50 protein-coding genes, 3 pseudogenes and 1 other annotated feature are annotated in these 49,468 nt (G+C 55.8%); of the genes and pseudogenes, 16 read left to right on the top strand and 37 right to left on the bottom strand.

Features of this window, described 5'->3' with window-relative positions; translation table 11 throughout:
- Positions 1-501: 501 nt before the first annotated feature.
- A complete protein-coding gene (locus PGS25_RS13320) occupies positions 502-1,092 on the top strand; it encodes a GerMN domain-containing protein (RefSeq protein WP_270419045.1) in 591 nt (196 codons plus the stop codon).
- A gap of 44 nt (positions 1,093-1,136) precedes the next feature.
- On the opposite strand, the gene thiE is transcribed toward PGS25_RS13320, so the two are convergent.
- The 5 genes from thiE to PGS25_RS13295 form a co-directional block, all read right to left on the bottom strand.
- A complete protein-coding gene (thiE, locus tag PGS25_RS13315) occupies positions 1,137-1,769 on the bottom strand; it encodes a thiamine phosphate synthase (protein WP_110437332.1) in 633 nt (210 codons plus the stop codon).
- 21 nt (positions 1,770-1,790) lie between these two features.
- Positions 1,791-2,345, bottom strand: coding sequence for a DUF6652 family protein (locus PGS25_RS13310; RefSeq protein WP_270419044.1), 555 nt, complete (start codon positions 2,343-2,345; stop codon positions 1,791-1,793).
- Positions 2,346-2,537: 192 nt separating this feature from the next.
- Positions 2,538-3,260, bottom strand: coding sequence for a nitrilase-related carbon-nitrogen hydrolase (locus tag PGS25_RS13305; RefSeq protein WP_270419043.1), 723 nt, complete (start codon positions 3,258-3,260; stop codon positions 2,538-2,540).
- The gene (locus PGS25_RS13300; RefSeq protein WP_270419042.1) at positions 3,257-3,733 is read right to left on the bottom strand and encodes a YbaK/EbsC family protein; all 477 of its coding nucleotides are present in this window, start codon (positions 3,731-3,733) and stop codon (positions 3,257-3,259) included. Before PGS25_RS13300 ends, PGS25_RS13305 begins: the two co-directional genes overlap by 4 nt.
- Before the next feature lie 5 nt (positions 3,734-3,738).
- Positions 3,739-4,269 (bottom strand): DUF1836 domain-containing protein, encoded by a 531-nt coding sequence (locus PGS25_RS13295; protein WP_117492121.1) that lies wholly within the window; start codon positions 4,267-4,269, stop codon positions 3,739-3,741.
- Positions 4,270-4,465: 196 nt separating this feature from the next.
- Between PGS25_RS13295 and PGS25_RS13290 the strand changes: the two genes are divergently transcribed.
- Together PGS25_RS13290 and trhA are read left to right on the top strand one after the other, a co-directional pair.
- The gene (locus PGS25_RS13290; RefSeq protein WP_270419040.1) at positions 4,466-5,431 is read left to right on the top strand and encodes a polysaccharide deacetylase family protein; all 966 of its coding nucleotides are present in this window, start codon (positions 4,466-4,468) and stop codon (positions 5,429-5,431) included.
- A 146-nt stretch (positions 5,432-5,577) separates the two neighbouring features.
- The gene (gene trhA, locus PGS25_RS13285; protein WP_110437338.1) at positions 5,578-6,231 is read left to right on the top strand and encodes a PAQR family membrane homeostasis protein TrhA; all 654 of its coding nucleotides are present in this window, start codon (positions 5,578-5,580) and stop codon (positions 6,229-6,231) included.
- Between the two features lie 27 nt (positions 6,232-6,258).
- Here the strand turns inward: trhA and PGS25_RS13280 are convergent, their stop codons facing one another.
- Positions 6,259-6,411: a hypothetical protein gene (locus PGS25_RS13280; RefSeq protein WP_270419039.1), complete on the bottom strand. Its 153-nt coding sequence runs from the start codon at positions 6,409-6,411 to the stop codon at positions 6,259-6,261.
- 168 nt (positions 6,412-6,579) lie between these two features.
- Between PGS25_RS13280 and PGS25_RS13275 the strand changes: the two genes are divergently transcribed.
- Together PGS25_RS13275 and rbr are read left to right on the top strand one after the other, a co-directional pair.
- On the top strand, positions 6,580-6,963 hold the full coding sequence (locus PGS25_RS13275; protein ID WP_118360766.1) for a Fur family transcriptional regulator: 384 nt from the start codon (positions 6,580-6,582) through the stop codon (positions 6,961-6,963).
- A gap of 72 nt (positions 6,964-7,035) precedes the next feature.
- The gene (rbr, locus tag PGS25_RS13270) at positions 7,036-7,575 is read left to right on the top strand and encodes a rubrerythrin (RefSeq protein ID WP_270419037.1); all 540 of its coding nucleotides are present in this window, start codon (positions 7,036-7,038) and stop codon (positions 7,573-7,575) included.
- A 207-nt stretch (positions 7,576-7,782) separates the two neighbouring features.
- On the opposite strand, the gene PGS25_RS13265 is transcribed toward rbr, so the two are convergent.
- The 7 genes and pseudogenes from PGS25_RS13265 to nth form a co-directional block, all read right to left on the bottom strand.
- Positions 7,783-8,226, bottom strand: a complete 444-nt coding sequence (locus tag PGS25_RS13265) for a pyridoxal-phosphate dependent enzyme (RefSeq protein WP_442865306.1) — start codon at positions 8,224-8,226, stop codon at positions 7,783-7,785.
- A complete protein-coding gene (locus tag PGS25_RS13260) occupies positions 8,223-8,834 on the bottom strand; it encodes a phosphoribosylanthranilate isomerase (RefSeq protein ID WP_270419035.1) in 612 nt (203 codons plus the stop codon). The genes PGS25_RS13265 and PGS25_RS13260 overlap by 4 nt, the downstream gene beginning before the upstream one ends.
- Entirely contained in the window at positions 8,831-9,613 is a 783-nt protein-coding gene (trpC, locus tag PGS25_RS13255; protein ID WP_270419033.1) for an indole-3-glycerol phosphate synthase TrpC, read from the bottom strand. The genes PGS25_RS13260 and trpC overlap by 4 nt, the downstream gene beginning before the upstream one ends.
- A pseudogene (trpD, locus tag PGS25_RS13250) lies at positions 9,610-10,628 on the bottom strand (anthranilate phosphoribosyltransferase). The gene trpC and the pseudogene trpD overlap by 4 nt, the downstream one beginning before the upstream one ends.
- Positions 10,629-10,745: 117 nt before the next feature.
- Positions 10,746-10,907, bottom strand: a pseudogene (locus PGS25_RS13245) (glutamine amidotransferase-related protein); the annotation flags it as partial.
- A pseudogene (locus tag PGS25_RS13240) lies at positions 10,907-12,236 on the bottom strand (anthranilate synthase component I family protein). The pseudogenes PGS25_RS13245 and PGS25_RS13240, both read right to left, overlap by 1 nt.
- Positions 12,237-12,291: 55 nt before the next feature.
- Positions 12,292-12,541, bottom strand: a binding site (T-box leader).
- Positions 12,542-12,627: 86 nt separating this feature from the next.
- On the bottom strand, positions 12,628-13,266 hold the full coding sequence (nth, locus tag PGS25_RS13235) for an endonuclease III (RefSeq protein WP_117492143.1): 639 nt from the start codon (positions 13,264-13,266) through the stop codon (positions 12,628-12,630).
- A 210-nt stretch (positions 13,267-13,476) separates the two neighbouring features.
- Here nth and glyA point away from each other — a divergent pair, with 210 nt between their 5' ends.
- From glyA to spo0A, 8 genes are all read left to right on the top strand, one after another.
- Positions 13,477-14,718, top strand: coding sequence for a serine hydroxymethyltransferase (gene glyA, locus PGS25_RS13230; protein ID WP_270419031.1), 1,242 nt, complete (start codon positions 13,477-13,479; stop codon positions 14,716-14,718).
- Positions 14,719-14,941: 223 nt separating this feature from the next.
- Positions 14,942-16,288, top strand: coding sequence for a glucose-6-phosphate isomerase (locus PGS25_RS13225; RefSeq protein WP_270419030.1), 1,347 nt, complete (start codon positions 14,942-14,944; stop codon positions 16,286-16,288).
- 278 nt (positions 16,289-16,566) lie between these two features.
- Entirely contained in the window at positions 16,567-16,914 is a 348-nt protein-coding gene (locus tag PGS25_RS13220; protein WP_270419029.1) for a hypothetical protein, read from the top strand.
- A gap of 327 nt (positions 16,915-17,241) precedes the next feature.
- Positions 17,242-17,595: a putative ABC transporter permease gene (locus tag PGS25_RS13215; RefSeq protein WP_270419028.1), complete on the top strand. Its 354-nt coding sequence runs from the start codon at positions 17,242-17,244 to the stop codon at positions 17,593-17,595.
- 84 nt (positions 17,596-17,679) lie between these two features.
- Positions 17,680-18,450 (top strand): type III pantothenate kinase, encoded by a 771-nt coding sequence (locus PGS25_RS13210; protein ID WP_227109941.1) that lies wholly within the window; start codon positions 17,680-17,682, stop codon positions 18,448-18,450.
- A gap of 94 nt (positions 18,451-18,544) precedes the next feature.
- Positions 18,545-19,174 carry an ECF transporter S component gene (locus tag PGS25_RS13205; protein WP_270419027.1) on the top strand — a complete coding sequence of 210 codons (630 nt, stop codon included), beginning with the start codon at positions 18,545-18,547 and terminating at the stop codon, positions 19,172-19,174.
- A 178-nt stretch (positions 19,175-19,352) separates the two neighbouring features.
- Positions 19,353-20,360, top strand: a complete 1,008-nt coding sequence (gene spoIVB, locus PGS25_RS13200; protein ID WP_270419026.1) for a SpoIVB peptidase — start codon at positions 19,353-19,355, stop codon at positions 20,358-20,360.
- 347 nt (positions 20,361-20,707) lie between these two features.
- Positions 20,708-21,469: a sporulation transcription factor Spo0A gene (gene spo0A / locus PGS25_RS13195; protein ID WP_117492157.1), complete on the top strand. Its 762-nt coding sequence runs from the start codon at positions 20,708-20,710 to the stop codon at positions 21,467-21,469.
- A gap of 270 nt (positions 21,470-21,739) precedes the next feature.
- Here the strand turns inward: spo0A and PGS25_RS13190 are convergent, their stop codons facing one another.
- A complete protein-coding gene (locus PGS25_RS13190; protein ID WP_118478520.1) occupies positions 21,740-22,225 on the bottom strand; it encodes a phosphate-starvation-inducible PsiE family protein in 486 nt (161 codons plus the stop codon).
- Between the two features lie 360 nt (positions 22,226-22,585).
- On the opposite strand from PGS25_RS13190, the gene PGS25_RS13185 reads away from it, so the two are divergent.
- Positions 22,586-23,299 carry a helix-turn-helix transcriptional regulator gene (locus PGS25_RS13185; RefSeq protein ID WP_117492159.1) on the top strand — a complete coding sequence of 238 codons (714 nt, stop codon included), beginning with the start codon at positions 22,586-22,588 and terminating at the stop codon, positions 23,297-23,299.
- Positions 23,300-23,396: 97 nt separating this feature from the next.
- Positions 23,397-24,047, top strand: a complete 651-nt coding sequence (locus PGS25_RS13180; protein ID WP_270419024.1) for a YczE/YyaS/YitT family protein — start codon at positions 23,397-23,399, stop codon at positions 24,045-24,047.
- 285 nt (positions 24,048-24,332) lie between these two features.
- Here PGS25_RS13180 and PGS25_RS13175 read toward each other — a convergent pair whose 3' ends face one another.
- The 7 genes from PGS25_RS13175 to PGS25_RS13145 form a co-directional block, all read right to left on the bottom strand.
- Entirely contained in the window at positions 24,333-25,142 is an 810-nt protein-coding gene (locus PGS25_RS13175) for a hypothetical protein (RefSeq protein ID WP_270419022.1), read from the bottom strand.
- Positions 25,143-25,234: 92 nt separating this feature from the next.
- Complete coding sequence (locus PGS25_RS13170; RefSeq protein ID WP_270419021.1) at positions 25,235-26,035, bottom strand: hypothetical protein; 801 nt, start codon at positions 26,033-26,035, stop codon at positions 25,235-25,237.
- On the bottom strand, positions 26,029-26,733 hold the full coding sequence (locus tag PGS25_RS13165; protein WP_119215100.1) for an ABC transporter ATP-binding protein: 705 nt from the start codon (positions 26,731-26,733) through the stop codon (positions 26,029-26,031). The genes PGS25_RS13170 and PGS25_RS13165 overlap by 7 nt, the downstream gene beginning before the upstream one ends.
- Complete coding sequence (locus tag PGS25_RS13160; protein WP_117492165.1) at positions 26,726-27,103, bottom strand: GntR family transcriptional regulator; 378 nt, start codon at positions 27,101-27,103, stop codon at positions 26,726-26,728. Before PGS25_RS13160 ends, PGS25_RS13165 begins: the two co-directional genes overlap by 8 nt.
- Positions 27,104-27,820: 717 nt before the next feature.
- A complete protein-coding gene (gene gluQRS / locus PGS25_RS13155) occupies positions 27,821-28,753 on the bottom strand; it encodes a tRNA glutamyl-Q(34) synthetase GluQRS (protein ID WP_270419019.1) in 933 nt (310 codons plus the stop codon).
- 5 nt (positions 28,754-28,758) lie between these two features.
- A complete protein-coding gene (locus PGS25_RS13150) occupies positions 28,759-29,088 on the bottom strand; it encodes a TfoX/Sxy family protein (RefSeq protein WP_270419018.1) in 330 nt (109 codons plus the stop codon).
- Complete coding sequence (locus PGS25_RS13145; protein ID WP_270419017.1) at positions 29,088-29,798, bottom strand: flavodoxin family protein; 711 nt, start codon at positions 29,796-29,798, stop codon at positions 29,088-29,090. The genes PGS25_RS13150 and PGS25_RS13145 overlap by 1 nt, the downstream gene beginning before the upstream one ends.
- Before the next feature lie 236 nt (positions 29,799-30,034).
- On the opposite strand from PGS25_RS13145, the gene PGS25_RS13140 reads away from it, so the two are divergent.
- Positions 30,035-31,198: a glycoside hydrolase family 3 protein gene (locus PGS25_RS13140; protein WP_270419016.1), complete on the top strand. Its 1,164-nt coding sequence runs from the start codon at positions 30,035-30,037 to the stop codon at positions 31,196-31,198.
- Positions 31,199-32,324: 1,126 nt separating this feature from the next.
- Here PGS25_RS13140 and PGS25_RS13135 read toward each other — a convergent pair.
- The 16 genes from PGS25_RS13135 to PGS25_RS13060 all read right to left on the bottom strand — a co-directional run bounded on the left by PGS25_RS13135 (position 32,325) and on the right by PGS25_RS13060 (position 49,127).
- Entirely contained in the window at positions 32,325-32,927 is a 603-nt protein-coding gene (locus PGS25_RS13135) for a Type 1 glutamine amidotransferase-like domain-containing protein (protein WP_007888235.1), read from the bottom strand.
- 318 nt (positions 32,928-33,245) lie between these two features.
- Positions 33,246-34,265: a tRNA (adenosine(37)-N6)-threonylcarbamoyltransferase complex transferase subunit TsaD gene (gene tsaD, locus PGS25_RS13130; protein ID WP_270419015.1), complete on the bottom strand. Its 1,020-nt coding sequence runs from the start codon at positions 34,263-34,265 to the stop codon at positions 33,246-33,248.
- Positions 34,266-34,267: 2 nt separating this feature from the next.
- Entirely contained in the window at positions 34,268-34,723 is a 456-nt protein-coding gene (locus tag PGS25_RS13125) for a GNAT family N-acetyltransferase (RefSeq protein WP_118285145.1), read from the bottom strand.
- Positions 34,724-34,737: 14 nt separating this feature from the next.
- Positions 34,738-35,169, bottom strand: coding sequence for a ribosomal protein S18-alanine N-acetyltransferase (rimI, locus tag PGS25_RS13120; protein ID WP_110435059.1), 432 nt, complete (start codon positions 35,167-35,169; stop codon positions 34,738-34,740).
- Positions 35,166-35,597: a low molecular weight protein arginine phosphatase gene (locus PGS25_RS13115; protein ID WP_270419014.1), complete on the bottom strand. Its 432-nt coding sequence runs from the start codon at positions 35,595-35,597 to the stop codon at positions 35,166-35,168. Before PGS25_RS13115 ends, rimI begins: the two co-directional genes overlap by 4 nt.
- 136 nt (positions 35,598-35,733) lie before the next feature.
- A complete protein-coding gene (polA, locus tag PGS25_RS13110; RefSeq protein ID WP_270419013.1) occupies positions 35,734-38,367 on the bottom strand; it encodes a DNA polymerase I in 2,634 nt (877 codons plus the stop codon).
- Positions 38,368-38,419: 52 nt separating this feature from the next.
- Positions 38,420-39,118: a TraX family protein gene (locus tag PGS25_RS13105; RefSeq protein ID WP_270419012.1), complete on the bottom strand. Its 699-nt coding sequence runs from the start codon at positions 39,116-39,118 to the stop codon at positions 38,420-38,422.
- Positions 39,119-39,935: 817 nt separating this feature from the next.
- A complete protein-coding gene (locus tag PGS25_RS13100) occupies positions 39,936-40,094 on the bottom strand; it encodes a FeoB-associated Cys-rich membrane protein (RefSeq protein WP_243022106.1) in 159 nt (52 codons plus the stop codon).
- A gap of 30 nt (positions 40,095-40,124) precedes the next feature.
- Positions 40,125-42,638, bottom strand: a complete 2,514-nt coding sequence (feoB, locus tag PGS25_RS13095) for a ferrous iron transport protein B (protein ID WP_270419010.1) — start codon at positions 42,636-42,638, stop codon at positions 40,125-40,127.
- 138 nt (positions 42,639-42,776) lie between these two features.
- Positions 42,777-42,998 (bottom strand): FeoA family protein, encoded by a 222-nt coding sequence (locus tag PGS25_RS13090; RefSeq protein ID WP_110435064.1) that lies wholly within the window; start codon positions 42,996-42,998, stop codon positions 42,777-42,779.
- A 21-nt stretch (positions 42,999-43,019) separates the two neighbouring features.
- Positions 43,020-43,229: a FeoA family protein gene (locus PGS25_RS13085; RefSeq protein ID WP_188885631.1), complete on the bottom strand. Its 210-nt coding sequence runs from the start codon at positions 43,227-43,229 to the stop codon at positions 43,020-43,022.
- A gap of 903 nt (positions 43,230-44,132) precedes the next feature.
- Positions 44,133-44,564, bottom strand: coding sequence for a flavodoxin (locus PGS25_RS13080; protein ID WP_116704598.1), 432 nt, complete (start codon positions 44,562-44,564; stop codon positions 44,133-44,135).
- A gap of 56 nt (positions 44,565-44,620) precedes the next feature.
- Positions 44,621-45,181: a DUF3793 family protein gene (locus tag PGS25_RS13075; RefSeq protein WP_270419009.1), complete on the bottom strand. Its 561-nt coding sequence runs from the start codon at positions 45,179-45,181 to the stop codon at positions 44,621-44,623.
- Positions 45,182-45,652: 471 nt separating this feature from the next.
- Positions 45,653-46,903, bottom strand: a complete 1,251-nt coding sequence (locus tag PGS25_RS13070) for a DUF4317 domain-containing protein (protein ID WP_270419007.1) — start codon at positions 46,901-46,903, stop codon at positions 45,653-45,655.
- A gap of 923 nt (positions 46,904-47,826) precedes the next feature.
- Positions 47,827-48,414, bottom strand: coding sequence for a hypothetical protein (locus tag PGS25_RS13065; protein ID WP_270419005.1), 588 nt, complete (start codon positions 48,412-48,414; stop codon positions 47,827-47,829).
- The gene (locus tag PGS25_RS13060) at positions 48,402-49,127 is read right to left on the bottom strand and encodes a sigma factor (protein WP_270419004.1); all 726 of its coding nucleotides are present in this window, start codon (positions 49,125-49,127) and stop codon (positions 48,402-48,404) included. Before PGS25_RS13060 ends, PGS25_RS13065 begins: the two co-directional genes overlap by 13 nt.
- Positions 49,128-49,468: the final 341 nt, after the last annotated feature.

Below are 49,468 nucleotides of genomic sequence, written 5' to 3'. Positions count from 1 at the left end.
CAGGTTGAGAAAGACACGGAAGAAAAAATCCTCTGCCGTTCCCCTATTTCGCAGCGGTCACATGTAGGCAATCTGCGCCAGACTATCCAAGGGAAAGGGGTGATTCACAAGAGGGTGGAAACCGTAGGTGTCTACCCTCTTGTGCCCCCGCCGGGTAGGCGCACGCCCCGCTGAGGTTCAGCGAAAAAGACTGCCGCCCGGATAGGGTGAACCGCGTGCGCGGTTCAAGTACCCCGCTGGGTCTGTGCTGAAAAAAGCTGCCGCCCGGAAGGGGCGAACACGCTGACGCAGTTCGGGCACCCCGCTCAGCCGGTGCTGAAAAAAGCTGCCGCCCGGAAGGGGCGAACACGCTGACGCAGTTCGGGCACCCCGCTCAGCCGGTGCTGAAAAAAACTGCCGCCCAAACCGGGGCAAAAAGCCGCCGTTTGTTAACAGTATATCCCTTGTATTTTCCCGTCTGGCTTGGTACAATAAGCTTGTAAGAGAAAGGAGGCGTTTACAATGAAACGCTCAAAAGTTATTATAGCCGTAATTGCGATCATTGCAGTAGTCGCCGCAGCCTGTGTATATGGATATATCCGCAGCAAGCCCGCCGATGAGCCGGAAAAGCCTTCTGTTACCAAGCCGGAGAACCCGACCACGCCGGACGACAGCAATTCCGGCAAACCGTCCGATTCCAAGACCGATAAACCTGCCGTACAGCCGGAAAACCCCAATCCGAGCGGCACGGAGTCGGTCACGATCTACGTTCCGGATGAACAGGGTGAAACACTCACGCCGACCGGCGCAGACGCGAAGGACGACTCCGACCAGTCGCTCGTGGACGCACTCATCGCCGCAGGCTCGCTGCCCGATGGCGTCAAGGTGCAGTCCTCGTCACTCGAGAACGGCACGCTCACGCTCGACATGAATGCCGCCTTCGGCGAGGCGATCCGCGCCTCCGGCACCGCCGGTGAAACGCTCAAGATCTACGCACTGGTCAACACGTTCGCGCAGGCGCGCGGCGCAACCGCTGTGCTCATCACCGTGGACGGCAAGGTGCTCGAAAGCGGACACGAAGTCTACGATTACGCGATCGAGCCAAACAACTGACCCGCAAAAGAAAAGCTCCGAAACACCTGTTTCGGAGCTTTTTCTTACTTATTCATCATTTTCAGGAACTTTTCCTTGATATGCGCGGCAGCCGCGCACGGATCGTCCGCCTTCATGACAGCAGAGACCACGGCGATGCCCTTGATGGGGCTGTCAGCCAGCACGTCCATGTTATCCGCGTTCAGGCCGCCGATGGCAACCACCGGAATCGGGACCGCACGGCACACATCGTTCAGCACGGAGACCGGCGTAACCTTGGTGGTAACGTGGGTAGTCGTCGGGTAAATGGCGCCGGTGCCGAGGTAATCCGCGCCGTCGTTGTACGCGGCAACGGCTGCTTCGACCGTCTTGGCGGTCGCGCCAACGATCTTATCCGGGCCGAGCAGCCTGCGGCAGACCGCCACCGGCAGGTCGCTCGCGCCGACATGCACGCCGGCCGCATCGCAGGCAATGGCAACATCCACGCGGTCGTCGATGATGAGCGGCACGCTGTAGCGGTCGGTGACGGACTTGACCTGCTGCGCCAGCTCAAGGTAGCTGCGTCCGCCGGTGTCCTTCTCGCGGAGCTGAATGAGCGTTGCACCGCCCCTGCACGCCTCGTCCACCGCGCGGAGCAGGGTTTCGGTGGTGTGGTAGGTACTGTCCGTAATGACATATAATGTAGGATCAAACTGCATGATAATACTCCTTTTTTGAACTTATTGTGCCGTTTCGCATTCTTTTACCGTCTTACGAATGAAAAACAGGCTAATGACATCAACAACGTAAATAAACTGGGAAATGACCTGCCGGACTGCGGTTCCGGTGCCGATTGCACCCTGTTTCCGCGCATACAGGATGAGCGCAATGCAGTAGCCGGACGAGGCTATCATGGCAAACCAGGCAACCAGAATTTGTAAGAGCACGACCGGCAGCGTCATCGGGAAAATCAGCGTAAACATGCCGTAAATCATGCCGAAAAAGAAATTCAGCAGGAACATTGGAATCGCGATGCACTTCATTGCAATGATGCAGCGCCACAGCGTCTGCCGCACCGCCGGGTCGGACAGCCGCCTGTACATCACAGCAGCGCAAATCAGATTGCAGATTGCCAACGGCCCAATAAGCAGCCAGAACAGGAATAATCCCATCTGAAATATGTCCTTATCCGTTCCTTGCGCCACAAAAGCGCACAGAAATTCGCCTGCATACGACAGCGCCAGACCGACAAAGCAAACGATTTCGCAGATGCTAAAAAACTTTGCAGCCTTCATCCCCTCTCCCCTTTCACTTAAGGCAACACCGCACAATTAAAGCTGCGGCGCTTTGCGGAAATTTTGTGCCCTGACTTTGTTGCGATTTCACGGTAATACGTCAAGTATTACCGCAAAACCGCGCCTCGTCAGTGCGCAAAATTTACTCGCAAATCGCTCTTGTCCAATTATGCGGTATTGCCTTAATTTTCATCAATTTATTTTCACGATAAGCAAATCCTGTTCTTCCCCGAGTTCACCGAGCGCGGTGCCGTCCGGCTGAAACGCCATGCTGTGCCCGACGAATTTTCCGGGCGCATACTGGTCTGCGCCGAGCACGGTCAGGCCGTTCTCGATGGCTCGCGCGCACAGAAGGGTGCGCCAGTGCAGCAGCTTGTTCTCGCCCTGCACCCAGCCCGCCGGAACGAACAGCGTCTCGGCGCCGCGCGCCTTCTGCTCGGCAGCCAGCGCCGGAAACCGCAGCTCGAAGCAGGTAATGATACCCAGTTTTCCGGCGGGTGTCTCGATGGGCGAAAACGGCTTGTCCCCTGCCCGGCACTCATCGGATTCCCGATAGCCGAACGCATCGTACAAACGGTTCTTGCGGTGCGTTCCGCGCAGGCTGCCGCGGTCATCAAGAACCGCAATCGTGTTGTACGGCAGACCGTCCGTGCGCTCGTACATGCCTGCGGCAATCCACAGGCCGTATCTCCTGCAAAGCTCACCGAGCGCAATAATGAACGGGCCGTCACACGGCTCTGCGGCCTCGATATTTTTCGACCGTGCGTTCACTTTTGCGTAATACATGCTGTATTCCGGCAAAAACAGCATTTTTGCTCCATTTTCCGACGACATTTGTGCAAGGCGTTCTATTTCCCTGAGATTGGCATTTTTGTCCTCTCCGGCGCTGAACTGCCCGATGGCAACCGTGCTCACGCCTCTCTCCAGCCCTTGCAGATGTCCACCCATGCCTTGAAACCGGAGAATTTCTCCAGTTCTGGGATGGTGACCTCGATGGCTGAGTTGGACGAGCCGCACGCCGGGAATACCGTCTCGAACCGTCGGAGCGATTCATCGAGATAGACCGTCACGCCGCCATTCACGCCGAACGGGCACACACCGCCGACCGCATGACCGATCTCCGTCTCGACCTCCTCAAACGCGAGCATCCGCGCCTTGCAGCCGAACCGCGCCTTGTACTTCGGGTTGTCGATCTTGGTGTCGCCTGCCGCAACGATGAGGATCACGCCGTCATTCGTGCGGAACGACAGCGTTTTTGCGATGCGTGCCGGTTCGCAGTGGGCAGCTTCGGCGGCCAGCTCCACGGTCGCGCTGGACACCGGGAATTCGATCACGCGATCCTCTGCGCCGAACTGACGCAGATACGCTTTTGCTTTTTCGATGGACATGGATCTCAATCTCCTTCTGTCTGCTGCGGGATATCGTCGATCATGCTTTCGCACAGCCGACGTAAATAATTTGCAATTTCGCTGAGCGCAAGGCATGTGCACAGCCGCTCCTCCGGGTCGTCCGGCGTCTCGGGCAGCTGGGCAGTCAGCAGCGGCGGAATGGCTTCGCGCATGCGCTTCTTGTCCGCGAGCAAATGCTCGTAGCACGCCGCAAAGTCCACATCGTCCCGACCGGTCAGCGCCTTCACATCGTTTAAGCGCAGCGTCTGCTTCAAATGGTACACGCAGAGCAGCTGCATGATCTGCTGGCGCGTGTATTTTTTGCCCTTCACCGGCGTCATAAGCCCTTCCTTGACGTAGTTGTTGACCATGGTTTTTGTCAGCAGCTTGTCCTCCGGCGTGCGCTTGCTGCCTGATAAACACTGATCGAACAGCGTCAGCACCTGATCCATATACAGGTCAAGCTGCGGCACCTCGTCGGGCATGATATCGCGGTCGGCAAAGACCGCTTCTATGGTTTTCTCCAGCCGCGGCATGGCGTTCACCTCATCTTTTTACAAAATATTAACAACTGCGGTACCGAACGGAAACACGCAATTTTTCGTCTGTCCGTGCGGTCTGCAACGCTATTATTATAAGCCTTTTGCGCGCTTCACGCAAGAGTTATGCCGCTCGACAAACCCACTATATTATGGTATACTGAACGTACAATAAGCGGTAGGAGGCTTACATATGAAAAAATTCTGGCAACGCCTGGTCCTTTTCGGACTGACAGGTGCATTTTTTGTATCCTGTATCAGCTGCAGCGCGGCAAATACTGCCTCGAAGGTTCCGATTCTGATGTATCACAACCTGACGAACGACCCGTCCGCCGTGACGAGCATGACCATCACCGGCGAGCGGTTTCAGGAGGACATGGAATATCTGGAATACAACGGCTACACGCCGCTGCTCTCCTCGGATTTGATCGACATCCGAGCCGGAAGGGAGTCCATGCCCGAGCGGCCGGTCATGATCACCTTTGACGACGGTTATCGCTCCAATTACGATATTGCGTACCCGATTCTGCAGAAAACCGGCATGAAGGCCGTCATTGCACTGATCGGCAAAAGCATCCGCGCAAACGACAACACGGAAGCGAACCGCTTTTTCCTCAAGTGGGATGAGGCAGCCGAAATGGCCGACAGTGGTCTGGTAGAACTGGGTTCTCACACCTACAACCTGCACAACCCGCAGTACGGCGGACTGACCGCACCGGACGGCATCAACGGCATCCAGCGGCTGAAGGGCGAGTCGCAGGCGGCGTATAACAAGCGCGTCGGCGAGGACCTCAAGCAGAGCATCGACCTCATCACGCAAAATACCAGCCAGAAAAACGTGCTGTTTTTCGCATATCCGTTCGGCGCGCGCGATGCGTGGATGCAGCCGCTGCTGCAGAAAAACGGTATCCAGGTCAGCGTGCTGACCAACACCGGAACGGCGTCTATTCAGCGCAAATTGACCGATCTGCCGCGTTATCGCATCACGATGGACACCAAACTGAGCGATATTCTTCCGGCGAACCCGAACGCCTCGCACGATATTACCGTGCGGGCGCACATGCCGACCATGATCAAGAATGAGAAAATCCGGCAGGAAGTCGCCCGGCACCTTCCCGCACAGGAGAGAACCATAAAGATTCCGAAATCGTATACCTGATTTTTCAAGCACTGTCTTTGATTAACAAAGACGGTGCTTTTTTCATGGTGACAATTTGGAGAAAGCACTTGCAATTTTCGGAAAATGTGGTATCATAACAGATGTGATATAGTTTTTAACTCTACATAGCAAAAGGAGGAGTTTGTATGCCACGTGCATTTCTCAAGGCCCGCGAGCCGTTTTCCAGTTACTCTCATTTCATCGGTGCGGTGCTCAGCGGCGCCGGACTGTTCGTGCTGCTCGTGCGGCTGCTGTTCGATTCTTCCGTCACCGGCTCGCTGGCGGCGGCTGCCGTGGTGTTCTGCCTGTCGCTGATCGCGCTGTACTCCGCAAGCAGCGTGTACCATTTCTCCGGCCGCGGCGAAGCCGTCCTGCGGCGGCTGAAAAAACTCGACCACAGCATGATCTATGTGCTGATCGCGGGCAGCTATACGCCGATTATTCTCAAATTCATGCCTGCGCCGCGCAGCTATGTCTTTCTCGGCGTGATCTGGCTGATTGCGCTGACCGGCATTGCCATCAAGCTGCTGTGGATTGACGCGCCGCGTCTCATCGGCACCGCGCTGTACCTCGCGCTCGGTTGGGCGATTGCGTTTGATTTCGGGGTTGTGCTGTCCATGCCCGCGCCTGCCATTGCCCTGCTGGCTGCCGGAGGTCTGTCGTATACGGTCGGCGGCGTGATCTATATCGCCAAAAAGCCGAATTTAGGAAAAATGATCGGGTTTCATGAGCTGTTTCATCTGTTCGTAATCGTCGGCAGCGTTTGTCATTATCTGATGGTGTTTCTTTATGTACTATAACAAACGAGCCGTGAATCTTCATGTGATTCACGGCTCGTTTTTGTTTTCATCCGCACCCGGCAAACCATTTTTATTACTGCTATGGCGGAACACTCCATAATTCGGATACTTTATCCACGGATAATCCGGCTCTGTACCATAACTATTCCGTATATATTTTTCTAACTCCGTTCGATTCATACTGCCATCTCCATTCCCCGGTTTATATTACTCTCCGTATCGCCTGCACTCTTTTCAAAATCTCCTCCCATATATTATTCAAAAAAGTACTTCTTACCGATTGACAAAAATATAAATTTACAATATACTCTTAATTAAGAAGTAATACTAATAAAGGAGGTGCATTTTATGCAGACCAGAAACACCATTCAGCGTCAGATTGTATTGCAGGCAGTGAATCAGCTGCACAACCACCCTACCGCAGATGCGATTTATGCCTTTATCGCGGCGCAGCACCCGACCATCAGCAAGGCCACGGTTTACCGCAATCTGAACCAGCTGGCAGCTCAGGGCGAGATTTTGCGCGTGCCTGTGCCGACCGGTGCCGATCACTTTGATTTCAACATCAAGCCGCATTATCATGTGCGGTGCACCAAGTGCGGCGGCGTTTTTGATGTATTTATGCCGCCTGTCACCGATCTCATCGACCGCGTGGAGGATTCCTCCGGCGTGGAGCTGCATCGGTACGAAATTCTGTTCGAGGGTATTTGCAGCGCTTGCAGGAAAGACTAAAAGAGTAGTCAGAACGGTCTGACCGTCAAAAGAGACAGGAAGAATAGGAAAAACGGAGAAAGGATAACTATTATGGCAGAACTCAAGGGCACCCGCACCGAAGCAAACCTGCAGACCGCATTTGCAGGCGAATCCATGGCACGCAATAAGTACACGTTCTTTGCCTCCAAGGCGAAAAAGGACGGCTATGTGCAGATTGCGAAAATCTTCGAGGAAACCGCCGCAAACGAGAAGGAGCACGCGAAAATCTGGTTCAAGCTGCTCAACGGCGGCATTGATGACACTGCAGCCAACCTCAAGGCTGCCGCAGAGGGCGAAAACTACGAGTGGACCGATATGTATGCCACCTTCGCCAAGGAGGCGCGTGAGGAGGGCTTCGACCATACCGCAGACCTGTTCGAGATGGTCGGCGCGATCGAAAAGGAGCACGAGGAACGCTACCGCAGGCTGCTCAGGAATGTCGAGGACAAGCTGGTCTTTTCCCGCGACGGCGACTGTGTATGGCAGTGCTCCAACTGCGGACATATCGTGGTTGGCAGACAGGCGCCGGAGGTCTGCCCGGTTTGTGCACATCCTAAAGCCTACTTTGAACTCAAGGCTGACAATTATTAACCTTTGCACCGTCTATCCCGTAGGGGAGCACAGTGTGCTCCCGCATTTCGGTTAAACGAGTGCGTGGGCGAACCATGTTCGCCCCTACGGTTACGCATGTGCAGATGATTTACACGGTATCACCGTCCATTAACGTAAGATATTGCATCATGTTGATACCATGAAACACAAAAACAGGGAGAAACACTTGTTTCTCCCTGTTTCTATTTAGTTTGCGGAGCGTACCGCGTCTTTCATGCTCTTAACGTACGCCTTAACGTGCGGCACGCACTCCATGCCCATGAGAGCGGCAGCGGTCGCGGTCGCAACACCGTGCTGACCGGCGCCGGTCTCTGCGATCAGACGGGTCTTGCCCATCTTTTTCGCCAGCAGTGCCTGACCAAGCACGTTGTTGATCTTATGGGCGCCGGTGTGGTTCAAATCCTCGCGTTTGAGGTAGATCTTCGCACCGCCGAGGTCGTTTGTCATATGCTCCGCAAAGTACAGCCGCGACGGACGGCCTGCGTAGTTGTTCAGCAGCTCGGTCAGCTCTGCGTTGAATGCCGGATCGTTCTTATAGTGGTTGTAGGCTTCCTCCAACTCGATCACCGCGTTCATCAGCGTTTCCGGCATGTACTGACCGCCGTGTACGCCAAAACGTCCCTTGCTCATTGGTTTGCTCCTTTCACAAGCGCCGATACGCGGCGCATCTTGTCCATATCCTTTACACCGTCCGTTTCGATGCCGCTGGACAGGTCGAGCGCATACGCGCCGGTCTGTGCGGCTCTTTGGACGTTGGTTTCATTCAGCCCGCCCGCGAGAAAATACGGGTGGTTTACCTCGCCTATCAGCGACCAGTCGAACGTCTTGCCGCTGCCGCCGTAGGCGTGCTTTACATAGGTATCCAGCAGCAGATAATCCACCGGCAGGGTGTCCGCCTGCTCAATGTCGCGGTGGGTCTCCACGCGCACCGCGTAGACGATGGGCGCGCTTGTCAGCTTTCGCAGCTTGTTTATATAATGCAGGCTCTCGCCGCCGTGCAGCTGAATGATGTCGATAACCTCATCGCGCACCAGCGCGGCGATGTGCTCGGGTTCGTCGTTCACGAACACGCCGACCGCCTTAATCTCCGGGTCGAGGTGCTCCTTGAGCCGCGCCGCATCCATATCCGACATATGCCGGCGGCTCTCTGCGAACACAAAGCCGATAAAGTCCGGTTTTGTTTCGTTCGCGGCCTCAATATCCGCTTTGCGGGTCAGTCCGCAGAATTTCAGTTTCATTTTGTGGCCTCCCTGAGTGCGTCAAGCGCCTGTTTCTTGTCTGCGGCACGCATGAGGTACTCGCCTACCAGAACGGCATCCGCGCCGGTCTTTCTCAAAGCCGCCGCATCCGCCGGAGAGGAAACGCCGCTCTCGGCCACAAAGACCGTGCCCGCCGGTGCGCCCTCGCGCAGCCGCGCCGCGTTGCCGAGGTCCACGGTGAAGTCCTTGAGGTTGCGGTTGTTCACGCCGATGAGCCGTGCGCCCGCTCGAACCGCGGACTGCATCTCCTGTGCATCATGCGTTTCCACCAAAGCGCTTATGCCTAATTTGTCACAAATGCCGATGTAGCCGCGTATGGTTTCGGTGTCGAGCAGCGTGCAAATGAGAAGCACCGCGTCCGCGCCGAGAACCTTTGCCTGATAAATCTGATATTCGTCCACGGTAAAATCCTTGCGGATCATCGGTCTGGTGACGATTTCCCTGACCTTCTTGAAAATCTCATCCGAGCCGAGGAACCACTTGGGTTCGGTCAGGCACGAAACACAGTCCGCGCCCGCGTCCTCGTAGCTTTGCGCGATGGACGCAAAGTCAAACACCGGGTCGATAACACCCTTGGACGGACTGGCCTTCTTGACCTCGCAGATAAACGCGCAGTCCTTGCCGGCAAGCGCCTTCTCGAACCGAAAATCGTCCTGCGGGAGTGCTTCCGCCTGCGCCTTCATGTCCTCGAGCGGGATTTTCGTCTTGTCCGCCGCAACACGCTCGCGGGCATGCGCCGCCAGTTCGTCGAGAATCATGCCTTTGCCGCCTCCTGCGTTGCCGCCGCGAACCGGTCGAGCTTGTCGAGCGCCGCGCCGCTGTCGATGATCTCTGCGGCCTTTTTGATGCCGTCCGCCAGCGTCAGGCCGTCCAGACCGAGGTACAGCGCGATACCGGCGTTCAGCAGGATCTCCTCGCGCTTCGCGCCCTGCTCACGGCCTGCAAGAATGTCGCGGGTGACTATGCGTTTGCCTTGGGTGAGCCGCCGCGCAGGTCATCCACCGTGCACAGGGACAGACCGTATTCGGTCGGGTCGAGTTCATACGGCGTCAGCTTGCCGTCGCGGATTTCGCAGACCTTGTTCCTGCCAATCAGGCTCGCCTCATCCATGCCGCTGCCGCAGACCACCATGCCGCGCGTTACGCCGAGGTTGGAGAGCACCTGCGCCATCGGCATGACCAGTTTTTCATCGTACACGCCGAGCAGCTGCATGGTCGCGCGCGCCGGGTTGGACAGCGGGCCGAGCACGTTGAAAATAGTGCGCTCACCCATGCCCTTGCGGACGGGAGCCACGTTCTTCATCGACTTATGATAGCCCTGTGCGAACAGGAAGCAGATGCCGGTGTCCGCAAGCACCTTCTCATTCTGCTCGGGAGACAGAGAAAGAACAACGCCCAGCTCCTCGAGCACGTCAGCCGCGCCCGACTTGGACGAAACCGACCGGTTGCCGTGCTTTGCAACCGGCATACCGCCTGCCGCCGCCACAAACGCGGCGGTCGTGGAGATGTTGAACGAGCCAACCTCGTCACCGCCGGTACCTACAATGTCCATGACCGCGCCCTTCGGCTCAATGTGCGCGCCCTTTTCGCGCATGACCTCGGCGCAGGCGGTAATCTCAGTGATGGTTTCGCCCTTCATGCGGAGCGCCGTCAGCAGGGTTGCCATTTCGATGTCGGTCGCGGTGCCGTCCATCATTTCCTCCATTGTTGCACGAGCGATGGTGTAGTCCAAATCACGACCGTTGATCGCTTCGTGAATTGCAAGCTGAATCATTATATATCGACCTTTCTATTACATCTACTATATCATTACTAATTGATATCTTCTCCGTAGGGCAGCCCGCCCTACGGTTCTGGTCAAACTTTACATAGACAGAAAGTTTTTCATATAGCCGGGCCCCGGAGAAAGAATGATGTGCGAGGGATTCAGTCCCTCGATTTCGCTGACGGTGAGCGCATCATTGCGGACTACCTTGATTTCCGGCTCGATGGCCGCCGCCTGCTGAAACAGGTTATAGGAAAAAGAATCGTAATTGTCGATCAGGAGAATCATTATCCGTCTACCTCCGATGCACGCTCGATGGCGTTCATAACTGCCTTTGCCTTGTTTGCGCTTTCCATATACTCGTTATACGGCACGGAATCCGCGACGATGCCGCCGCCCGCCTGCACGGTCACGATGCCGTTCTTCTTGGCAGCCATGCGGATGGCGATACAGGTATCCATATTGCCGGTGAAATCCAGATAGCCGAGTGCGCCGCCGTATACGCCGCGCGGCTCGCTCTCCTGCTCCTCGATGATCTCGCACGCGCGGATCTTGGGTGCGCCGGACAGGGTGCCCGCCGGAAGCACGGCTTCGATGGCGTCGCAGGCGTCGTACTTTTCGTCAATGTCGCCCTCGACCTGCGAGCAGATGTGCATGATCTTGGAATAGCGGTGGATCATCATGTAATCGGTGACTTCGACCGTGCCGATCCTGGACACGCGGCCAAGGTCGTTGCGGCCCAGATCGACCAGCATATTGTGCTCGGAAAGCTCCTTTTCGTCGGCCAGCAGCTCGTTCTCGAGTGCCTTATCCTCCTCCGGCGTTTTGCCGCGCGGACGCGAGCCCGCAACCGGGAAGGTAGTCAGGCGGCCGTTATCCAGTCGGACGAGCGTTTCCGGAGAGGAACACATGATCTCGTCCCCATCAGATGTATTCGCGGGTTTTCTCCACGATGTCGGCGTACTGCGCCTCGGTGACGTTGCAGGTGAAGCGCGGCCTGCCGGTTGCCTTGAGCGGCGGAAGCGGGGTCTGGTCGTTGATCAGCGCCGCCATACCCTCGAGCGCCGCACACGCCTTGCCGTAATTCTCCATCACGCTGTCGGTCTTCATGTTGACCACGAGCACGATCTTCTGCTTGAGGTGGTCATACGCGATGACCTTGTCGAACAGCATCAGGTCGAAATCATCCCATGCGCCGCGCTTGATTTTGAGCGTCGGCTCCGCGTAGCCGAGCATGGCATACGCGAAGTAGCCGACGAAACCGCCCGTGAACGGCGGCTGCCCCTCAAGCCGCGGTGCGCGGTACTCGCCGAGCACCTCGCGGAGTACGGTGAGCGGCTTGTCGGTCTTGACCGTCTTGTTGACCGTACCCTCGAGCGTTACCGTTCCGTTTTTGCAGGTCGCACGCAGGATGGGGTCATAGCCGAGGAAGGAATAGCGCGCCCATTTTTCGCCGCCCTCCACGCTCTCCAGCAGGAAAAAGCGGTCGGAGCGCGTCTGCAGGCGGCGCAGCAGCGAAATCGGCGTTGTCATATCGGCGTAGATCTCGCGGCAGACCGGAATGGTCGTATACTCCTTCGCGAGTTCTAAAATCTCATCACAGCTTGGGGTAATCATTGTGTTTTCCTCCATTTACAAACAAAACAGGCTTTCATCCTATGATGCAAGTGCATCATAGGACAAAAGCCTGTTACTTCTGCGGTACCACCCAAATTGACGTACAAAAACGTCCACTCTGTCGTGTGCAAACACACACGCTCCCATGATAACGGCGGGAATCCCGTCAGCCATACTCTCCCTGCGGATTTGAGGCTGCCCTCACAAGTCCATTCAGTAACGTCCTCTGCTGCTCTCCTCACACCACCGGAAAGCTCTCTGAAAGCGCGGTCTCGCTCTTACTCACTCTTGTTCTGCGGTTTTGCTTTTTCTGAAATCAGTATATTCCTACGATGAAAATTTGCCAAGTGGATTTTCTGTGTTTTTTCGCAAATTCCACTTTTCCTCTATGCTATTTCGCAATGGGATACGACGGGCACACCGCACCGAGCGGACAGCCCTCACACTTCGGACTGCGGGCGGTGCAGTGCTCGCGGCCGAACAGCACCAGCCGGTGGCAGAAATCGGAGGATTCCGCCGGGTCGAGCAGCTTTCTCAGGGCGTTCTCCACCTTGACCGGGTCCTTCTCGTTCTTGACGAAGCCCAGCCGGTTGGACAAACGGATGCAGTGCGTATCGCACACAATGGCCGGTTTGCCGAAAATATCCCCGAGGATGAGGTTGGCAGTCTTGCGGCCGACGCCCGGGAGCTTGAGCAGCTCCTCCATAGTATCCGGCACCCTGCCGCCGTAATTGGCAATCAGCATCATGGCGCACGCTTTGAGGTCGCGCGCTTTGGTGCGGAACAGGCCGCAGGTCTTGATGGCCTCGGCAATCTCCTCCTCGGACGCATCCGCGAAGCTCTGCAGGGTCGGAAACTGCTTGAATAATTTTTCTGTCACAATATTGACGCGCGCGTCCGTGCACTGCGCGGAAAGCCGGGTGGCGAACAGCAATTCATAATCGTGTGTATAATGCAGGGCGCAGACCGCCTCCGGATAGACGGTTTTCAACAGCTCGGTAACGGTGGCGGCACGTTCTTTCTTAGTCATTTTGTTATCCTCTCTCCACAAGTTTTCCTACGATAATTGTAGCATATCGTCGAAAAAAGGGCAACTGTTTGCACAAAAATGCACAATGTAACAATTTCACTATAAACTGCTAAAGCGTTAACGCAAAAATCAGATGTTTGTCAATAGATTCCATGCGAAAAATGTGGTTTAATTATAATAGTAAATTCTTATCCCGCAGGAGGCTGTATCATGGTTCGTCAAGCAATGGACTTCGTGACGGCGTTCGACCCCGAACTCGGACGTATGATCGAAGCGGAATACAAACGACAGGCGCGCAACATTGAGTTGATCGCCTCGGAAAATATCGTCAGCGAGGCTGTTATGGCGGCAATGGGCAGCGTGCTGACCAACAAGTACGCCGAAGGCTATCCCGGCAAGCGCTACTACGGCGGCTGCGAATGCGTCGATGAGGTGGAAAACCTCGCCATCCACCGCGTGTGCCAGCTGTTCGGCGCGAAATATGCGAACGTACAGCCGCACTCGGGCGCGCAGGCGAACATGGCGGTCTATCAGGCGCTGTGCAAGCCGGGTGATACCGTGCTCGGCATGAGCCTGGACAACGGCGGTCACCTGACCCACGGCTCGCCGGTCAATCAGTCCGGCCTGCTGTACAACATCGTGCCCTACGGCGTGGATGAGAACGGTCTCATTGACTATGATGCGCTCCGTGCCCTTGCAAAAAAGGAACAGCCGAAAATGATCATCGCGGGTGCATCTGCCTATCCGCGCGCCATCGACTTTGAAAAATTCGCTGAAATCGCACACGAGGTCGGCGCGTACCTGTTCGTTGACATGGCGCACATTGCCGGTCTGGTGGCTGCCGGTCTGCACCAGAGTCCGGTTCCCTACGCGGATGTCGTCACCACCACGACGCACAAGACGCTGCGCGGTCCGCGCGGCGGCGTCATCCTGACGAACGATGAGGAACTGGCAAAGAAGTTTAACAAGGCCATCTTCCCCGGCACACAGGGCGGCCCGCTCGAGCATGTCATCGCCGCAAAGGCGGTCTGCTTCGGTGAGGCACTCAGACCCGAGTTCAAGGCATATCAGCAGAATGTTGTCACCAATGCCCGCGTGCTCGCGGACGCACTCCAGAAGCAGGGCTTCGACCTTGTGGCGGGCGGCACGGACAACCACCTGATGCTCATCGACCTGCGAAAGACCGGCGTGACCGGCAAAGAGCTGCAGCGCCGTCTGGACGAGGTGTACATCACCGCCAACAAGAATGCCATCCCGAACGACCCGGAAAGTCCGTTCGTCACCTCGGGCATGCGCATCGGCACGCCCGCTGTCACCACCCGCGGCTTCGGTGCGCCGGAGATGCTCCGCATTGCCGAGTTCATCTGGCAGGCCGCAACCGATTTCGACAACAAGGCAAACGATATCCGGCGAAATGTACGCGATATCTGCGCAAATTTTCCAATTTACTAACAATTTTTGCCGATTCTCTACTATGGGAATCGGCTTTTTGGTTGGCTTTGTTCGGTTTGCATAATGCAAAATTACCTGTCATAAACAGTCGAGCAGATAAAGTTTTTGTAAGGTTTGAACAAAACGCTTGCCTTTTCCCGCCAGTATGCTATACTTAGATACGAGAGGGAGAGCAAATCCCGCCAAATGGCTTGGAGGAAATAACAAAAGGGGAAATGCAGTAATGGGAATTAAACTGAAACTGACCGGTCTCCGGCGATTTGTCCGAACCGAGGCCGAGATTGCGGACTACACCGCGCAGGTCGCGGCAGCGCAGGACACGCTCGTGAACGGCACCGGCGCCGGAAACGATTTTCTTGGCTGGCTGAATCTGCCGGTGGATTACGACCGGGACGAGTTTGCGCGCATCAAGCAGGCGGCAAAGAAGATTCAGCAGACCTGCGATGTGCTGATCGTCATCGGCATCGGCGGCTCGTATTTAGGGGCACGGGCAGCCATCGAGTTCGTAAACGGTCAGTTCTACAACCAGACCCGCCCGGAGGGCATTCCGGAGGTGTACTTTGCCGGCAACAACATTTCGTCGTCCTACTTGAACGACATTATCAAGATGATCGGTGACCGCGACTTCTGCATCAACGTCATCTCGAAGTCGGGCACGACCACCGAACCTGCCATCGCCTTCCGCGAGCTGAAAAAGCTGTGCGAGCAGCGCTACGGCCGCGAGGGCGCCAAGGAGCGCATCTTCGCCACGACGGATAAGGAGCGCGGCGCGCTCAAAAAGCTGGCGGATGACGAGGGCTACGAGACCTTTGTCGTGCCGGATAACATCGGCGGCCGTTTCTCGGTGCTCACGCCGGTCGGTCTGCTGCCGATGGCTGCAGCCGGTCTGGACATTGACGCAGTGATGGCAGGCGCTGCCGCCTCCCGCGAGGACTATTCTCAGGGCTCCTTGCACGACTGCGCGCGCTATGCGGCACTGCGCAATCTGCTGCTGTTCAAGGGCAAATCCATGGAGATCATGGTAAACTATGAGCCGTCGCTCGTCATGCTCGGCGAATGGCTCAAGCAGCTGTTCGATGAGTCCGAGGGCAAGGACCATAAGGGTCTGTTCGTCACCTCGGCGAATTTCTCCACCGACCTTCATTCCATCGGTCAGTTTATTCAGGACGGCTCGCGCATCATGTTCGAGACCGTGCTGTGGGTCAAGGAGCCGCGCTCCGAGATTACCATCGAGCATACCGAAGAGGACATCGACGGCCTGAATTATCTGGCAGGTCAGACCGTGCAGTACGTCAACCAGAAGGCGTACGAGGGCACGCTGATCGCCCACATGGACGGCGGCACACCGAATATCATCATTGAGATCGACCGCACGGATGCTTGGCATTTCGGCTATCTGGTCTACTTTTTCGAGAAGGCCTGCGGCATTTCGGGCTACCTGCTCGGCGTAAATCCGTTCAATCAGCCGGGTGTTGAGGATTATAAGAAGAATATGTTTGCACTCCTGGGCAGATCGGGTTTCGAGGAGCGGAGAAAATACCTTGAGGCTCGTGTCAAGCTGGAAGACTGATCGTCCCTTTTACCCTTTGTGTTGATGGGGTATAACTCCGGTGATTTCACTAAATCACGCACATAACCGATACCGGATACCCCAAAGATGCCGAAGGCAACTTCGGCATCTTTTCATGCCTCGAAAGAAGCACAAAAATATTGTATGATACAAAAGAATTCTCCCCTTTCAGAATTGTGTACTTATGGTAAATGAGCTTATAAATATACATTGCAAACAGCAGACATCTATTTTATAATCAAATATAAAAATCGGGATTTGCTTAAGGGGTGGATTACATGAAAAAAATTATACCTTGGATATTAGCGACAGCAGTAATTATGTTGGTGTTTCCATGGCTTGCGGTTACATTCATAAAAGGTGACGGCGGCATGGCAGTTTGCTTCATTCTGTTTTTTGCAGTGAATCCTATTTATGCAATTTGTTCCGGAGCATACGCCGGCAAGAACATAAAAATATTTTGGACACTACCAATTATCACAGCGCTATTCTTTTTGCTTGGGACATGGTTGTTCTTTAGTATGGGAGAAAAAGCATTTATTTTATATGCGTTGGGATATTTGCTCTTAGGAATTGTAGCAGAGTTAATTTCCATGTTTGTAAAGAAAAAGCATTTAAGAAGTTAAACAAATTCCAGTTTGTTGAACTGAATAGCATATTCTGACCGATAGGAGCAAGGTTAAAACCCACCTTGCTCTTTTTCCAATGCTTAAAGTTCCGTCAAATCGACGGAGGCATTGGCGGATAGGCTTATATCAACACAAAAGGTAAAAGGGAGGACTGATCCCTCTGCTGTATTCAAGGAGGGAGCGCTGTGCTCTCTCCTTTTTATTTTGCGCGTATGCCAAATTGAGAATGGAAAATGTCAAATCTCCACGCTCATTCTCCATTCTCAATTACTCCACCCTTGCGTAAATCCAGCCATTCCGGGCAAAATAAATGCGGTGATAAAAATGAAACTGCAAACTCCTGCCGTCTTTGCACTGGGTGCGGCCGGCTACGCCGCGCTTGAGCTTCTCTGGCGCGGACGCACCCACTGGACCATGGCGCTGACCGGCGGTGCGGTTCTGGTCGGTCTGCGGCAGCTGCGGCGGCGCGTACACGAGGAAAACCCGCTCTCCCGCTGCTTGTGCGGCGCGGCGTGCATCACGGCCGCGGAATATGTGGTCGGCTGTACGGTCAACCGGCATTTCCGGCTGCGCGTGTGGGATTACTCGCATGAATTCGGCAATGTTCAAGGGCAGATCTGCCCGAAATACGCCGTGCTGTGGGCGCTGCTCTCCGCACCGATCATGCTGCCGAAATAAGACAGAAATGTGTACCTCTCCCCTTGCAATACGGTTTTCAATGTCTTATAATAGTGGTAAACTATGCAGAAAAGGAGACACACCATGCTGATTGCAGTCAATGCAGGAAACAGCCGCGTTTTGCTCGGCGGCTATGAGGAGGACGGACAGGTTTTTTCTGCCTCCATCGCAACCGAGCCTAAGCTGACGCGCGACGACTACGCCTGCAAGCTGCAGCAGGTGCTTTTGCTGTACGGCGTGAATGTGCGCCGCATCCACGGCGGTATTGTCAGCTCGGTCGTTCCGAGCATGGTCGGCGTGCTCGAGGGTGCGCTGCGCCTGCTCGGCATCCGCGATGTCATCGAGGTATCGAGCGGCGTCAAGACCGGACTCAACATCCGCTCCGAGCAGCCGCGGCAGGTCGGCTCGGACCGCGTAGCCGCTGCGGTGGCCGCCCGTGCAAAGGGAAAGCTGCCGTGCGTGGCGATTACGCTCGGCACCGCGACCACGTTCACCGCGCTCGATGGGTCCGGTGCGTTGGTCGGCTCGGCCATCACGGCGGGCGTGCAGCTGAGTCTGCTCGCGCTCCGCGAGCAGGCAGCGCAGCTTCCGGCGGTCGCCATCGACGCCAAGGACGAGGGCATTCTCGCCCGGAACACGGTCGATGCCATGCGCGTCGGCGCGGTTTACGGTGCCGCGTCGCTCGTGGACGGCATGGTCGAACGCTTTGCGGAGGCGCTCGGAGAAACGCCCTACGTCGTGCTCACCGGAGAGCTTGCACCGCTCGTCACTCCCTATCTGCGTATCCCGTTCGAGTACGATGAAAGCCTTGTGCTCGATGGTCTGCACCTGATTTGGAAGAAAAATCGGGGTTGAAAGAGATTTGGCAGCGAATTTCTATCGCTGACCACCACAATTTTTGTATTGCGCTGTACCTGTCAAAGCAGGACGGCAGCAGGAGGAATTACAAATGAATAACAAAACTACCAATGTACGGTATCTCGCGCAGCTGGCGCTGCTTGCGGCGATCGAGGTCGTGATGAAGCTGATGGGTCTGGGCAGCGTGCCGGTCGGCCCGCTGTACATGTCGTTCCTGACCGTGCCGATCGCAGTCGGCGCGATGACCATGGGTCCGACCGCCGGTGCGATCCTCGGCGGCGTGTTCGGTCTGGTCAGCATGAAGGACGCCATCACCGGCGTGTCGGCTATGACAAGCGTATTTTTCCAGATCAGCCCGATCAACACCTTCGTTCTGTGCGTTGTCATGCGCGTGCTGATGGGCTGGTGCGTCGGCCTGCTGTTCCGCGTGCTGCGCCGCGTGGACCACAAGAAGAGCTGGAGCTATTTCGTCGGTGCGATGTCCGCGCCGCTGCTGAATACCATTTTCTTCATGGGTTACATCGTTCTGGTGTTCTACAAGACCGACTACATTCAGGAGCGCGTTGCCTCTCTCGGCGTGGCTAACCCGCTGTCCTTCGTGGTTGCACTGGTCGGCGTACAGGGTCTGATCGAGATCATCGTCGGCTGTGCGGTCGGCGGCGTGCTCGCCCGTGCGGTAGCATCGTTCCTCGGTCATCGTGCGCCTGCAAAAGCAGAATAAATAATTGCTAATTGCGGCAGTTTCTCTCATTTTTCGCAGAGAAACTGCCGTTTTGCGTTCCCGGAAAACCTTTCCGCGCCCAGAGAATTTCCGTGCCGCCAAATGTCCGGCAGAATAGAAAAGGTTCACAGCGTTGTTTTCATGCTCCGCGCGGCATAGTAATAGCGGAGGTGAAAAAATGCAAAAAAATCACGCAAAACGCACGGCGCTCGCCCTGTTCCTGCTGTTTGCGGTGACAGTCTCCGCGCAGGCGGCAAAAATCGCCGAGGTCATCCCGATCGGGCACACGGTCGGCATCAAAATGCAGGCGGAGGGCGTGCTCATCGTGCAGCTGACCGAGGTGCAGGGCGCGGACGGCACGCACTCTCCTGCGAAGGAGGCGGGCGTGCAGGAGGGCGATGTGCTGTGCCGCGCCGGTGAGACCGCGCTGCACTCGAACGACGATCTGCAGAAGCAGGTCGCGCTCTCGGCGGGACAGCCGATCAAGCTGACGCTCGAGCGCGGAGACGCGGAGAAAAGCGTCACGGTGACGCCGTGCAGGGACAAAACCGGTGCGTACCGCATCGGCGTGCTCGCGCGCGACAGTCTGGCAGGAATCGGCACGCTGACCTACGTTGACCCGCAGACCGGCGCGTTCGGCTCGCTCGGTCACGGCATCTGCGACAGCGAGACCGGCGTGCTGCTGCCGCTGCAGGAGGGCACGATCATCCACTCGACGGTGAGCAGCGTGCAGCGCGGCAAGGCGGGTGAACCGGGTTCGCTGCAGGGCGAATTTTCGACCGAAAAACCGCTCGGAACCGTGGCGCAGAACACAGAAAGCGGCATTTTCGGCACCATGACAGACGATTCACTGTACAGCGAGCTGCAGTGCGTGCCGGTCGCGTCGGCAGACGAAATCAAAATCGGTGACGCGGAAATCCTGTCCAACGTGGACGGCGACAGCGTGCAGCGTTATTCTGTCCAGATCGTCAAGCTCTATCCGGCGAACGACGAATACGGGCGCAGCATGATGCTCCGCGTGACCGATTCGCAGCTTGCGGAGAAAACCGGCGGCATCGTGCAGGGCATGAGCGGCAGTCCGATCCTGCAGAACGGCAAGCTGATCGGCGCGGTAACGCATGTGCTGGTCGATAATCCGATGGAAGGGTATGGCATTTCGATGGAGAAAATGCTCAAAGCGAGTTAGATTTCATGAGCAATCAGAAATCAGCAGTTCGTAATTTGTGATGGGTTTACCTTGCGTTTGGGCGCACATTGTGCGCCCTTTCTTTCGGGTTAATAATCACTGTTTTGTTGTCGAAAACCGCAGTTTTGCTTGTATTTTGTCTATTTCCGGGGAATTTTGAAAATATGCGGGAATTGCAAAAGCAGTCGGTCTGACCGGTCGTTTCGGGTAAATCGACAGATTTTGTCGAATTCTGTCTGCAATTTCCTGTCCATATTTTTACAAAAGGTCTTGCAAGTTATGGTAGTATATGGTAATCTATTGCCAAGAAAAAGAGATAAACTTTATCGGAAAGCTGGTTATGACATATGGATGAGAAAATTAGAGTTTTACTTGCAGACGACGACACCGAATTTTGCGCGCGTATGTCGGCGGTACTGGACAGTGCGGACGATTTTGAGCTGGTCGGCATTGCGGAAAACGGTGAAAAGGCACTTTCCGCGGTCAATGAGCTGCGGCCGGATGTACTTATCATTGAACTGATGCTGCCGGTGATGGACGGCATGAGCGTGCTCAGCCGCCTGCACGAGCAGGACGGACCGCATCCGGCGGTGATGGTATTCTCGGCGTTTGCAAGTCCGCAGATCGGCGCGGAATGTGCGGCGCTCGGCGTGGATCTGTTCCTGCGCAAGCCGATGGAGCCGCAGGCGGTCTGCGAGCGGCTTCGCCTGTGGCGGACCGGTCAGCTGCGCGCGGTCAAGGCCGAGGAAAGCATGGCGCTTGAGCTCCGCGTGACCGAGGTGATTCATCAGGTGGGTGTGCCGGCGCACATCAAGGGCTACCAGTATCTGCGCGAGGCCATCATGATGGCGGTCGAGGATATCGAGTCGGTCAGCGCCATCACCAAGGTGCTGTATCCGTCGATTGCCAAAAAGTTCAAGACGACCTCCTCCCGCGTGGAGCGCGCCATCCGGCACGCAATCGAGGTCGCGTGGGACCGCGGCGACATCGAAACCCTGCAGAATTACTTTGGCTACACGGTCTCGGGCGTCAAGGGCAAACCCACCAATAGCGAATTTATCTCGATGATTGCCGACAGACTGCGCCTGCAGATGCGGTTTGGGGCGTAAAGCAAATTTACAACGCAAGAAGCAGTAATATCATTCAGGAAACGATTTATCGGTATAGTATGCGTACTATTTACGCTGTTATGTGAATCGCAGTGAATCGCTTGCAAGCCTGCCAACATAGCGAAAGTGTGCGTGAAACGCGGGATCAAGCCTATAAACTTTTTCTGATATTGTGAATAAATGAAACAATTTATTTGCAGCCTTTCCAACGAAAAACCGCAGCGCCCTCTCGGGCGCTGCGGTTTTCAGGTGATATGCATTTTCCTTATGTCAAATCAATGAGCCAATCTCGGGCGGTTCCGGCTTTTTCGGCTCGTTACAGTTCTCCACGCCGAGAACCTCTGCGCGGATGTCCTCCTCGATCTCCTTCTTGCTGCGGCGGCGGTCCAGACGCGAAATATACAGATACTTCCGGATCACGAACAGGATGCCGATCGACAGCACGGCGATCAGATTCTCGATCGGCGAGGTATGCTCGACGATCATCTGGCGCGCGATGGCGAGGAGCATAACGTCAACCACCGAGTCGATGGTGTAGCTGGTGATCATCTTGATCAGCTCGATGCCAATGATGATCAGGCAGGCCGAGCTCATGCGCGCCTGCAGATACGCCGGATCACCGAACAGCTTGTTCATATCGGTCATGGCGACCATGCCGATGCCGGACACGATGCACGCGATCAGGATCACCATGCCAAGGGTGATCTCAACCGCTGTTGCGGCGTTGGAGAGCTTGTCTCGAAAATCAGAATTCATGGCAGTCTCCCTTTCTCTACTCCTCATCTCTTTGCATTCCTCTTTCTGCAGTTTTGTAATTTTTTATCAGCCTGTGTCTCATTCCTTGATATAAATTTAACATAGTTTTTATGCCTTGTCAATTATTTTAACAAGTTTTGTATGGTTTACTGGTTTTTCATTCGTTTTTTATGCACTTTATCCTCATTTTAGTTATTTTGCATAATAACTTTTTATTTTTGTTGTGAGAAATTATCTGCGTTTATTTTTTGACAAACTTATCATTGTTAAGCTATAATAATATTAGAGTAAACCAATAAAAAGGCAATGCCATGCAATCAAAGGCACTGCAAAGAAAATTCTTTGAAACGGGGTGGGCAAATGGCTAATCCGCTGTTGCAGCACTACATCAAGCTGACAGAATTTCTCGGACAGGCACTTGGACCGGATTATGAGGTTGCTCTGCATGATATGACCGACAAAAACCGCTCCATAGTAGCCATCGCCAACAATCACATCAGCGGCCGGGAGATCGGCGCACCGCTTACCAATGTGGCGCTCAAAATCCTGATGGACAAAAGCTACGAAACGCAGGATTACCGTCTGCACTACTGCGGCCTCTCTGCCGAGGGCAAAACGCTGCGCTCGAGCACCATGTTCATCAAGCACAACGGCAAGCTGGTCGGCATGCTGTGCATCAACTTTGACGACAGCCGGTATCTGGCCGCCAGCGAAAACGTGCTGCGGCTGTGTCATCCGGATATTTTTATCGACGACCATATCGCACCGCAGCAGGCCGAACCCGGTGATCCGTTCCCGCGAGCGGTTCCGGCAACGACCGAGAGCTTCCACAACTCGATCGACGCGGTGGCAGGCGATGCGGTCGGCCGCGAGCTCATCCGCCTCGGCGTGACTGCCGACCGTCTCACGCCGGACGAGCGCATGCAGATCATTGCTTCGCTCGAAAGCGGCGGTATCTTCCTGCTGAAAGGCGCGGTCAAGGATGTGGCTGACGCGCTGCACTGCTCGCAGGCCAGTGTGTACCGCTATCTTTCCCAGATTAAAAAGGACGACAGCAATTCCGCTTCGGAATAACAAGATCAAAACTCAAACGGCAAAACCGGAGCGAAATTCTTCCGATTTTGCCGTTTTACTTTACTTCACTTTAGTCTGATAGCAGGAGGTTGCTCTTATGGTTCAAAATTACATACGCCGGTTGTTCTGGCTGATCCTGGGTGTTGCGGTCAGTTCGGTCGGCATTGCAATGATGCTGCAGGCGAGTGTCGGACTCGAGCCGTGGAGTGTGCTGCAGCAGGGCATGTCGCTGCGAACCGGCATGACCTATGGTACGGCGTCCGCTATCGCAGGCGCGGCAGCCATCCTCACGGCCGTGCTCTTCGGTGAGAGCTTCGGCTTAGGCACGATCATCAACATTGCGGGCTGCGCGGTCATAATCGACGCGATCCAGGCGGCGCACCTCATCCCGCAGATACACGGATTGGTGAGCGGCATTGCCATGCTCATCGGCGGTCTGGAGCTGCTTGCGCTCGGCACCTGGCTGTACATGAAAAGTGCGCTCGGCAGCGGCCCCCGTGACGCGCTGATGGTCGCGCTCGCGCGTAAGTTCGGGCGGTCTGCCGGTGCGTGCCGCGCGGTCGTGGATGTGCTCGTAACGGTCATCGGCTTCTTTCTCGGCGGTCCGGTCGGTGTCGGCACCATTATTTCCGCCGTCGGACTGGGTCCGCTGATCAACCTCAATTTTGCAGCCGTGCGGTTCAAGCCCGCCGAGGTGCATCAGGAAAATGTGGCGGAAACCATTGCGAGAATTTCCGGAAAGCGGTAATTCTCCATTTTTCATCATCAATTTCAATTTATTTGTGGTCGCATTTCCGGCACTGAATCATCTCACTCATTGGGTCTGCCCTTTTCTTTTGCATATGCACAAAATTCTCCCGTAAAACACAAAAACCGCCCCGTAGACCGGAGCGGCATTTTCTCAAATACTTCAGCTATTAGGAACGGCGGCTCGGTGCAGCGAGCCGCCGTTTGCAGCTATATTACAGCGCGGCGCCCCGGTTTTGTCAAGTGACAGAACCGGGGCTGTTGTTTTTCACGTTTTTTTACAAAATCACACATTCTGCGCCCGATAATACGGAACCGGGTCTGCTGTGCCGAACAGGCCAATCCCATCCATATCCTCGATGAGCAGTGTATCATCGGTTTTGCTGACATACAAATTCAGCCAAATATCGTCGCCGCTATCAGCTATGGACTGACACCACTCGGGCAGGCTCCCTACCACCTCGGTATCGTACAGCGTGAACGCAACCGTGTACATATCGTACTGATCGGACGGATACGCCTCCGGATAGTAATACTCGTCGGGGTCGTCGTACAGACACCACGCGTCGGCCGTGCTCTTGAATGTGCCGCCGTCCGCCGAGGTATACAGAATCGCCCATTCACCATTCGACTGGTCGTAGTGCAGACGGAAGGTGTCGCTGTTATCGATCACCATGCCGCTATCCGTGCCGAGAATGCTGCTGAGATCCTGCGCCGCATAGCTGTAATCCGAATCGTAATCCGGCGCGGGGGAATTTCCGAAGCTGCTCTCAATTTCCGGCACCAGATCATCCACCACAAACGCGATCAGCGTCGGCACAAACTGCAGCAGAGCGATAACAATTATCGCAATCACCGCACCCTTTGCGCGTTTTTTCTTGGGCTTATCCTGGATAGGACGCGACTTGCTCTTAGCCGTTTTCGCCGAGCTGCTGTTCTCTATCGTCGGATGATATTCGGTATAGGTCTCACGCGGCTTGCCGTGCCATTTGGGCGCGGGCTTGCTCATGCGGCCCTTGCTGCCCGCGCGTGCGCCGCACATCGGACATACGCGTTCCTCGTCGTCAAAATGGATACCACAGTGCTGACATTTCACAGGACACACCTCCCTTTTACTATTTTAATCATACCAGAGATATACCGTTCAGGCAAGAGAAAAAGGATACACAAGTGTGTATCCTTTTTCTGTTATTCGAGATTGAGCCTGTGCGTGAGAATCCAGCGCGTCACAAGGAAATACACCGCATCGCTGATGAGTTCGAATACGCAGCAGAACCGCAGCATGAGATGCGCCGCATCCATCGGCGTGATGGTCTGCATGGTGCTGTCAAGCCAGCGTACCATCGCATCGGCAAGCGCCTCCGGCATGACATTGCCCCCGCCCATCATCACCAGAAGCAGGAGAACCTGCACTGCGGTAGAAAGAACAACGTACCACACGACCGACATCAGCAGGCGGTGCTTGCCCGCCAGATGGCCGAGTGCCATGCACATATAGACGAACAGCGCCATGTCCGCAATGCCGAGCACCGCCAGCACGAGCAGCTCCAGCCCGAACAGCAGGCCGCCGCTCCGCGCCACACCCTTTATCATATCGACAAACAGGGTGCCGAAGGACATATCGGCAAAAATGCCGATGCTGAGGAACGCCGCGATGCCGCTCAGCGCGATCATAACCACCGCGATGATAGTCTTGCTGAACAGGTGCTGCGAAACCGTCACCGGCAGGGTGAACATGAGGTAGCCCTCACTGCCGAGCAGGTTTTTGTAAAAACGCTGGATGAGGATGACAGCCGTTACCACAAATGCCGCCATCATCACGCCCATATACAGCATGGAGCTGATGGCCGGCAGCATAAAGCCGAACGTGCTGTTCTGCGGGATACTGCACAGCAGGTGTGTGACGAACGACATTAAGATCAGCACGCCGTACAGCGGCAGACAGATACGCGCACAGGCTTTCCACTCATATTTCAGCAGCTTTAACATGCAAACACCTCCCGGAACAGTGCGTCAACCGATTTTCCGTGTTCCTCGCGGATATGGTCAACCGTATCGTGCAGCACCATCGCGCCTTCCTTGAGGAAGATAACCTCGTCGAGCACGCGCTCCACATCCGCGATGAGGTGCGTAGACAGCAGAACGGACGCGTCCTCGCTGTAATTCGAGAGAATGGTGCTCAGAATGTAGTCGCGCGCCGCCGGATCGACACCCGCGATCGGCTCATCGAGCACATACAGCTGCGCCTTGCGGCTCATGGTGAGGATGAGCTGCACCTTCTCCTGATTGCCCTTGCTGAGCGTTTTCAGGCGGTTCAGCGGGTCGATCTGCAGCGAATCCAGCATATCGGTTGCTTTTACGCGGTCAAAATCCGTGTAAAAATCCGCAAAGAACGAAATCAGGTCGTTGACCTTCATCGCATCGTTGAGATAGTTTTTGTCGGGCAGATAGCTGATGATGCTGTGCGTGTAGGTGCCCGGCGCCTGACCGTCAATAAGCACCGAGCCGCTTGTCGGCTGCAGCAGACCGTTCAGCAGCTTGATAGTCGTTGTTTTGCCCGAACCGTTCGGGCCGAGCAGACCGATAAACTGTCCGCGGCCGAGCGTCAGATTCAGATTATTGAGCGCGGTCTTTTTACCGTAGTTTTTTGTCAATCCCTGACAGATAACCAGTTCGTTGTTATCCATTGTTCTTCTCCTCCCCACTGCGTTTCTCCAGAAGCGCCACAATGTCCTGTTCGGTGAAGCCAAGCTGGCTCATGCCGGACAGAAACTCCGTGATGCGTTCTCCTGCGATCTGCTCTCTTACCTTACCAATCATTTCTCTGTCCTCCGTTACATAGCGTCCGCTCGTGCGGTTGGTGAACATCAGGCCCTCGCGCTCCATTTCCGCAAGCGCGCGCTGCATGGTGTTCGGGTTGACACCCGCCTGAGCCGCCAGCTCGCGCACCGGCGGTACCTTTTCACCCGCCGCAAGCTGTCCGCTGACGATCTGCTCGGTCAGCTTTTCCACAAGCTGTTGATAGATCGGACGATCCCCCCGCAATTCCCATTGCATAAGCTCTCTCCTTTCGTTTTATTGTATTATGATAATAATACAAGCATACAGATTTGTCAATAGCCTTTGCTGAAATTTTTCTGCACCGGCTGACCGGGGCACACGAACTGCCGCAGGCGGGTTCGCCCTAACGGGCGGCTCCTTTTTCTTCACCGGCTGAGCGGGGGACGCGAACTGCCGCAGGCGGGTTCGCCCCTAACGGGCGGGGTGTTTTTCGCTGAACCTCAGCGGGGAGTTGCGCTCTGCGGAGCGCGGGAGACTGCGGCGCCCGCCGCGGGGGCAAAAAGGAAGGGACACCTACGGTTTCCCTTCCTCTTTGGACTCCTACCTTTCCCTTGCTTCCTAATCTGGCGCAGATTTCCTATATGTGACCGCTTCGACATGGGAAACGGCAGAGGATTTTTTCTTCCGTGTTTTTCGCAACCTATTCGCAATGTCAGATACCGTTCTGCTACACATGCGGTTTCATCTCCGCAGGCGCGACACAAGGTGAATTGCCCGAAGGGCAAGAGAGGGTCCCCTGGGGGATGTCTGTGTCGCGCAACTCGTTTGCGCGTTGTTGCGGACGGCACCTGCGAATTATAATTGATGTTAGACTTTACCTTGTCGCACCCTACGGCATGAATCGTGCAAATGATATAAGAAATAACACCCAATAAACCAAAAATGGAGAACGGAAAACCCTAACGGTAATTCTCCATTCTCCATTTTTCATTCTCAATTCTTCTCAATATCTCGGAACACGTTCGGCAAATAGAGTTCGTGCTTCGGAATCTTCTCCCACGAAAACGCTTTGACGAGTTCCTTCGCGGAGACCGGCTCTGCGGTGTCGGTCAGTCCTGCGGCGCAGGCAAGTGCGCCGATGACCTGCTCAGGTGTGAATTTCTCCCGCAGAAGGCCGAGGTCGAGGTCCTCATCGCGCTTGGACAGGCGGCGTCCGTCATGGTCGCACAGCAGCGGGATATGGATAAATTTCGGCGGTGTGAAGCCGAACAGCTCATACAGCCAGATCTGGCGCGGCGTACTGCCGATGAGATCGTGCCCGCGCACGACCTCGGTCACGCCGGACAGGCCGTCATCCACCACGACCGCCAGCTGATACGCGAACACGCCGTCCGACCGCCGGATGATGAAGTCACCGCACTCCTCGGTGAGCGTTTCGGTATACGCGCCGTACACGCCGTCCGTGAATGTGATGGTGCGCTCGGGCACGCGCACGCGCGTTGCAGGCGCACGCTTTCTGCGCTTTTCGGCCACTTGCTCGGGTGTTAAATCGCGGCAGGTTCCGGCATAGACCACCCTGCCGTCCGACAGGTGCGGCGCGCTTGCGGCGTGCAGGGCCGCTCTCGAGCAGAAACACGGATACAGCAGACCTTTTTCGCGCAAAATCGCCTCATATTGCTCGTAAACAGCCGTGCGCTCGGACTGATACGGGATTTCGCCGTCCCAGTCTAACCCTAACCACCGCAGGTCGTCGATGATAAGCTCCGCGAAGCTGCGCGGACACCGCATTTCGTCCAGATCCTCAATCCGCAGTAGAAATTCGCCGTTCTGCTGCCGCGCACTCAGCCATGCCAGCAGCGCGCACAGCACGTTGCCGAGGTGCATGCGGCCGCTCGGACTGGGTGCAAAACGTCCGATGGTGTGCATGTTTTTCACTCCTTATTGCTTTTCTTCTTGGATTTCGGTGCCGGAAGTTCGTCATACATGGCACGCAGCAGCTTCTGCAGGAGGGCGGCATCGTCGGTTTTCGTCACCCGCAGCATGGGTTTTGCGCCGTCGTACGGAAATTCATAAGGCGCATCCGGAAGGCAGCTTATCGCAGCTTTGACCGGTTTGACCAGCAGGCGGTTATCGTAAATTCCACCGACGATTCTGCCGTTGTAATAGAGTATGTACTCCCCCATCATGGGTCGATGCGTTACGCCGTCCAGTCCGGACAGGCGGTCTACTATTTCCGCGAGAAATTCTTTTTTGGTCGCCATTATCGTCCTCTTTTCCAGGGTTTCTCCGTCACATAGCCTTTTTGATACCAGTATTCGTCGTCAATGGGATTCATTCTGCGCTTTTTATGGAACAGGCGGTACATGTAAAACAATCCCTTGACCTTCGCGCACGGCGTGACATTTCCGGTATTTTTCCGAATGGCAGAAACCGTTTTCTCCACCTTTTGCTGAATTTTGTGCATGAAATTCTCGGGCATGCTGCTCCAGTCGTATCCCCAGACGGCCTGCGTGATAACGTGCGTGCGGCCGACGCCCCAGTAGTTCATGCTGTCGCGCAAATCCCTGACGGTGGATTTCATGCCGCCGCCCGCCGCGGTCGTGATGATGAGCGCCTGCTTGCACATCAGCGACAGGTCGGGACGGTGCACCAGCCAGCGGTACGCAAAGTGGTCGAGCAGGGTCTTGACCTGCCCCGGAATGTGGTAAACATAGGTCGGCGCACAGAAAATGATCAGCTCGGAGTCATCAATCGCGGCGATGAGCTTCTGCATGTATTCGTGCCCGCCGCACTTGTCCTCGCGGCCGTTCATGCACGCATAGCAGCCCGCGCAGACATGCGGCATATCCTGCGGCAGATAAAATTCGTGCAGCGTGCCGCCCGAAAGCAGGCGGTCGAGCACCATCTGTGCAATGCCGTAGGTAGACGATTTGGTTTTCCGTTTGTGCGGATAAATTATGGTTATGTTCACAGTGAACACCCTTTCTTGTGTGGAACAAATGACAGGATTGTGTGATTCTCCGCTGCGCGGGCGAGCACTTTTCGCCCCTGCGGTTGCACATGTGCAGATCATTGACGAGTGACACGCTCTCCGCTCTCACGCATCCTCCTGCCATCAAACTCCTACCTTGTAATATTACCACATTCACCCTATGCTTTACAACTCCCCTGCTTTCTTGTATAATGTAGGCAAACGAGGTGACACACATGAAAAAACGAATGCTTGCGCTGCTGCTGGGTCTGCTCTGCACCGGACTGTCGGCCTGCGGCAGCACGGACACCGCCGCAAAGGACGAAACGCCGTCCGCGCCGACTGTCGAGCAGCCCGAGCCGGAACCCACGCCGGAGGAGGTCCGCCGGACGGCGGCGGAGCAGTATGCGGACGGCTTGACGCTCGAGGAGCAGGTCGCGCAGATGTTCTTCGTGCGCTGTCCGGAGACCGACGCGGCGACGCTGACGGCGCAGTACGACATCGGCGGCTATCTGCTGTTTGCGCGCGATTTTGACGGACAGACCAAAGAATCCGTCGCAAATACCATCGCAGCCTACCAGAATGCCGCGAAAACGCCCATGCTCATCGGCGTGGACGAGGAAGGCGGCACGGTCGTGCGCGTCAGCTCCAACCCGAATCTGCGCGGCACGAAATTCCAGTCACCGCAGGCGCTGTACCGCGATGGCGGCTTTGACCGCATCACGAGCGACACCGCCGAGAAGGACGCGCTGCTGCGCGATTTAGGTATCAACGTTAATTTTGCGCCCGTGTGCGACGTTTCGACCGACCCGAGCGATTTCATTTACGCGCGCAGCTTCGGCATGGACGCCGAGCAGACCGGCGCATACGTCCGCACGGTGGTCACGCAAATGGTCAGCGACAAGACCGGCATGGTGCTCAAGCACTTCCCCGGCTACGGCAATAACGCGGACACGCACACCGGCATCGCCATTGACGAGCGGCCGATGGACACCTTCCGGCAGTCGGACTTCCTGCCGTTTCAGGCGGGCATTGCGAGTGGAGCGCAGTCGGTTCTCGTCAGCCACAATGTGGTAAACTGCATGGACGCCGACCGACCGGCGTCGCTCTCAGCCGAGGTGCACCGCATTCTCCGCGAGGAACTCGGCTTTGACGGCGTAATCCTGACCGATGACCTGATCATGGACGCCATCCGCGATTACACCGGCGGCGAAAACGCGGCGGTGCTTGCCGTGCAGGCGGGCAATGATATGCTCACCTCGTCGGATTTCGTGACCCAGTACAACGCCGTGCTTGCTGCCGTGCAGGACGGCACGATTTCCAAATCACAGATTCACGCTTCCGCCGTGCACGTCATCGACTGGAAAATGCAGCTTGGACTGATTTCGTATAATGCGTAAACAACAGAGTCCCGGCCTTGTCGCTTGACAAAGCCGGGACTCTGCGCTATAATTTTAAGTACAAACGGCGGCCTGCTGGTAACGGGCGGTCGTTCCCCATAGTTAAGTGTTTGAGGAAACGCCGCTCCGGTTACGGGGCGGTTATTTCTTTATGTATCCTAAGATACCAAAGACGATCGTGGTGATCAACTGAAACAACAGCAGCGTTTCGGAAATTGACATCCAGATCACCTCCCTTTTTATCGAGGGAGGAACAACCTTTTTTCACCGTTTGCACTTTGATTATAGCATGTGTGTCATATTGTGTCAATCAACCGTCTTTTCAGACGGTTTCAGCTTGTCGAAAAAGTCAGATTTCTATTTTGTGCTTCGTGCGACAGCACGCATAAAATAGAATTTGCGCAGCAAATTCATAAAAACCGGGGGCGTGTACCTCGGGTTTTATACAAGGGAAGAAAAAATGTGTCCGGAGGACGCGTTTTTTCTTCAGCATTCGATCGAAAGCGTGGTTTCGATCGAGAGGCTGCTCGAAAAACGATAGTTTTTCGACAGCCTCCAACCGTCTTTTCAGGCGGTTTTTATTTTTTGCTGCAAGAGACGGACGCATGTATCCGTCTTTTTTCTGTCATAAAATTCAAAAAACCGCCTCAAAAGGCGGCTTATTGACAGATTTCGATTGTATATGCTATAATCGAAACGGACAAGTTCACATAGCGGTCAGACCCTCTGTTCCTTTCCCGCTGTCTGCGGCAGGAAGGAGGTGACGCGAATGCGGAAAAAGGCATTTCAGCTTTTCGTATGTACAGTAATCCTGCTGTACATCTTCTGTATAAAAGCGCGATGACCGCTCGTCTGAACCCCGAACGGTCATCATAATCTAATTATGGTGCGAGGGTCTGACTGCTGAACAGTGTCCTCTTGGGTATATTATACCCGAGCAGCCCCGGCTTTGTCAAGCGACAAGGCCGGGGTTCCCTTTTACCTTTTGTGTTGATATAAGCCTATCCGCCAAAACCTTCATCGATTTGACGGAACTTTAAGCATTGGAAAAGGAGCAAGGTGGGTTTTAACCTTGCTCCTATCGGTCAGAATATGCTATTCAGTTCAACAAACTGGAATTTTCAAATTAGTCTTTGCAAATAACCTTTGAATCTTCACCATCAATTACAATTCCCTGACGGTTGTTAATTGGGCATAGATTCAAATCCGAAAATTCAGTCATTATTTTCTCGGTAACTTTCTTAAATGGTGCTGTAAGATAATGCGGAAGAACATAGAAATCAATCAAATCAATCCCTGCATCATCTTCTTGTGAGTAGTCCTCCGGCTTTTCATCCATTTGCTCGATATATTGGATGCTTGGAGCGCATATAATTGCGCCTGCCGACTCGCCGATCATCAATTTTCCATTTGCCAATTCCTTTTTCAGCAGTCCATCAGTTCCCGTTTTACGGAGCTGGTCCATAAGAAAGAAAGAATTTCCGCCGGTAAAATATATCACATCTGCTTCTTCAAAAACAGACTGTATCGTTGAATAAGCCTCCGTTGAAATATCAATTTCAGTTACGATCGCTCCCAACTTTTTGAATAATTTTCGAGCCGAGCCGACATAACCGGTGTAGCCTTCACGCAGTGAAGCTGTTGGAATAAATGCGACTTTCTTATTTTCAATTTCTTCCTTTATCAGACTTCCTACACTTGAAAAGTGCGAACATAAAAATAATTTCATCAATATTCTCCTTTATAAATTTCGATTTTTATATTTGATTATAAAATAGATGTCTGCTGTTTGCAATGTATATTTATAAGCTCATTTACCATAAGTACACAATTCTGAAAGGGGAGAATTCTTTTGTATCATACAATATTTTTGTGCTTCTTTCGAGGCATGAAAAGATGCCGAAGCTGCCTTCGGCATCTTTTTGGTATCCAGTATCGGTTATGTGCGTGATTTAGTGAAATCACCGGAGTTATACCCCATCAACACAAAGGGTAAAAGGGACGGCCGGGGTTTTGCTATGCAGACGAAGTGCATTCTCAATTCATCTCAATCGCAGATATTCTTTCCGATATCCGCGGTGGCGTAGGCATTCTGCAGGGTTTTGCCGCGGGTGCCCGCCTGATACTCATAATACGCCTGACTGCCGATCATGGCGGCGTTATCGCCGCACAGCTGCAGCGGCGGCAGGAACAGCTGGACGTGCTCGCGCTTTGCCATCTCCTGCAGGGCCGCCCGAAGGAACGAATTGGCTGCCACGCCGCCTGCACACACAACGCGCCGCGCATGCGTCTGCTTGACGGCCATCTCGAGCCGCGGCACGAGCGTATGCACGACAGCCGCGCAGAACGAGGCCGCGAGACCGTTCCGGTCGATGGTTTCGCCCTTCTGCTCGGCGTTGTGCGCCAGATTGATGACCGCCGTTTTGAGTCCCGAGAAGGAGAAATCCAGCGGCGCATCCTTGATGTGCGAATCCGGCAGCTTGTACATTTTCGGGTCGCCGTCCTGCGCCAGCTTGTCGATCTTCGGGCCGCCCGGATAGCCGACACCGAGCACGCGGGCGACTTTATCGAACGCCTCGCCTGCTGCGTCGTCGCGTGTGCCGCCGAGGATTTCAAACTCGGTGTAGCTTTTCACCATCACGATCTCGCTGTGACCGCCGGACGCGATCAGTGTCAAAAACGGCGGTTTCAGCTCCGGATACGCCAGATAAGTAGCCGCAATGTGTCCTCGGATGTGGTGCACCGGAATGAACGGCTTGTTCATCGCAAAGGCGAGCGACTTGCCGAAGTTCGCGCCGACGAGCAGCGCACCGATCAGTCCGGGCGCACAGGTCGCGGCAACCGCGTCCACATCGTGCTTGTCCATTTCCGCGTCCTTGAGCGCCTGCTCGGTCACGCGCACGACCGCCTCCATGTGCCGCCGAGACGCGATTTCCGGCACAACGCCGCCGTACAGCGCGTGCGTGGCAATCTGCGTGTCCACCACGCTCGACAGGATTTTTCGTCCGTCCTCGATGACGGCTGCCGCCGTTTCATCGCACGAGGACTCGATTGCAAGTATTTTCATGGTTAATCTCCTAAATTTTTCTCAAAGCACAGGCAGTTTTCCGCGCCCGCCGGACTGCCGTAGTACGGAATGACGCGATAGCCGAGCTTGGTGTACAGCGCCGCCGAATCCTCGGTCGTGCGGGCGGTCTCGAGGATGGCCTTGGTGAAGCCGTGCTTTGCCGCGTCCTGCTCGAGCGCTGTAATGACCGCGCTCGCAACGCCCTTTCGGCGGAACTCCGGCGCGATATAAATGCGCTTGACCTCGAATGTCCCCTCGTCGATCTTCTTCCACGCGCCGCAGCCTGCGGGCTTGCCGTCCTCGTACGCGACGATGCGGCAGTTAAACAGATGCGGCAGGTTGTACTTGGCGTAGCGCTTCTCCACCTCACCGACAAGCATGAAATAATACTCGTCCAGCGCAGCGGTCAGGTCGTGAAAATCCCTGTTTTCCGCGTCAACAAAGCGAAGCTCCAGCATGGCAAAATCCTCCTTCAAATCAGTGAAATCGTCATTAAAACCGCGTTTTCTGTGGGATTGCTGTAAAAATTCTTCCGTTTTCCGACCGGTGCAAATCCGGCTCCGGTGTAGAGCGCTATCGCCGGTGCATTGCTCTCGCGCACCTCGAGCGTGACAAACGCCAGCTTGTTTTCTCCGGCTTTTGCTGTCAGCTCGGCGATCAGCGCCCGCGCGATGCCCTGCCGTCGGAAGTCGGGCGACACGGCAACATTGGTAATATACCCCTCGTCGAGCACGGTCTGGCAGCCGACGTAACCCGCCGTTCTGCCGTCCTGCTCCGCCACAAGAAAAATGCCCTTGCCCAGCTCCTCGCGCAGCATGTTCTCGCTCCACGGCGCGTGAAAGCACGCGCGCTCGATCTCCGCCAGCGCCGCGAGATGGCGCTCCTGCATCACGACAATGTTCATCGGCTCAGGTTCTTGATGACCGCCTGCACGCCCTTGTCGATCTCGGCGGCAGAGCGGCGGTAGGTGGCGAGATCGCCGCCGAACGGGTCGGAAATGTCCTCGGGCAGCAGCGTGAAAATCTTGTCCGCGCAGTCCGGGAACAGCTCGCACAGCCGGTCATAGTGCGAGCCGGTCATGCAGACCAGATACTTCGCGTTTTCGGCCATCTCGGCGGTCAGCTGACGCGAGCGGTGCGCCGAAATATCCGCGCCGCACTCAGCCGCCGCCGCGACGGCGTTTGCCGAGGCCGGCAGACCGTTTTCGGTGTATAATCCGGCAGAAGCCGCCGTTAAACCGGTCTTTTCCTCGCCGTTATGTGCGCGGAATAAGCCTTCCGCCATCGGGGAACGGCAGGTGTTGCCGGTGCATACAAAAATTATCGTTTCCATGTTATTCCTCCGAGAGAGTTTTTAAGAGAGTGGAGAGTGAGGAGTGGAGAGTGAAGATTATCGGCCGATTTCGCTCTTGCGTTCTCTTCACTCTCAACTCTCCACTCTTCACTCTTTTACCAAGCTCTTCACTCTTTTACTTGGTATCGTACCAGCTGTGCCCCGCCTTGGCCTCTGCCACGAGCGGTGCATCCATCTGGAATGCGTTCTCCATCTCCTCGGTGAGCAGGTGCATGGCGGTTTCCTGCTCGTCCTTCGGTGCCTCGAGGATGAGTTCGTCATGCACCTGGAGAATCAATCGGCTCTGCAGACCGTCTCTCAGCAGGCGGTCGCGGACGCGGACCATGGCGATCTTGATGATATCCGCGGCGGTGCCCTGAATCGGGGTATTCATGGCAACACGCTCACCGAACGAGCGCATATTGAAGTTCTTGCTCTTCAGTTCGGGCAGCGCACGGCGGCGGCCGAACAGGGTGGAAACATAGCCCTGCTCCCTGCCGGTCTGCTTGATGTCCTCCATATATTTCTTCACGCCCGGATAGGTGTCAAGGTAGGTTTTGATAAACTCGCCCGCCTCTTTGCGCGTTACGCCGATATCCTGCGCGAGTGAGAAATCCGAAATGCCGTACACGATGCCGAAGTTGACCGCCTTGCACGAGGAGCGCATCTGCGGCGTGACCTCCTCAAGCGGCACATGGTAGACCTTGGCAGCCGTTGCGGCGTGAATATCCTGCCCGTGCTTGAAGGCTTCGATCATGTGCTCGTCCTGCGAGATATGCGCAAGCACGCGCAGCTCGATCTGCGAATAATCCGCGTCGATCAGGACGTGATTTTCGTCCGGTGCGACAAACATGCGGCGCAGTTCGCGGCCAAGCTCGGTGCGGACCGGAATATTCTGCAGGTTCGGGTCGGTCGAGGACAGACGTCCGGTGGCGGTCACGGTCTGCTGAAAATGCGTGTGAATGCGTCCGTCCACCGGGCTGATGACCTTGAGAAGTCCCTCAACGTAGGTGCTTTTCAGCTTGGTCAGCTTGCGGTACTCGAGGATGCGCGGCACGATCGGGTGGTCCTCCGCGATACGCTCAAGCACCTCAACGTTGGTGGAATAGCCTGTTTTTGTCTTTTTCGGGGCGTGCAGGCCGAGTTTCTCGAACAGCACCTCACCCAACTGCTTCGGACTGTTGATGTTGAACTCGCCGTCCGCGTCATGATAAATCTGCTCGGTCAGGTCGCGGATACGCACGTCCAGCTTGTCACCGAAGGCACGCAGCTCGTCCGGCTCGACCGCACAGCCCGCCGCTTCCATCTCAGCCAGCACGCGCAGGAGCGGCAGCTCGATTTCATAGTACAGTTTTCTCATGCCGAGCTGCTCAATCCGGTCAGCCGCCTCGGCGTAAATGGCGCGCAGCGCACCGACATGCTGCGCCACGGCCTTCTCTGTGTCCTCCTGACCGCCGAGGAGTGAAACCGCCGCCGGATCGTCCAGATCCAGCTCCGGCAGCTCGGCATTGCAGTACGCAAGCGCGAGCCGCGGCAGGTCGTAGCCGGACTGGGTCGGGTCGAGCAGGTACGCCGCGATGGCGGTGTCAAACACGATGCCCTTCGGGTCCATACCGCGCTGCAGCAGTGCCCGCACGGTGGCCTTCGCATCGTGCAGCACGAGCGACAGCGTGCCGTCGAACAGGCGGCACAGAATGTCGTTCCACGCGTCACCGAACGCCTCGGCGAACAGGATGTGCGCCGTGTCGCCGTCCAGCAGGCAAACTGCACCTAAGGTTTCCGGCACGATGGCGTACACGCGGTCGCAGTCGGTCAGCGAATCCATTAAGTTGAACGCTTCGAGCACATTCTCCACTCGTTCTGTTTTCAGCTCCGGCAGGCGCGGCGCGGACACGCTCTCGCCCGAAAGGTCAAACCGCTTGATGAAATTCTTGAACTCCAGCCGCGTCAGCAGGTCGTAGAGCGCGGTCTCGTCGATGTCCTGCGCGGGCAGGTGCTCCACATCGAGGTCGAGCGGCACGCTGCGGTCGATGGTGGCGAGCCAGTAGCTGTCCTTCGCGGACTGCTCGCCGTTCTGCAGCTTGGTGCGCGCACCCTTTTTGATGCGCTCGTCCTCGATATTCGCGTACACGCCCTCAAGCGTGCCGAAGTCGTGCAGAAGCTGCATGGCGGTCTTTTCACCGATGCCGGGCACGCCGGGAATGTTGTCCGACGAATCGCCCATGAGCGCCTTGAGGTCAATCAGGCGAATCGGGTCGAAGCCGTATTTCTCGCGGAAGGCGGCGGTGTCATAGGTCTGGTAGGTGGTCTGTCCCATGCGGGTGGAGACCAGCATGACGGTCGTGCCGCCGCCGACAAGCTGCAGGCTGTCGCGGTCACCGGTTACGACCACACAGGTGTCGCCGTGCTCGTCCGCGCGGCGGCTGATGGTGCCGAGCAGGTCATCCGCCTCAAAGCCTGCCTTTTCGCAGCGGGTAACGCCCAGGGCATCGAGCACCTGCTTTGTAATCGGCAGCTGCGCCGCCAGCTCATCCGGCATGCCCTTGCGGGTGGCCTTGTAGGCGTCGAATTTGAGGTGACGGAAGGTTTTCTCCTTCACGTCAAAGCAGACGATGGTGCGGTCGGGCTGCTCCTCGTCCTGCAGTTTGAACAGCGTAGCCAGAAAGCCGTAAACCGCGTTGGTGGGCAGTCCCTCGTGGTTGGTCAGCTGCCGGATGCCGTAGAACGCGCGGTTCAATATGCTGTTGCCGTCTATCACCATGATTTTCATGTGTATTTTCCTCGCTCATTGATACATTATATATAGTATACCACATTTTCGTTTATCCTGCCACTGCTTCAAGCGCCATCTGCACCGCGCCGATGAGCGCCAGATGGGCGGGATAGTAAATATAGAAAAAGTGCTTCATCTTCCATTTGCCGCGCTCATTGCCGAGCAGCAAAATCGGGAAGATCGCCAGCACGCAGAAGCGCTGCAAGCCGCCCATCACACCGGCAAGCGCCAGCAGACCGATCGCAAAACCGAGCCGCTCGCCGATGACCGGCGGAATGCCGGCGAACACGCGCTCCCAGAGCAGACGTCCGGCTTCGGCGTACAGCGGCAGCAGCACGCCAGCGAAGCCGTAGTCGATGTAGACCGTCCGGCACAGCAGGTAAAATACAGCGGCAAGCGCGGCTGTCAATGCCAGAAAGCGCAGTTTTCCGCTGCTTTTCCACGCCTCCATACCGTACAGCAGCAGAATGGACAGGCTCAGCGTGATGAGCGCGTTGCCGCAGAAGCCGCCGAACGGCAGAAACGCAATAACGCACACTGCGCCGCACGCGAACACGCTGCCGAAGTAGCGGGCTTTGTTCCGCGTATAGCGGCAGCCCTCTGCAATGCAGTAGGAGAACAGCGGAAACGCCAACCGTCCGATCACGCGCAGCCACACCGCCTGCGGAAAAAATGCCGCGCCGATGTGGTCAATCGTCATGCACACCATGGCAAGAATCTTCAGTTGGTTCTTGGTCAGCTGTTTCACGCGCGTTCGCCACCTTTATGTATCAATTATAGCACGCCGAGTGGGAAAGGCAAAGGGCGTTTTGCGCCGTACCCACGGCGGTGGGCAAAGAGGGTAGACACCTACGGTTTCTACCCTCTTTGAACACCCGTTTCCCTTGGAAGCCTACCTTGGGTGCAGATGGTAGACTTCGTAAGCAGGAAAAGGAACGGCAGTCGGGTTACACTTCCGTAGGGGCGCGCATTGCGCGTCCATTTCTCTACCTCTACACAGTGTCGGATACCGTACTGCTACACATACGGTTTACTTCCAGCAGGCGCGGCATACCCGTGCCGCGCAACTCGTAAGTCTGGAGGTTACGGACAGCACCTACGAATCTATCTATTTAGTAGCTTTTATCCTCGCAGGCCCTGTCCATCATAACGCGCTGACGAATTGTGCGGCACGGTTATGCCGCACTCTGCGTTGATTAACCCGCATGTGTAGCAGTACGCTATCCGAGAACTGCGAAAGGTTTGCGAAAGTCACGCAAGAGTAACCCGACTGCCGCGTCCTTTTCCTGCTTACGCAGTCTACCATCTGCCCCCAAGCCCTTGAGGGAAAAGAGGAGATTCACAAGAGGGTGGAAAACCGCAGGTTGTCTACCCTCTTGTGCGCCCGCCGCGCGTAGCGGCACTCCCCGTCGTGGTTCACGGCAAAACTCTCCGCCCGGAAAGGGCAAACCGCCTGCGCGGTTCGGGCACACCGCAAAAGCTCTGCCTGCGAATCCCTGTCCGAGAGTACGATCTTAACGCAAAAACCGTCCGGCACCGGAGTGCCGAACGGTTTAGAGAGGTGTTTACTTTTTCTTGTCCGGAGGCGCTGTGTGATGACAGCTGCCGCCGCAATGTGCGCAATCGCCGCCGCAGCCGCCGGACTTCTTGACGAAGACCGAACGAACCGCAAAGAACACGACAGCCACTACGATCAAAGCCAGAATTACATCACCAATACTCATGGTAAAAGCCTCCTTTCAAATACGGAAGGATCAGTTGGCGTCCACGCTCATGCGGCGCAGACCCTCGGTGGAGTCAGCCTTGGCCGGCTTGCGGAACAGCAGGAAGATGATCAGCGCGATGAACGCGATGGCAACGACCGTGCCGATACCGAAGGTCAGCTCGCCGGTGATCAGACCGCCGATCTGATAAATGATGGTGGATACAACGTAAGCGTAAGCACACATGTAGCCGATTGCAAGTGCGGTCCACTTGCCGTTGTTCATCTCACGCTTGATGGCGCCCATTGCCGCGAAGCACGGTGCGCACAGCAGGTTGAATGCCATGAACGCATACGCGCCGACCTGCGTGAAGTCAGCAGCCAGCTCGCTCCAGATTTCGGAGCCGTCCTCTGCAACCTCGCCGACGAAGTGATACAGCTGACCGAAGGTAGCAACAACGTTCTCCTTCGCAACCAGACCCGAGATGGTGGCAACGGTTCCCTTCCAGTTGCCGAAGCCCGGCAGCGTGAAGATCGGAGCGATCACAGAGCCGATGCGCGCCATGATGGAGTTGTCGATATCGGATACCGCGCAGAACGCGCCGCCTTCCCAGCCGTAGCCGAGGGTGAACCACATAAAGATGGTGGACAGCAGGATAACGGTGCCTGCCTTCTTAATGAAGGAGGAGCCGCGCTCCCACATGGAGCGGAATACGTTGCCGGCGGTCGGAACGTGGTAGCTCGGCAGCTCCATGACGAACGGAGCCGGGTCGCCGGTGAAGATCTTGAACTTCTTGAGCATGATGCCCGAGATGATGATGGACAGCACGCCCAGAACGTATGCGGAGAATGCGATGGTGCCGGAGCCGCCAAAGAACGCACCTGCGAACATTGCGATGATCGGCAGCTTAGCGCCGCACGGTACGAAGCAGGTGGTCATGATGGTCATGCGGCGGTCGCGCTCCTGCTCGATGGTACGGGAAGCCATGACAGCCGGTACGCCGCAGCCGGAGCCGATCAGCATCGGGATGAAGGACTTGCCCGAAAGACCGAACTTGCGGAAGATACGGTCCATGATGAATGCAACACGCGCCATGTAGCCGCAGTCCTCGAGGATAGCGAGGAAGAAGAACAGGATGAGCATCTGCGGAACGAAGCCCAGAACCGCGCCAACACCGGCAACGATACCGTCCATTACCAGGCTGTAAACCCAGCCGTCCTCGTTAACGCCCATGGAAGCGAACAGCTTCTCCAGCAGCACCGGAATACCCGGCACCCATACACCGAAATCAGCCGGGTCCGGCTCCTCGGCGGTCATGGTCTCCTCGAAGGTCGCAAGAGTAACGTCCTCGGTGGTAACCTCACCGGAGTCCTCGTCCTCGAACTCGGCAGTGCCGACAACCGATGCAGCAGCCGGGTCTGCCTCGATAGCAGCAGCTGCGTCAGCGATGGCGGTCTCGTCAGCCTCCTCGGCCTCGAGCGCCTCGGTCAGAGCAACGGTGTCGATGCCGGCCTCGTCAGCAGCCTCGAGCCATGCGTCGCGGCGGGTGATCTGGTCGTCGTACTCGGCGGTTGCTTCCTCATAGTCAGCAGCGCCGATGGTGAACAGATGCCAGCCCTCACCGAACACACCGTCGTTGGCCCAGTCGGTGAAGATGCCGCCCGCGGTGGTTACGGAAACGTAGTAGACCAGCCACATGACCAGTGCAAAGATCGGCAGAGCGAGGATTCGGTTGGTAACAATGTGGTCGATCTTATCCGAGGTGGACAGACCGGTCTTTTTCTTCTTTACACAGTCCTTGACCAGCTTGCCAATGTACTGATAGCGCTCATCGGTGATGATGGACTCCGCGTCATCGTCAAGCTCCTCCTCAACGGCGGTGATGAGCTTCTCGATCTTGTCCTGCACGTCCTTGCCGAGCGTAAAGCGCGCCTGCACCTTGCTGTCGCGCTCGAACAGCTTGACAGCGAACCAGTGGCGCTGTGCCGGCTCGGTAACGTCTGCAATCAGCTTTTCGATCTCGTTTACCGCATTTTCAACGGTGTCGGAGAACTTGATGCGTGCCGGAGCCTTGCCCTCCTTGGCAGCCTTCTTTGCCGCCTCGACCAGCTCCCTGGTGCCCTCGCCCTTGATGGCTGCGGTCTCAACGACCGGCACGCCAAGCTCCTGGGACAGCTTCTTTACGTCGATCACGTCGCCGCGCTTCTTGACGATATCCATCATGTTCAGCGCGATAACGACCGGAATGCCCATCTCGAGCAGCTGGGTGGTCAGGTACAGGTTGCGCTCGATGTTGGAGGCATCCACCAGATTCATGATGGCCTGCGGCTTCTCGTTTACGAGGTAATCACGCGCAACGACCTCCTCCAGCGTGTACGGAGAGAGGGAGTAAATACCCGGCAGGTCGGTGATCAGGACTTCCTTATCGCCCTTGAACTTGCCTTCCTTCTTTTCCACGGTAACACCCGGCCAGTTGCCGACATACTGGGTCGCACCGGTCAGATCGTTAAACATCGTGGTCTTGCCGCAGTTCGGGTTGCCGGCAAGTGCCAAACGAATTGACATGTTTTTTCCCCTTTCTTGGGATTAGTATCCGCTAACCCCTATGTAAAAAAAATTTTAACGAATTTTCGTCTGCCGCAATGTGCCCAAAGGGCGCGGTTTTTCGTCAGCCCTCGATTGAAACCGTGGTTTCAATCGAAATCAGTCTACCTGAATCATCTCAGCATCTGCCTTGCGAAGCGACAGCTCGTAGCCGCGCACGGTGATCTCGACCGGATCGCCCAGCGGCGCTACCTTGCGGACATAGATCTCCGCACCGCGAGTGATGCCCATATCCATGATGCGGCGGCGGGTTGCACCCTCGCCCTCAATCTTGCGGACGGTTACGGTGGCACCGACCGGCGTGTGTCTCAGATTGCTCATTTGCGTTTGCCCCCTTTGCAATTAAACCATAATGCGCGAAGCCATCTGCTCGGAGATTGCGACGCGCGCATCCTTCACGTTTACGATCACGTTGCCTGCCAGAGAAGACACAACAGTGACCTTTGCGCCCTCGACAAAGCCGAGATTCTGCAGGAACTTTCTCGTCTGGTCTTTTCCTCGAATGGTCTTTACGGTGGTCTCTACACCAACATCCATTAACGTAAGCGGCATAATGGTAATCCTCTCCTTTTCTGTAATCTCTGCGCGAAAAAAAAGTGTTTTGTATCAGGTTAGACCGCTCTAACCTATTTATCATTTGAAGTTTACACCAGCTAACCTTTTGTGTCAATACGGAAAAAGCAAGTTTGTCAAAGCTAACTAATCTGCACAGAGTTTGCCGTGACTAATTGTGCAGTATGCTGTTGCTAACTACCGGTTTCCGCCAGACAGGAGGAAGCCCGCGGCCATTGTTCCGGATGACCGCGGGCTCATGTTGAGGCTGTCAAAAAACTATCGTTTTTCGAGCAGCCTCTCGCTCGAAACCACGCTTTCGAGCGAATACTGAAGAAAAACCGCGCCCTGACGGGCACATTTTTTCTTCCCTTGTATAAAAAGTCAGGTACACGCCCTGACTTTTTATGAATTTGCTCCGCAAATTCTATTTTATGCGTGCTGCCGCACGAAGCGCAAAAATTAAAATAATACTTTTTGACAGACTGCATGTTATCGGGGTAACGCCGCTGCTGACCCGCCTTTTCCGCAGATAGGAGGAAGCCCGCGGCCATTGTTCCGGATGACCGCGGGCTCATGTTATGTTTTGACATACCGGGCAGTATGCCATGGGGTTTCCCCCGGGACAAGAAAGGATATTTGTATCATAACTGATACCGTCGTATCAGTTACGACCGTGAGTTAATTCGTTTGAAACCACGGTTTCAAACGAGGGACTTTGCCGAACGGTGTTCGGACAAAGTCTGGGTCGCAATCTGCGCGCCGCACGCGGCACACAGCATTGCTCTTAGGAGTATAAAAACCGTGATTCATGCTCCCGGTTTTTATGGATTTGCCTTGCAAATCCTATCGAAATTGCGCTTCGCGCAGGTAATATGAAGCGCGTTAAGAGAATTGCGGGATTTAGAATGCTGCGAAGCCCTTGCCGAACTCCTTGCACTTTGCGATGCCGTCGTCGTCCGGGGTTTCGTTGAGGATGAGACCCTCATCGGTGTAGATGACAGCGTTTGCGTCGTTGGTACGCTGTACCCAGTCACGCATCCACTGGCCGTCGCCCCAGCCGTAGGAGCCGAACAGCGCAACCTTCAGGCCGGAAATCTTGCTCTCCAGCTCGGTGAAGAACGGGTCAAACTCGGTCTCCTCGAGAACCTCGGCACCCATAGCCGGGCAGCCGAGAGCGATCTTTGCGTACTTAACAGCGTCAGCCGGGGTGGTGTCCGCAACGTTCAGTACGTCAACTTCCATGCCGCCCTCGCGGATGCCGTCTGCGATTGCGTTTGCCATCTGCTCGGTGTTGCCGGTCTGGCTCCAGAAAATAACTGCTGCTTTGCTCATGATAATTTTGCTCCTTCGCATGTATTGTTCTATATTTGTAGTTCTATCGAGTTATGCTATGCTGCAAACACTTCAAAAAGGGTTTCGCCCTTGTCAACGCGTCTGGTCACAGCGCGGCATACCCGCGATAGGCGGTCAAACAGTCGGGATGCCGCCTCGGCATCGCCGTACACCTTCCAGAGACCGCTTAATTTGCAGCCCTTTCCGGCGTATCGAATAAAGCCCACAACGTCCTCGATCGGGTATCCGAGGAACAGTCCGATCTCGTGCGGAAAGTCCTTGGACATGGCGATGCGGCGCTTGAGATTGCGCAGCAGTACGTCGAGCGGCTGACCGACAGGGTACGCAAAGTGCCGGAGCACATGCTGCACCTGCGGGTCCGCCATGCGGCGTTCAAGCTGCGGCTTGCTGTATACCAGTAAGAGGAAGCGTGCGCTGCAGGCGCAGACGATCTCGAAGTGAATCTCTCGCGCTGCGAAAGCATTGCGGTATTCGCTGAGCCGCTGCGGCAGATCGGGATATAAATTCCGGTCGCACGACACCAGACTTGCCGGTTTGATGCCCGCCAGTGTCGGCGAGCAGTAGGTCGCTAAAAGTCGATCCAAGCCATTTTGCATTGCTGATGCACCTCCCGTTTACAGTATTTCCGGTCTGTACATTTGGTATGCGGTTTTCCCGAACAGCGCGGCTGCGGTTAGCCATTCAGCCGCGCAGACCAGTAACGGTTTTGTTCGGAATGATGCGCAAAATACAGAGGAAGCTGTTTCTTTTATAACTTTTCAGCACGTTCCCGTTCCGTGAGGAAGCGTGCCGGTCAACGGGGCGTATCAGTAAGCCTCGGCTAACCATGTATATAAGTTAGCATATCCTAACCAATATGTCAAGCCCTTTTTCGAGAGAAATTTTCGGCTGAATCCCGGGCGGTTAGGTTTTGCTAACTATACCGTTCAGATAGACGTTTTCTCAGCGTGAGAATGGGCGTTTTTCTGTCTTTTCGGCAGGGAAAATTTTTTCGGGATTTCCCGGATTTTCTGCACCGGCTGAAAAAACGAAAAGGGCATACCTTTCGGTACACCCTAATGTATAAATTATTCCACTTCCACGCCGTTGATACGCGCGGATTCATCCCCGGTGAGCGGAATGACAAGGCATTTCTGCCCTTCCACAACCTCGGTATGGACGTTTACGGCTCTCTCCTGCGGCATGCGAACGTCGATGACCGTGCCGGTCTCCCACGGAACGTCGTCCTCGTCCGTGTCGGCGGCGTTTGCCGCCTGATGCGCCAGCTCCTGCTGCAGCACTGCCACCTTCTGCTCCAGGGCGGCGGTATGCGCCTTGACCGTGCCCTCCTCGACCAGACGGCTGTCCAACACGTTATGCGCCTGCGGCGGCTGGTCACCGAACACCTGCTCGTACGACTTCTCGATCTGCGCGCGCACGCTGTCCGGCACCTCGGCCTCGGTCGCCAGACCGGAAACCGCCTCGGCGGTCAGCTCGACCGGCGGCAGGCTCTCGTCCTCCTCCCGCTCGGCCACCATCGCGCTGATGGTCTTCTGCATCTGGAAGAACGCCGCGTCCGCCTGCTCCTCATCCTCACCGAAGGCGTCGTGCACCACGTTCTTGAACGCCAGCTTGTCCTCGGCAGCCGTGCGCTGCGCGACACAGCCGAGCACGTTCTCGATGAACTCGGGGTGCGACGGACGGCCGGTCTTGACGTAGTACATCACGGCGTTGACATCGCTGCCGCGGTTTGCAAACGCCGGGTACACAAAGCCGAGGTCGGGCAGACCGACAACCCAGTCGCGCTCCCGCGCACCGATGCGGTTTTCGTTCTCCTTGTAGCCGAGCGCAGGCTTCGCCAGCTCGACCGGACAGACCGCGCACACGCAGTACGCATACAGCTCGGTGGATTCGTCCTGGTCCTCACCCGAGGTGGCCTTGCTCGGCACGTCGTACACATCGTGGTAAACCACGATCAGGTAGTTGCCCGGGTAGCTGTACTCCTCGATCACCTGCTCGTACAGGCGGTCGAGCAGCTCCTCGTTCGCCAGCTTGCTGTCCTTGAGCGTCAGCAGGTATTTCTGGTGCTCGATGCCGCTGTCGCTGCGGTCAAACTCCAATTCCAGCAGGTTTGCGCCGAGCGTGCCGCTGAACGTCTTTTTGGCGATCTCGAGGTACTTGTAGTATTCATCCTCTTCCAGTTCGGAAAACTGCTCGGTGAACTTGGTCACGATCTGCTTGCCGCTGTTGACGTAGCAGCCGCACAGACGCCCGAACGTGCATTCGGTCTTTTTCAAACGGCGGCGCAGCTCCTGCACATCGCCCTTGGTGATATTCATAGGTTTCGCTCCTTAGCGTGTGGATTCGGTATATACAAGTATACGGCATTTTCCATGCAAAAGGCAAGCATTTTCACACAAAAAGCGGCCGACCGGGTGAGGTCAGCCGTAAATTGACAGGTTTTGCGCCTGTGTGATATACTTGTCATAAGGAAACGCCTGTTTGCATGGACAAACGGTCAGCTCCTCTTTTCCTCCCTCGGTTTGAGGCGGAAAGGAGGTGGCGTAAATGCGGAAGAAAGCACTTCAGCTTTTGGTATGTGCAGTCATTGTATTGTACATTTTCTCCGTATATGCGCGATGACCGTCCGGCGGCAACCGTACGGTCATCTGTGAAAACTTTTGACTGAACTTGGGAGCTGACCGTCCAACGGACAGCGTTTCCCTTTAATTACATTATAGCACACTTTCAGGCACTGTCAACCTGCGGAAATTGACATTTTTCGCACGTCCTGTTATACTTAACTCGTGGAAACGCTGTTGCACACGCAGTGAGCAATCACTGCAGGCGGTCAGATCTTCTTCTTCCCCACAGTCTGTGGGCGGAAGGAGGTGCTGCGCATGAGGAAGAAAGCCTTTGAGCTTTTTATCTGTGCGGTCATTGTACTGTACATGTTCCTTATAAATGCGCGATGACCGCTTGGCTCGTACCCCAAACGGTCATCGTCTAAAAAACCTTGATCTGTTGTAAGGTCTGACCGCTGCGCACAGCGTTTCCCTTTTTGTATCTTTATTATACCACACGAGCGCATGTTGTCAAGCGGCGTGATTTGCCGTAAATGCGCGATGACCGCTTGGCTCGTACCCCAAACGGTCATCCTAAAAAAATGACTACTTAGAAAGGGTCTGACCGCTGTACAACAGCGTTTCCCTTTAATAAAATTATACCACACTCCCGCGCAAAGTCAAGCGCGGGAGCATTTTTATGCCTGCTCTGCGCGTTCACTCTGCCGGCTCTCTCCCGGAGCGTTCCCCGGTTTCTCCGGCGGCTGCACCCTCACCTCGGGCGGGTTTCTCTTATCGCCGGACTGCCGGAACCGATCGTCAATATGCGCACGGAGCCGTTCGGCGTGGCCGCTGCTGCGCGAGGTCACGGTGATGCTGACGCGCTCGCCTTCCTTTGCTTCCTGCCGGACGGTATGCTCCACCGCCTTATCAATGTGTGCAAACCGCGGAATTTTGCCGTCCGGCGGCTGCTCCTTGCCGGAAACGCGGGCGCCGAGCACCTGATTGAACCGGTTTACCGTATACACCACGCTGTCCGTGCCGCCCACGACGCTGACGCTGGCATACGGCTCATACGCGGCATACACGCCGGTGGTCGCCATGCCGCACAGGACAGCCGCACACGCCGCCCAGGTCAGCGGCTTTTTCCACCGTCTGCGGTGCTTCGCCGGAATCCGAATCTCCTGTCCGACCGCTCCGTTCTTCGCGTCTACAAGGTGAACCGTGCCGTCCTCCGCGAGTGCGGCGGCCTTTCCCGCTCGAATATCCGTAATTATCGCACGCATTGCTCTGCCTCCTTGCGCATGGTCTGCAGATAGGTGCAGAGGATGGGGTAATCGCCGTCGATGAGCAGCGCCGCCGCTACAATGTAATCCCGGTGACGGGTTATCGTCCGCGCCGACACGCCGCACTGCTGCGCGAGCGCCTTGATCGGCAGGCTGTGCGCGCTCTGCATGGACGCGAACAGCACCGGCGAATGCAGCAGCGTGCCGACCGCCACGGCGCAGCTGCGGCGCGTCTTGTCCGACTTGGGCGAGCTTGCCGCTAAATCATAAAACGCGAATCCGTACTTCTCAAACACCGTGTTTGCCGCCTCGATTTCCTCCTGTGCGCTGACCGGTTTGGCTTCGCTCATCTGCTCCGCGACCGCCTGCTGCATGGCGGCGTCCGCGCTCTCGCGGTCCACCGTGCCGTCGAACGTCTGCGGGGCAAGCGGCGTTTCCGCGTCAAACCGGCGCTGACTGCGGTAATGGTCGGCAAGGCGTCTGCCAATCACAAGCGACGCATACGCGCCGAACGGCCCGCTTGTCGGATCGTAGCCCTTGATGGCTTCGTAGAAGGCCAGCAGTGCGACCGAGTATTCATCGTCGCTGCGCGTGACCGCAAAGCCTGCATGCCTGCTCGCGCACCGGAGAACAAATGCCTCGTGTGCCTCAATGAACCGCTCCAAAAACGGCTCGTCCGTGCGTGCGCGGACTGCCTGTGTGCTCGTCTGCATGCCGCCGCCTCCCTTCCTTTGGTGATACTATCATAAGTTTGTTCTATGTTGAAACGGTGTACCGACTGTTACCGTTCCGCGTAGACTTCCGTATGTTTTGAAGGACACAGACAGCAAAAAGCACCGCAGAATACAAGCTGCGGTGCTCTTTCATTCGTTCAGGTTGTTGCTTTCTCGTTCTCTTCGCGCGTTAGCGCGCATTCAATAGGATTGCATTGCAATCCATAAAAACGGGGAGCATGTATCTGCGCAGCGCGGTCAAGAAACCGCGCAAGGATAGCGCAAATTTTTATACTTCTGGAGGGAGAAAGTTTCAACCAACGGGCGGAACTTTCGGACGA

This window comes from Butyricicoccus sp. AM78-15b2TA (assembly GCF_027665985.1).
GTDB lineage: Bacteria > Bacillota > Clostridia > Oscillospirales > Butyricicoccaceae > Agathobaculum > Agathobaculum butyriciproducens.
This window is presented reverse-complemented; position numbering and strand designations above follow the sequence as displayed.

Bases quoted from the DNA above. Each gene is read 5' to 3' on its own strand.
- PGS25_RS13080 (WP_116704598.1), bottom strand. From the start codon at position 44,564: ATGAGCAAAGCAGCAGTTATTTTCTGGAGCCAGACCGGCAACACCGAG.
- rbr (WP_270419037.1), top strand. From the start codon at position 7,036: ATGGCAGAACTCAAGGGCACCCGCACCGAAGCAAACCTGCAGACCGCA.
- PGS25_RS13280 (WP_270419039.1), bottom strand. From the start codon at position 6,411: ATGAATCGAACGGAGTTAGAAAAATATATACGGAATAGTTATGGTACA.
- glyA (WP_270419031.1), top strand. From the start codon at position 13,477: ATGGTTCGTCAAGCAATGGACTTCGTGACGGCGTTCGACCCCGAACTC.
- PGS25_RS13190 (WP_118478520.1), bottom strand. From the start codon at position 22,225: ATGAATTCTGATTTTCGAGACAAGCTCTCCAACGCCGCAACAGCGGTT.
- trhA (WP_110437338.1), top strand. From the start codon at position 5,578: ATGCCACGTGCATTTCTCAAGGCCCGCGAGCCGTTTTCCAGTTACTCT.
- PGS25_RS13320 (WP_270419045.1), top strand. From the start codon at position 502: ATGAAACGCTCAAAAGTTATTATAGCCGTAATTGCGATCATTGCAGTA.
- PGS25_RS13205 (WP_270419027.1), top strand. From the start codon at position 18,545: ATGAATAACAAAACTACCAATGTACGGTATCTCGCGCAGCTGGCGCTG.
- PGS25_RS13180 (WP_270419024.1), top strand. From the start codon at position 23,397: ATGGTTCAAAATTACATACGCCGGTTGTTCTGGCTGATCCTGGGTGTT.
- PGS25_RS13165 (WP_119215100.1), bottom strand. From the start codon at position 26,733: ATGGATAACAACGAACTGGTTATCTGTCAGGGATTGACAAAAAACTAC.
- PGS25_RS13310 (WP_270419044.1), bottom strand. From the start codon at position 2,345: ATGAAGGCTGCAAAGTTTTTTAGCATCTGCGAAATCGTTTGCTTTGTC.
- PGS25_RS13085 (WP_188885631.1), bottom strand. From the start codon at position 43,229: ATGCCGCTTACGTTAATGGATGTTGGTGTAGAGACCACCGTAAAGACC.
- PGS25_RS13160 (WP_117492165.1), bottom strand. From the start codon at position 27,103: ATGCAATGGGAATTGCGGGGGGATCGTCCGATCTATCAACAGCTTGTG.
- PGS25_RS13225 (WP_270419030.1), top strand. From the start codon at position 14,942: ATGGGAATTAAACTGAAACTGACCGGTCTCCGGCGATTTGTCCGAACC.
- PGS25_RS13275 (WP_118360766.1), top strand. From the start codon at position 6,580: ATGCAGACCAGAAACACCATTCAGCGTCAGATTGTATTGCAGGCAGTG.
- spo0A (WP_117492157.1), top strand. From the start codon at position 20,708: ATGGATGAGAAAATTAGAGTTTTACTTGCAGACGACGACACCGAATTT.
- PGS25_RS13170 (WP_270419021.1), bottom strand. From the start codon at position 26,035: ATGTTAAAGCTGCTGAAATATGAGTGGAAAGCCTGTGCGCGTATCTGT.
- spoIVB (WP_270419026.1), top strand. From the start codon at position 19,353: ATGCAAAAAAATCACGCAAAACGCACGGCGCTCGCCCTGTTCCTGCTG.
- PGS25_RS13185 (WP_117492159.1), top strand. From the start codon at position 22,586: ATGGCTAATCCGCTGTTGCAGCACTACATCAAGCTGACAGAATTTCTC.
- nth (WP_117492143.1), bottom strand. From the start codon at position 13,266: ATGACTAAGAAAGAACGTGCCGCCACCGTTACCGAGCTGTTGAAAACC.
- PGS25_RS13295 (WP_117492121.1), bottom strand. From the start codon at position 4,269: ATGCCGCGGCTGGAGAAAACCATAGAAGCGGTCTTTGCCGACCGCGAT.
- feoB (WP_270419010.1), bottom strand. From the start codon at position 42,638: ATGTCAATTCGTTTGGCACTTGCCGGCAACCCGAACTGCGGCAAGACC.
- trpC (WP_270419033.1), bottom strand. From the start codon at position 9,613: ATGATTCTCGACGAACTGGCGGCGCATGCCCGCGAGCGTGTTGCGGCG.
- polA (WP_270419013.1), bottom strand. From the start codon at position 38,367: ATGAAAATCATGGTGATAGACGGCAACAGCATATTGAACCGCGCGTTC.
- PGS25_RS13100 (WP_243022106.1), bottom strand. From the start codon at position 40,094: ATGAGTATTGGTGATGTAATTCTGGCTTTGATCGTAGTGGCTGTCGTG.
- PGS25_RS13075 (WP_270419009.1), bottom strand. From the start codon at position 45,181: ATGCAAAATGGCTTGGATCGACTTTTAGCGACCTACTGCTCGCCGACA.
- PGS25_RS13300 (WP_270419042.1), bottom strand. From the start codon at position 3,733: ATGTCCATCGAAAAAGCAAAAGCGTATCTGCGTCAGTTCGGCGCAGAG.
- PGS25_RS13215 (WP_270419028.1), top strand. From the start codon at position 17,242: ATGAAACTGCAAACTCCTGCCGTCTTTGCACTGGGTGCGGCCGGCTAC.
- tsaD (WP_270419015.1), bottom strand. From the start codon at position 34,265: ATGAAAATACTTGCAATCGAGTCCTCGTGCGATGAAACGGCGGCAGCC.
- thiE (WP_110437332.1), bottom strand. From the start codon at position 1,769: ATGCAGTTTGATCCTACATTATATGTCATTACGGACAGTACCTACCAC.
- PGS25_RS13260 (WP_270419035.1), bottom strand. From the start codon at position 8,834: ATGAAACTGAAATTCTGCGGACTGACCCGCAAAGCGGATATTGAGGCC.
- PGS25_RS13220 (WP_270419029.1), top strand. From the start codon at position 16,567: ATGAAAAAAATTATACCTTGGATATTAGCGACAGCAGTAATTATGTTG.
- PGS25_RS13265 (WP_442865306.1), bottom strand. From the start codon at position 8,226: ATGAGCAAGGGACGTTTTGGCGTACACGGCGGTCAGTACATGCCGGAA.
- PGS25_RS13140 (WP_270419016.1), top strand. From the start codon at position 30,035: ATGAAAAAACGAATGCTTGCGCTGCTGCTGGGTCTGCTCTGCACCGGA.
- rimI (WP_110435059.1), bottom strand. From the start codon at position 35,169: ATGAACATTGTCGTGATGCAGGAGCGCCATCTCGCGGCGCTGGCGGAG.
- PGS25_RS13070 (WP_270419007.1), bottom strand. From the start codon at position 46,903: ATGAATATCACCAAGGGCGATGTGCAGGAGCTGCGCCGCCGTTTGAAA.
- gluQRS (WP_270419019.1), bottom strand. From the start codon at position 28,753: ATGCACACCATCGGACGTTTTGCACCCAGTCCGAGCGGCCGCATGCAC.
- PGS25_RS13060 (WP_270419004.1), bottom strand. From the start codon at position 49,127: ATGCAGACGAGCACACAGGCAGTCCGCGCACGCACGGACGAGCCGTTT.
- PGS25_RS13065 (WP_270419005.1), bottom strand. From the start codon at position 48,414: ATGCGTGCGATAATTACGGATATTCGAGCGGGAAAGGCCGCCGCACTC.
- PGS25_RS13150 (WP_270419018.1), bottom strand. From the start codon at position 29,088: ATGGCGACCAAAAAAGAATTTCTCGCGGAAATAGTAGACCGCCTGTCC.
- PGS25_RS13210 (WP_227109941.1), top strand. From the start codon at position 17,680: ATGCTGATTGCAGTCAATGCAGGAAACAGCCGCGTTTTGCTCGGCGGC.
- PGS25_RS13135 (WP_007888235.1), bottom strand. From the start codon at position 32,927: ATGAAATTATTTTTATGTTCGCACTTTTCAAGTGTAGGAAGTCTGATA.
- PGS25_RS13090 (WP_110435064.1), bottom strand. From the start codon at position 42,998: ATGAGCAATCTGAGACACACGCCGGTCGGTGCCACCGTAACCGTCCGC.
- PGS25_RS13125 (WP_118285145.1), bottom strand. From the start codon at position 34,723: ATGCTGGAGCTTCGCTTTGTTGACGCGGAAAACAGGGATTTTCACGAC.
- PGS25_RS13290 (WP_270419040.1), top strand. From the start codon at position 4,466: ATGAAAAAATTCTGGCAACGCCTGGTCCTTTTCGGACTGACAGGTGCA.
- PGS25_RS13115 (WP_270419014.1), bottom strand. From the start codon at position 35,597: ATGGAAACGATAATTTTTGTATGCACCGGCAACACCTGCCGTTCCCCG.